Genomic DNA, 56,447 nt, shown 5'->3' on the forward strand with positions numbered 1-56,447 from the left:
CGGTCACCCCGGCCCGGCCCGGTCACCCGCCCCCGCGCCGCCGGTCGCGTCCCGCCCCCGACCCGCCCAGGTCCGACCGACCGACCGGCCCAGACCGACCCAGAGCGGCCCGTCCACCGACCCCACCCCGCCTCGGCGACCTACGAGCCACCCTTGCCGGTCTGGCGGCTGTCCAGCGCGTGCAGCGCCCGCCGTGCCAGCGGGTACTGGCGCACCAGTTCGGCGAGCGTCGTCGAGCCGCGCGTGATGCGGGCGAAGGCCAGCCACGCCGGTCGCAGACCCGTGATGACGGCGTGCAGCAGACCCGGCTTGGACTCGAACAGGGTCAACATCCGCCGGCCCACGCCCATCTCCACGCCCAGCCCGGCCTTGATGGCGAAGGCGTAGTTCAGGGCCTGGCGGCGTGCGTCGACCGCGTCCTGCGCCTCGGAGATCTTGACGGCCCACTCCCCTGCCAGCCGACCGGAGCGCAGGGCGAACGAGATGCCCTCGCGGGTCCACGGCTCCAACAGTCCGGCCGCGTCGCCCGCGACCAGTACCCGGCCGCGCGACAGCGGCGAATCGGGCTTGCGGCAGCGGGTCAGGTGCCCGGAGGAGACGGACGGCTCGAAGCCCGCCAGGCCCAGCCGGGCGATGAAGTCGTCCAGGTACCGCTTGGTGGCGGCGCCTTCGCCCTTCGCCGAGATGACCCCGACGGTGAGGACGTCGCCCTTGGGGAACACCCAGCCGTAACTGCCGGGCAGCGGGCCCCAGTCGATGAGCACCCGTCCCTTCCAGTCGGCGGCCACCGTCTCCGGTACGGGGATCTCCGCCTCCAGGCCGAGGTCGACCTGCTCCATCTCGACCCCGACGTGCGCGCCGATGCGGCTGGCGCTGCCGTCCGCCCCGACCACGGCGCGGGCCAGTACCGTCTCGCCGTCCGCGAGCACCACGGCCACGGTGCGCCGGTCGGGCACCGCCGCGCCGTGCTGCTCGACGCGGGTCACGGCCGTTCCCGTACGGATGGTCGCGCCGGCCTTCTCCGCCTCCGCGACCAGGGCCGCGTCGAACTCCGGGCGGTTGACGAGCCCGAACAGCATCCCCCGGGAACGCCGGGTCCGGGTCAGTCGCCCGTTCATGGAGAACGTGACCGCGTGGACGCGATCCTGGAAGGGCAGGACGAACCCCGGCGGCAGGGCGTCGCGCGAGGGCCCGATGATGCCGCCGCCGCAGGTCTTGTACCGGGGCAGGTCGGCCTTCTCCAACAGCAGGACGCGGCGCCCCGCGGTCGCCGCCGCGTGTGCGGCCGAAGCCCCGGCCGGTCCGGCGCCGACCACGACCACGTCCCACACCTCGCCGGTCCCCCCGGCGTTCCCCTCCTCCGTCACCTCGGCGGCGGACCGCTCTGCGCTTGCGTCGTGTACGTCGTCGTCGCTGCTCACGATGTGTTGCTGCTCCTGATCACGCTGTTGCTCGGATGACGGGGAAATCCTACGGTGAGAGATCGCCTCGGCCCGCTGTGCGAGGATCGGGAATGTCTTTCGCCGTACCCGGCATACGCACACCCCTGCGAATGCGGGTGGCGTACAAACAGAACAACGTCGCACCCAAGAGGAGCGTGCCCATGTCCCAGAATCCGATCGCCGAGACCATCGCCTCGTTGATGCCCCGCGCCAAGACGGAGCTGACCGAGCTGGTGGCCTTCCAGTCGGTGGCGGACTGGGCCCAGTTCCCCCAGAGCGAGAGCCACGGCGCCGCGAACTGGGTGGCCGACGCGCTGCGCGCCGAGGGCTTCCAGGACGTGGCATTGCTCGACACCCCCGACGGCACGCAGTCGGTGTACGGATTCCTGCCCGGTCCCGAGGGCGCCCCGACCGTGCTGCTCTACGCGCACTACGACGTGCAGCCGCCCCTGGACGACGCCGCCTGGATCTCGCCGGCCTTCGAACTCACCGAGCGCGACGGCCGCTGGTACGGGCGCGGCGCGGCGGACTGCAAGGGCGGGTTCATCATGCACCTGCTGGCGCTGCGCGCGCTGAAGGCCAACGGCGGTGTGCCGGTGAGTGTGAAGGTGATCGTCGAGGGGTCGGAGGAGCAGGGCACCGGCGGGCTCCAGCAGTACGCCGAGGCGCACCCCGAGCTGCTGACCGCCGACGCGATCGTCATCGGCGACGCAGGCAACTTCCGTCTGGGTCTGCCCACGGTGGTCGCGACCCTGCGCGGGATGACCCTGCTGAAGGTGAAGATCGACACGCTGGGCGGGAACCTGCACTCCGGCATGTTCGGTGGGGTCGCGCCCGACGCGCTGGCCGCACTCATCAGGCTGCTGGACTCGCTGCGCGCCGCCGACGGGACGACGACGGTCGACGGTCTCGCCTCGGACGCGGTGTGGGAGGGGCTCCAGTACCCGGAGGAGGACTTCCGCACCGACGCGAAGGTCCTCGACGGTGTCGAGCTGATCGGCCGCGGCACGATCGCGGACCGGCTGTGGGCCCGTCCGGCCGTCACGGTCCTGGGCATCGACTGCCCGCCGGTCGTCGGCGCCACCCCTTCGGTGCATGCCAGTGCCGGTGCCCTGATCAGCCTGCGGATCCCGCCGGGCGTGGACACCGCGGAGGCCATCAAGCTGCTGGAGGCGCACCTGGTGGCGCACACGCCGTGGAAGGCGCGCCTCGAACTGGAGGTCGTCGGCCAGGGCCAGCCCTTCCAGGCGGACACGAACAGCCCTGCCTACGCCTCCATGGCGGCGGCCCTCGCAGTGGCCTACCCGGGGCAGAAGATGCAGATCAGCGGCATGGGCGGATCCATCCCGCTGTGCAACGCGCTGACCTCCCTGTACCCCGAGGCGGAGATGCTGCTGATCGGGCTCAGCGAGCCCGAGGCGCAGATCCACGCGGTGAACGAGAGCGTCTCCCCGGAGGAGTTGGAGCGCCTGTCGGTCGCGGAGGCTCACTTCCTCGTCAACTATGCGGAATCCAAGCGCGTCTGAGCGCACGTCCGGAACACGAGCCCGTACACGAGCCCGGGACACACGTCCGAGCTCGTGTCCGGGGCGCATATTCCGGAGCGCGCGTTCCGGGCATCCGCCCGGGCACGTGTCCAGGGGCACGTGTCCCGGGGCGCGCGATCGGGCACGCCTCCGGGGAGCATGTCGCAGCGCGGGCCAGGGGCTTGCGCCACGGGCGAACTCCGCTCCGGGTGAACCGGACGCCGGGAGCGGGATCCTCGCCGTAGGTTTGCGACATGACTCTCATGGAGCGCGTCGAGGTGATACCCGGGCGGCTGCACATGCTGCGCTTCCCCATCGGCCAGGCCTACTTGTGGTGCGACGATGAGGCCCTCACCCTGATCGACGCCGGATACGCCGGTTCGGCTCCGGAGATCGAGGAGGCGATCCGCTCGCTCGGCCTGCGGCCCGAGCTCCTGGAGCGGATCGTCCTGACCCACTGCCACCGCGACCACGTGGGCGCCTCGGGGGAACTCGCCGCCCGCCTCGGCGCCGAGATCGTGGCCCACCGGCTGGACGCCCCGGCGATCCGGGGCGAACAGCCGATTCCCGAACCGGTGTTGGCGGACTGGGAACTCCCCCTGTACGCGCACGGCCTGACGGCCCCACAGGCCCCGCCGACCCGCGTGGACCGGGAGGTCGAGGACGGCGACGTCCTGCCGTTCGGCGGCGGCGCGGTGATCGTCCACTCCCCCGGCCACACGCCGGGCAGCATCGGCGTCCATCTGCCCGGGCAGGGCGTGCTGTTCACGGGCGACTGCGTCGCGGGGATCGGGCAGGTGATGCCGGGGGTGTTCAACGTGGACGGCGAGCAGGCCGCGTCCTCGTTCCGTCGCCTGGCGGACCTGTCCCCGTCGATCGCCTGCTTCGGCCACGGCGACCCGCTGACCCGGGACACCGCGCGGATCCTCGACGCCGCCACCGCCGCACCCCAGCCGCGCTGAACGTCCCGGCGGCCGGCCCGGCCCCTTCCGGGGCGGCCGCCGCCGGGAACACGGCCGGTCGGCCCTCCCGCCCGGTCCACCGTGACGTGGTGGGGCCGCGCCGCTCGCCTCCTCGGAGGTACGCGACCCCCATCCGCGATCCCCGGTCGACGCGCTCGAACGCGCCCTACGGAACCGGTCGTCCCGCCTCCAGGTACAGTGCGCGACCCCGCTCCCGGGCGCGCAACGCCCACCGCAGGCGTTCGAGGCGGTGCGCGGGCAGCAACGTCGCCGCCTCCTCCTCCGTCACGAACCGCCACGCCCTCAACTCCGGTCCGGGCAATCGCAGTTCCTCCGTCTGGGCCTGCGTCAGCCGTCCCCCGTCGAAGAGCAGCCGCAGGCCCCCGTACGCCGGGTGGGCGGGCGGCTCCCAGTCCGTCACCAGCAGCTCCGGCAGCCGCCCCAGGACCAGCCCCAGTTCCTCCTCGACCTCCCGCACCCCGGCGCGGGCCGGCGCCTCCCCCGCTTCGACGACACCTCCGGGGAACTCCCACCCCGGTTTGTACGTCGGGTCGACGAGCAGCACCCGGTCCCGGTCGTCGAAGAGGAGGACGCCGGAGGCCACCGTCTCCCGGGTCGGTTCGGGTGTCTGCACTATGTCGCAGATCCCCGCGACGTCCGTGCGCACGGCTTCCGCGATCCGTTCGGCCGTCTCGCGGACGGTCAGCCGCCCGTTGTCGATGACGTGCGCGTCGGCCGAGAGCCAGCCCAACGCCTGCTGATATGCCGGAATGTGGTCGTACGCCCACTGTCTGACCCGCAGGTCCACCTGCTCGGGCGCCCCCGGTTCCTCCCTGGTCGCGATCCGCTCCCGAAGAATCGTTTCCTCAGGGGCGAGCAGCACATGGCGCACCGGGATCCGTCGTGCCGCGAGGCCACCGAAGATCTCGTCCCGGTACTCCTGGCGCAGCAGCGTCATCGGCACGACCAGTACCCCGCCCAGTTCCCCCAGCATCGCCGCGGCCGTGTCCACGACGAGCCGCCGCCAACTCGGCAGGTCCTGGTAGTCGGAGACCTCCGCGAGCCGTTTGCGCGGCAGCAGCACCCGCAACGCGTCCCCGATGAACTCCGGGTCGAACAACGCGCTATCCGGCAGGAGTCCGGCCAGTTCGCGGGCCGTGCTGGTCTTCCCGGCACTGAAAGTGCCGTTGATCCAGACAATCACGTCTACCCCTCTCCCGATGGCTCGCCTCGAAGCCCCCAGAGGCTTGCCCGCACCACCCTGCCACGGAAACCCATTCGGCGACCGAGTGCTTATCCTCAAGGTCAGAGCCTTGCCCGAGGCTCGTCCGACCACTCCGCCGGAGATCCCGTGCCCCAATCCCGCCGCCCGTCCGAGCCCCGTTACGGCAACCGGCCGACCATGAAGGACGTGGCGGCCCACGCCGGCGTGGGCCTGAAGACGGTCTCACGGGTGGTCAACGGCGAGCCGGGGGTCACGCCCGACACCGAGCGGCGCGTCCAAGAGGCCATCGACGCGCTCGGATTCCGCCGCAACGACAGCGCCCGCGTGCTGCGCAAGGGCCGCACGGCCACCGTGGGCCTGGTCCTGGAGGATCTCGCCGACCCCTTCTACGGTCCGCTGAACCGCGCCGTGGAGGAGGTGGCGCGCGCCCACGGAGCGCTCCTCATCAACGGCTCCAGCGCCGAGGACCCGGACCGGGAGCGGGAGTTGGCCCTCGCATTGTGCGCCCGGCGGGTGGACGGGCTGATCGTGATTCCGGCCGGGGACGACCACCGGTACCTGGAACCGGAGATCCGGGCGGGCGTGGCCACGGTGTTCGTGGACCGCCCGGCGGGCCGGATCGACGCGGACGTGGTCCTGTCGGACAGTTTCGGCGGCGCCCGGGACGGGGTGGCCCACCTGATCGCCGGCGGCCACCGCCGGATCGGTTTCATCGGCGATCATCCGCGCATCCACACCGCGACGGAACGCCTGCGGGGCTACGAGGCGGCCATGGCGGACGCGGGCCTGCCGGTGTCCGAGTCCTGGGTCTCGCTGGGCTCCACGACGCCGGACCGGGTCACGGCGGCGGCGCACCGGATGCTGGCCGGCCGTGAGCCGGTCACCGCGCTCTTCGCGGGCAACAACCGGGTGACGGTCACCCTGGTCCGGATCCTGGCCGGCGGCGCCGATCCGGTGGCGCTGGTCGGCTTCGACGACTTCGAGCTGGCCGACCTGCTGCGTCCCGGCGTGACGGTGGTCGCCCAGGACGCGGCCGCCCTGGGCCGGGTCGCCACGGACCGCCTCTTCCAGCGCCTGTCGGGGGCCGCGCTGCCCCCGGCCCGGATGGAACTCCCCACGCGCCTGATCCCGCGCGGCTCGGGCGAGATCCCCCCGCGAGCCTGACCGACACCGGACACCGAAACGCCGGACAGCAGACAGCAGAGGCGGGATGCGACGAGGCCCGACCGGGAACACCCCGGCCGGGCCTCGTCGCAGCGCGTGCGCCCGGCGCGCCGAGCGCGCCCCGGTCGACCGGATCAGGCGGTCGCCGTCAGGGTCGCCGAGCGGCGCGGGATCGCGAAGGCGTCCAGTTCCGCGCGGGTCAGGCCGGTCAGGGCGGTGACCTCGTCGGCGCCGACGGCGCCGCAGTCCAGGCCGCGGACCAGGTAGCCGGCCAGGGCCTTGGCGGTGGCGGGTTCGTCCATCACGTCGCCCTCGATCTTGGCCACGTACGCCTTGAGTCGCGCGGCGGCGGTCTCCAGGCCCTCGCGGTAGAAGGTGAACACGGCCGCGTAGCGGGTCGGCAGGTGCGCGGGGTGCATGTCCCAGCCCTGGTAGTACGCGCGGGCCAGGGCGCGGCGCGTGAGACCGTAGTGCAGCTTCCAGGCCTCGTGGACGTGCTCGGTGGTGCCGATCGGCAGGACGTTGGTCGAGCCGTCGGAGACGCGTACGCCGGTACCCGCGGCCGCGACCTGCATGATGGCCTTCGCGTGGTCGGCGGCGGGGTGGTCGCTCGACTGGTACGCGGCGGAGACCCCGACGCAGGCGCTGTAGTCGAAGGTGCCGTAGTGCAGGCCGGTGGCACGGCCCTTGGCGGCCTCGATCATCCGGGCCACGGTGGCGGTGCCGTCGGAGGCGACGATGGACTGGCTGGTCTCGATCTGGATCTCGAAGCCGATCCGGCCCGGGCGCAGGCCGCGGGTGATCTCGAAGGCTTCCAGCAGCTTGACGAAGGCGCTGACCTGCTCGGCGTAGGTGACCTTCGGCAGGGTGAGGACGAGACCCTCGGGGAGGCCGCCGTGCGCGAGGAGCCCGGACAGGAAGATGTCCGTGGTGCGGATGCCGCGGTCGCGGACGTTGGATTCCATGCACTTCATGCGGATGCCCATGTACGGGGCGTTGGTGCCGTTGGCGAAGGCTTCCGAGACGAGGCGGGCGGCGCGGGCGGCGGCCTGGTCCTCCTCCTCGTCGGAGCGGACGCCGAAGCCGTCCTCGAAGTCGACGCGCAGGTCCTCGATGGGCTCGGACGCGAGCTTGGCGCGCACCCGGTCGTAGACGGGCACGGCCAGTTCGCCGGAGATGCCGAGCACCTTGGCGAAGGTCGCGGCGTCGGGGGCGTGCTCGTCGAGGGCCGCGAGGGCCTGATCGCCCCAGGAGCGGATGGTGTCGGCGGCGAAGACGTCACCGGGGACGTAGACCGTGTGGATGGGCTGGCGGGTGCCGGGGTCGCCCGGGTAGTGGCGCGCGAGTTCCGCGTCCACCGGCGCGAGGGAGGCGCTGATGCCCTCGCTGACCGCGCCTGCGAGGCTCGTCGCCACCTTCTCCTGCTGACCCATCGTGCACTCTCCTCTTTTCCGCTTCACGGAATCTTAGATCCGTATTGCAGAATTTAGTCACGGGGTTCCGCTCAGTCAATGGTCCCCCGGCCCTCCCGGGGAAACGACTCGGGGCCGTGTGGTGACAAACACCACACGGCCCCGGAGGCGGAGAGTACGCAGGTCAGCGAGTGACCCGGGGGTTTCAGCCCTTGCGCGCCTTGATCTCGCCGGTCAGCTGGGGGACGACCTCGAAGAGGTCGCCGACCACGCCGTAGTCGACCAGGTCGAAGATCGGGGCCTCGGCGTCCTTGTTGACGGCCACGATGGTCTTCGAGGTCTGCATGCCGGCCCGGTGCTGGATCGCGCCGGAGATGCCGGAGGCGATGTACAGCTGCGGGGAGACCGACTTGCCGGTCTGGCCGACCTGGTTGGAGTGCGGGTACCAACCGGCGTCGACGGCGGCGCGCGAGGCGCCGACGGCCGCACCGAGGGAGTCCGCGAGGTCCTCGATGATGTGGAAGTTCTCGGCACCGTTGACGCCACGACCGCCGGAGACCACGATCGCGGCCTCGGTCAGCTCGGGGCGGCCGGTCGACTCGCGCGGAGTGCGGGAGGTGACCTTGGTGCCGGTGGCCAGGGCGCCGAAGGTGACGGCGAGCGCCTCGACGGCGCCGGCGGCCGGGGCGGCCTCGACCGGGGCCGAGTTCGGCTTCACGGTGATGACCGGGGTGCCCTTGGAGACGCGGGACTTGGTGGTGAACGACGCGGCGAACACGGCCTGGGTCGCGACCGGACCCTCGTCGCCGGCCTCCAGGTCGGTGGCGTCGGTGATGATGCCGGAACCGATGCGGACGGCCAGGCGGGCCGCGATCTCCTTGCCCTCGGCGGAGGACGGGACCAGCACGGCGACCGGGGAGACGGCGTCGTACGCGGCCTGGAGCGCGTCCACCTTCGGCACCACGAGGTACTCGGTGAACTCGGGGGCGTCGGCGGTGAGGACCTTGACGGCGCCGTGCTCGGCGAGCACGGCGGCGGTGGCCTCGGCGCCGGCGCCGAGGGCGACGGCGACGGGCTCGCCGACGCGGCGGGCGAGCGTCAGCAGCTCAAGGGTGGGCTTGCGGACGGCGCCGTCCACGTGGTCGACGTAGACGAGAACTTCAGCCATGGGAATGCTCCTGCGAATGCGAAGAGGTCAGGGGGGCGTCGAGGTGACCGAAGCTCTTAGATGAACTTCTGGCCGGCCAGGAACTCGGCCAGCTGCTTGCCGCCCTCGCCCTCGTCCTTGACGATCGTGCCGGCGGTGCGCTCCGGGCGCTTGGTCGCGGAGTCCACGGCGGTCCAGGCGCCCTCGAGGCCGACCTCTTCGGCCTCCAGGTCCAGGTCCGACAGGTCCCAGGCCTCGACCGGCTTCTTCTTGGCGGCCATGATGCCCTTGAAGGACGGGTAGCGGGCCTCGCCCGACTGGTCCGTCACCGAGACGAGCGCGGGGAGGGAGGCCTCCAGCTGCTCGCTCGCGGAGTCGCCGTCGCGGCGGCCCGTCACGGTGCCGTCCTCGACCTTGACCTCGGAGAGCAGGGTGACCTGCGGGACGCCCAGGCGCTCGGCCAGGATCGCGGGGAGGACGCCCATGGCCGCGTCGGTGGACGCCATGCCGGTGATGACCAGGTCGTAGCCGGCCTTCTCGATCGCCTTGGCGAGCACCAGCGAGGTGCCCATGACGTCGGTGCCGTGCAGGTCGTCGTCCTCGACGTGGATGGCCTTGTCGGCACCCATCGAGAGCGCCTTGCGCAGCGCGTCCTTGGCGTCCTCGGGACCCACGGTCAGGACGGTGATCTCCGCGTCGTCCGCCTCGTCGGCGATCTGCAGCGCCTGCTCGACGGCGTACTCGTCGAGCTCCGACAGCAGACCGTCGACGTCGTCGCGGTCGACGGTCAGGTCATCGGCGAAGTGCCGGTCGCCGGTGGCGTCGGGTACGTACTTCACACAGACAACGATCCTCAGGCTCACGCCGGCTCTCCTACCGCATCGTCTATTTCTGATACCGCCTTGTGCAGGCAGCATAGGCGCCTTGTCGGGCGGATCCCGATCGGGGCGGCCCGCGCCCCGACAGGAATGTTACTCGTCAGTACACAGTTGGTCTTCCCTGGTGGCAAGGCCACCGAACTGTGATCTGCCCAACGCCGCCCGAACGGGCGCCGGCAGGGACGATTCAGTCGCGCAAAGCGTTGAAGCGACCCTGGTGGTACAGGAGCGGACGCGCCTCGCCGGCCGGCCCCGAGGCGGGATCCCCGGCCACCGCCTCCGCGATGATCACCCGGTGCTCCCCGGCGGGCACCCGGGCCACCACGCGGCACACCAGCCACGCCAGCACCCCCGAGAGCACCGGGACCCCGTGCGGACCCTCGACCCGTTCCGTGCCCGGCCCGAAGCGGTCGGCGCCGCTGCGCGCGAACAGTCCCGCCAACTCCCGCTGGTGCTCGCCGAGTATGTGCACGCCGAGATGCGTGGAGTCCCGTATCACGGGCCAGCTGGAGGACCCCGTTCCGAGGGTGAAGGACAGCAGCGGCGGCTCGGCGGAGACCGAGTTGAGCGAGGTCGCGGTGAACCCGACCGGCCGGCCGGTCGGGCCGGCGGCGGTGATCACGGCGACTCCCGCGGCGTGTTGCCGGAAGACGGAGCGCAGCAGGTCGGGTGAGCCGGGCAGGCCGGTGGTCGAAGAGGGGAACTCAGCCGTCGGGGCCGTCATGGAAGGACTCCTTCTGCCGCGCGGTCGCGGGGCACGGTGGGGATCGGGCAGCCGGGGGCGTTCAGTGATCCCAACAGCGCGCGCTCGCGTACCGGACGAGGTCCACATGTGTCCGTCCGTAAAGCAGGAGTTCGTACCGCATGTCGCCAGCCTGACGATCATCCGTGTACACAGTCAAGCCGCAGCGGCCAGATGTCAGGCGCGTCACGCTGCGTACGGGCGCGCGCACCGGCGCGATCACGCCGGCCCCGCCGCGCGCCCGACCGTACGGGTGACCCCGGGTCCCCTTGTACGGGGCGTCACACGGCGGCGCCCAGGGCCGCGATCACGTCCGCCTTGCGGGGCATTCCGGCCGCCCGCCGGACGATCCGCCCGGCCGAGTCCAGCACCAGCACCGTCGGCGTCCGGTCGATGCCGAGCGCGCGCACCAGTTCCAGGTTCCGCTCGGCGTCGACCTCGATGTGCGCGACCCCGTCCACCATGGCCGCCACCTCGGCGAGGATCCGGCGCGTGGCCCGGCAGGGCTGACAGAACGCGCTGGAGAACTGGACCAGGCTGGCCCGCTCCCCCGGCTCCGCGCCGAGCTCGGCGACGCCCAGCGCCGTCGCGTTCCCCTGTCCGCGCACCTCGGCTCCCATCGATCCCCGCCTGCTTCCGTTCGTACGCTGATCCGAGCGCCCCGCGGGTGCGCCGCATTCCCCGCGGCTTCCCGGCGTGACGAGAATCTCCCCGGGCACAAGCGTCTGGGCTGGCCAGCAGCCCTCGTATGGGGCACGATCCCCATGGTCAGCGTACCTACGCTTCCGTAACTTCCGGCCGGGGGCACCTCCCCAGGCAGAAAGGCGGGGTCTCCCCACCATGGCTGAGCTCGTCTACCCTCCCGTGATCGGCGCGGCGCACACGCTGTTCCGCGCGCTGGACATCCGTATCGACATGAAGGGCACCGAGAACATCCCGCGCAAGGGCGGGGCGGTCCTGGTGTCCAACCACATCGGTTACCTGGACTTCATCTTCGCCGGCCTGACGGCGCGGCCGCAGAAGCGCCTGGTGCGCTTCATGGCCAAGGAGTCGGTGTTCCGGCACAAGGTGTCCGGTCCGCTGATGCGGGCGATGAAGCACATCCCGGTGGACCGGGCGCAGGGCGAGGCGGCGTACCAGCACGCGCTCGACTCGCTGCGCGCGGGCGAGATCATCGGGGTCTTCCCCGAGGCGACGATCTCCCAGTCCTTCACCCTCAAGACGTTCAAGTCGGGTGCGGCGCGCATGGCGCAGGAGGCCGGGGTCCCGCTGATCCCGGTGGCGCTGTGGGGCACCCAGCGACTGTGGACCAAGGGCCGCCCGAAGGACTTCAAGCGCAGCCACATCCCGGTGACGATGCGGATCGGCGAGCCGATCGAGGCGCCGTCGGACCAGTACGCCGGGGCGATCACGCGCCGGCTGCGCGAGCGCGTGCAGGAGCTGCTGGACGCGGCGCAGCGCGCCTACCCGGCCAAGCCGAAGGGGTCGGACGACTCCTGGTGGCTGCCGGCCCACCTGGGCGGCACGGCGCCCACGCCGGCGCAGGTCAAGGAAGCCGGCTGAGCGGAGCGGTAACGGCGGGCCACGACCCTGGGGGGCCGAGTGAGCGGGTTCGGGCGATATCTGGCCGCCGCGCTCGCCGCGCGGTTCGCCTCCGAGGGCATGGGCATGGCCGTGGTGCTGTTGGCCCTGGAACGCACCGGGGACGCGGCGTACGGCGCCTTCGTCCTGACCGCCTGGCTGGCCCCGCACGTACTGGCGGCTCCGCTCGCCGGGGCCGCCGCCGCGCGGGCGCGCAGCCCCCGGCTGTTCCACGTGGGCTGCCTGGCGGGGTTCACGGCCGCAGTGGCGGCCCTGGCCCTGCTGTTGGGCCGCGCCCCGGCGCCGGCGGTGTTCGCGGTGGCGGCGCTCGGCGGCGCCTGCGGGCCGATGGTGACGGGTGGACTGTCGAGCCTGGTCGCGGGGTTGTGGCCGCCCGGGCCGGGTCGCGACCGGGCGTACGGCTGGGACGCCTCCACGTACAACGCGGCCGGGGTGACCGCTCCGGCGGCGATCAGCCTGGTCGCGGCGACGGGTTCGGCGGCCTCCGCGATGGCGCTGCCGGCGGCGGCCGGCGCGCTGGCGACGGTGCTGGCCGCGACGCTTCCGTACGGGACCCCTGGCGCGGGTCGACCGGCGGGCGGACCCCGGGTCGGGGTGGGCGGCGGTCTGGCGGCGCTCTGGCGGGTCCGGGAACTGCGCGCCATCACGTCGGCGACGACCCTGGCGTTCGTCGGCATCGGCTCGCTGACGACCACCTCGGTGCTGTTCGCGACCGGCCTCGGCAGCCCGGGCGCGGGCGGGGTGCTGATGACCGCCTTCGCGGTGGGGGCGTTGGGCGGTTCCCTGACGTTGGGTCGGATCACGGCCGTGGCTCCGGGCCGGCTGGCCTGCGGGGCGTTGGCGGGCACGGGACTGGCGTTGGCGGGGGCCGCGTTCGCCCCTTCCGTCACGTGGGCGGCGGCCGCGTTCGCGGTGGCCGGGGTGTGCGACGGTCCTCTGCTGACGGCCACGCTGCGGATCCGCTCGGACCACGCGCCCGACGGGGTCCGCACCCAGGTGTTCACGCTCGGGGCGGGCCTCAAGCTGACGGCCGCGTCGGCGGGCGCCGCCCTGGTGGGGTTCGCCGCCGCCGCGCCGCCCTGGACGCTGCTGCTCGGGATCGCCGGGCTCCAGTCGGCCGCCGCGCTGCTGTACGCGGCGCTGACGCGTGGCCCCGTGGCGCCGAAGGCCGTCACAGCGCCGTCGGCAGCCTCCGCCACAGCTCCGACCGGTCCGCCGACTCCCGGAGGGCCGTGAGCGGGGCGGGGTGGGGGGCCGCGTACAGCTCGGGGTAGTCCACTTCGCCGAGTTCGGGGCGGACGGTGAAGGCGAGCCGCTCGTGGTCGAGGGTGAACCGGGCGTCCACGCCGGGCTTGTTGCCGCGCGGGTCCACCCGGGCCCAGTGCGCGCTGCCGGGCAGGCGCAGGGCGACCAGGCCGTGGATCAGCGGTCGGGAGCCGTCGTCCTCGGTCAGGCGCTGGTAGCAGAGGGCGGCCGGGATGCCCCGGGCGCGCAACAGGGCGACGAGGGCGTGGGACTTGGCGTGGCAGATGCCGGTCCGCGCGTCGAGCACGTCGGAGGCGCGCCAGGTCACGCGGTCGTCGCCGGTGTCGGCGGAGTGCGCGACGGTGTCGCGGACGAACTCGTAGGCCACGGCGGCGTAGGCGTACGGGTCGCCGCCCGTGGCGGTCCAGAGCGCGTCGGCGGTCTCGGCGACGAGGGGATGGCCGTGGTCCACCGTGTCGTCGGCCGCGAGATAGGCGGCGAGGTCGGGTTGCTCCTGGATCATTTCCATGATCCAGGAGCATACCTATGCATGTTTCGGCATGCCTATCGAATTATGGGCGTCGGGCGGGCCCTACCGGGCCAGCTCCTCCTTGAGCGCCTGGAGGAACGCGTCGACGTCCTCCTCCTGGGTGTCGTAGCTGCACATCCAGCGCACGTCACCGGCGATCTCGTCCCAGAAGTAGAAGCGGAACCGCTCCTGGAGCCGGCGCGTCACCGCGTGCGGCAGTCGTGCGAACACCGCGTTGGCCTGCACCGGGTAGAGGATCTCGACCCCGTCGGTCTCCCGGACGCCGGCGGCCAGCCGCTGCGCCATCGCGTTGGCGTGCCGTGCGTTGCGCAGCCACAGGTCCTTGGCGAGCAGGGCCTCCAACTGCACCGACACGAAGCGCATCTTGGACGCGAGTTGCATCGACATCTTGCGGATGTGCTTCATCTGCCGGACCGCGTCGGGGTTCAGCACGACGACGGCCTCGCCGAACATCATGCCGTTCTTGGTCCCGCCGTACGACAGGACGTCCACGCCGACCGCGTTGGTGAAGGCTCGCATGGGCACGTCGAGCGCCGCGGCGGCGTTCGCCATCCGCGCGCCGTCGAGGTGCACCTTCATGCCCATGCCGTGCGCGTGCTCGCAGATGGCCCGGATCTCGTCGACGGTGTAGACGGTGCCGAGTTCCGTGTTCTGGGTGATCGAGACGACCTGCGGCATCGCGCGGTGCTCGTCCTCCCAGCCCCAGGCCTGCCGGTCGATCAGCTCGGGGGTGAGCTTGCCGTCCGGGGTGGGGACGGTGAGCAGCTTGAGCCCGGCCATCCGCTCGGGCGCGCCGCCCTCGTCCACGTTGATGTGCGCCGACTCGGCGCAGACCACGGCGCCCCAGCGGTCGGTCAGGGCCTGGAGGGCCGTGACGTTCGCACCGGTGCCGTTGAAGACCGGGTAGGCCTGCGCGTACGGGCCGAAGTGGCTGCGGAAGATCTTCTGCAGGTGTTCGGTGTACTCGTCGTCGCCGTAGGAGACCTGGTGGCCCCCGTTGGCCAACGCGATGGCCTCCAGGATCTCCGGATGCACCCCCGCGTAGTTGTCGCTGGCGAATCCGCGCACCGCCGGATCGTGGTGGCGGTGCGCATCGGTCTTCCCGCTCGCGGTTCTCACGGTTGCGGAGTGAGCCACAGACGCTGTCCGTTCACATCGGGTGCGGGCCGCTCCCAGACGCCGGCGATGGCCTCGGCCAGCTCCTTGACGTCGGTGAAGCCCGCGAACTTCGCAGTGGGACGCTCGGCGCGCATCGCGTCGTGCACCAGTGCCTTGATGACCAGGATCGCAGCCGCGGCGTTCGGCCCGTCCTCGCCCCCCGCCTTGCGGAAGGAGTCCGCCATGGCGAGCGTCCAGGCCTCGGCCGCCGCCTTGCCGGCGTTGTACGCGGCGTTGTTGGCGACGGGCTTGTGCGCGCCGGACTGGCTGATCAGGACGTAGCGCCCGCGGTCGCTGCGGAGCAGTCCGTCGTGGAAGGCGAGCGAGGTGTGCTGGACGGTGCGGACCAGGAGCTTCTCCAGGAAGGTCCAGTCCGCCAGGTCGGCGTCGGTGAAGGTCTTGCTGCCGCGCCAGCCGCCGACGAGGTGGACGAGTCCGTCCACTCGACCGAACTCCTTCTCGGTCCGCTCGGCCCAGGCCTTGGTGGCCTCCAGGTCGAGCAGGTCCACGGTGTCGCCGACGACGGTGGCGCCGCCGTGGGCGTAGCGGGCCGCGTCCACGGCCTCCGCGAGGCGCGTCGGGTCGGCGTCGGCCGCGACGACCACCGCGCCCGCCTCGGCGAGGCGGAGCAGGGCTGCCTGGCCGGCGGGCCCACCGGCCCCGGCCACCGCGATCACCGCTCCGTGCAGCTTCCCGTCACCGTTCCCGGTGGTACCGGAGCCGTTCATCTGTGCAGCCTCCTGTGGGCGAGAGCTCACGCGGCGGCCTGCTCGGCCGTCTCGGCGTTCAGGGCGGTGATGCCCTTCGTGGAGGCGATCACACCCTTGAGCTTCTTGGCGAGGGCCTCATAGAACATGCTCAGGGGAAACTCGTCCGGAAGCACGTCGTCGACGAGCTTGCGCGGCGGCAGGGTGAGGTCGAGGGCGTCGGGGCCCTTCGCCCACTTGGATCCCGGGTGCGGGGCGAGGTAGGTGGAGACCAGTTCGTAGGCCTTGAACCAGTGGACGAGCTTCGGGCGGTCGATGCCGGCCCGGTAGAGGTCCTCGATCTCGGCGCAGAGCTGGTTGGTGACCTGCGGGGCGCGCATCCAGTCGATCTTCAGCTTGTTGTCCGTCCAGCGCACGACGTCGTGCTTGTGGAGGTACGCGAAGAGCAGCTGGCCGCCGAGGCCGTCGTAGTTGCGATTGCGGTCGCCGGAGACCGGGAAGCGGAACATCCGGTCGAAGAGGACGGCGTACTGCACGTCACGGCCGTGCTCGTTGCCCTCGGACTCCAGCTTCACGGCCTCCTTGAAGGCGGTGAGGTCGCAGCGCAGCTCCTCCAGGCCGTACATCCAGAACGGCTGGCGCTGCTTGATCATGAAGGGGTCGAACGGCAGGTCGCCGTGGCTGTGGGTGCGGTCGTGGACCATGTCCCACAGCACGAAGGCCTTCTCACAGCGGTGCTGGTCCTCGACCATCGCGGCGATGTCCTCGGGCAGCTCGATGCCCAGGATGTCCACGGCGGCCTCGGTGACCCGGCGGTAGCGCGCGGCCTCGCGGTCGCAGAAGATGCCGCCCCAGGTGAAGCGCTCGGGGGCCTCGCGCACGGCGATGGTCTCCGGGAAGAGCACGGCGGAGTGGGTGTCGTAGCCCGGGGTGAAGTCCTCGAAGGTGATGCCGAGGAAGAGCGGGTTGTCGTACCGGGTGCGCTCCAGCTCGGCGAGCCACTCGGGCCACACCATCTTCAGCACGACGGCCTCGAAGTTGCGGTCCGGGTTGCCGTTCTGCGTGTACATGGGGAAGACGACGAGGTGCTGGAGGCCGTCGGCGCGCCCGGAGGCCGGGTGGAAGGCCAGCAGGGAGTCGAGGAAGTCCGGCACGCGGAAGTCGTCCGCGACCCACTTCCGCAGGTCCGCGACGAGCGCGGCGTGGTACGCGGTGGCGTGCGGCAGCAGCGGGGTCAGCGCGACCACGGAGTCCACGACGCGCTCCACGACGGCCTCGACCTCGACGCGGGCGGGGGCCCCTTCGGCCTCGAAGTCGATCGAGCCGTCGGCCGACTGCCAGGGGCGGATCTCCTCCACGGCGGCCTTGAGCGCGAGCCACGCGGGCTGGTCCACTACCCGCGTTTCCGCGGTCGTCACGGCACCGCCGACGCCCGGCACAAGAGTTTCCGTCATGTCACTTCCTCCACAGGAGAACCTCACGTCAAGACAGCGTATGCATGTGAGGCTCTCCCACTCAAGAGAGAAGTCGGGAAATTATCCTGCCGCACCCCCTGCTTCGCCGAAATTCTTCCCGTCCTTCACGGTGGAAGCCAAGCCTCCGGTCTTCCGCCCTCATACCCCGCGGACCTGCGAGAACGCACCCGGGACCCCTCCGGGCCTCCAAGGCGCGCCGGCTCGGGCGGGCGCGGACCGGGGGGACCGGGCCCGCTTCCCGCCCGCCCGTGATCCTGCTCACTCGGCGCCGCGAAAGTGCGGGATGACGTGCTCTCCCCACTGGCGCAGCGTCTCCAGGCAGGCCTTCTGGGGCACCGTGCCCATCTGGACCAGGCACATCACCTCGTCCGCGCCGGCCGCCCGGAGCCGCTCCACGTGGGCGATGGCGTCGTCGGCGCTCCCGTAGGCGTGATCGGCGTTGAAGGTGGCCGTGGCGGTGGGCCGCACCGGGATGTCCTGCTCGTGCAGCCGGGCCACGACCTGCTCGGCGGCCCTGCGCATCTCGGCCGGCTCATCGGCGCCCGCCACCACCGCCTCGTCCGGGACGCCCGCCCCTCCGTACCAGTGGCCGATCGACTGGGCGAAGAACCGCTGCCCCCGGACGCCGATCCGGCGGGCCTCGGCCGGATCGGCGAGCACGATCGTCGGGCAGAGCACCGAGAAGTGGTCGTTGACCGCGGTCGACACGAAGCGCGCCCCGTCCCGCCCGGCGATCGCCCCGTCGTACACGGCCCGCATGCGCGCGATCGACTCCGGCCCGGCGAAGCCCATCACCAGCGCCCCTATCCCCAGCTCGGCGGCCTGTACGAGGGTCTCGGCGCGGCTGCACGCCAGGAAGAGCGGCGGGTGCGGGGTCTGGGCCGGGCGGGGCAGGATCGGGTGCGGGCCGATGTCCAGCAGTTCGCCGTGGTACTCCAGCTCCTCCTCCCGCCAGGCCCTGCCGATGATCCGCAGCGCCTCCTCCACCTCGGCGGTGGTCCGGTCCTTGTCCACCCCGCACAGGGAGGTCTCCTGCGTGGTGCCGCCCCGCCCGGCGCCCAGGTCGAGCCGCCCGCCGGACAGCAGGTCGAGCATGGCGGCGCGCTCCGCGACCCGGACCGGGTGGTTGAAGTTGAAGGGCATGCACACGACGCCGTGCCCGATGCGTATGGTGTCCGTCCGGGCCGCGACCCAGGTGAGGAAGATCTCCGGGGCCGACATGTGCGCGTACCACTTCAACGAGTGGTGCTCGACGGCCCAGATCCGGTCGAATCCCATGCGTTCGGCGAGTACGGCCTGCTCGACGCAGTCGCGGATGACCTGGTGTTCCCGTTCCGCGGTCGGGTCGGCCAGCTGAGCTTCGAAGATCACGGAGAATTTCACGATGCCTCCAGAGTTGCGTCCCGTGCCCGGCCTTGCTTCGATTCGGAATATGACTAGTAGTCAGAAGTCGAGGAAGCAAGACCTCGCGCAGGTCCTTCCGCCGACCGCGTGGGCGGTTCTCGGCCTGCTGTCCTTCCCCGGGGAGCGCACGGGCTACGAGCTGAAGAAGTGGGCGGACTCCTCGCTGCGGTTCTTCTACTGGTCGCCGGCCATCAGCCAGATCTACGCCGAACTGCGCCGCCTGGAGGAACTGGGCTACGCGGCCTCCGTGCGCTCGGGCCCCGAGGAGGTGCGGACCAAGCGGCGCTACGCCATCACCGACGCCGGACGCACGGCCCTGGCCGGCTGGGCCTCGGACACCGCCGAGGCCGGGCCCCCGGTCCTCAAGCACGGGCTGCTGCTGCGGATCTGGCTCGGGCACCTGGCCGAGCCGGCGCTGCTGCGCACCATGGTGGAGGACCACCTGGAACGCACCCGGGGCGAACTGGCCGCCGTTCGGGAGGCCATGGAACACGCCGGCGGGGTGAGCGAGTGGGCCTTCCCCACCCTCGCGCTGCGCTGGAGCGAGCGGCAGCACCTGGCCGAGCTGGAGCTGGCCGAGGCCCTGCTCGCCGACCTGGCCGAGGTCGAGGCGGTCACCGCCCCGGAGGCCGGGGCCGCCGCCAGCGTCAAAGCGGGCACCGCCGGGACCGAGGGCGGACCCGGCGCCGGGGCCTGAGTCACGGGCGCCGGCGTACGTCCGTCAAGCCGATGGGGACGCGCCCACGCCCGGGTGACACGACGACGGCCCGGCGGGCCGCACGAGCCCGACGGGAAAAGGCCGGCGCGCTCCTCAGCGCCCCCGCACGGGCGGTCTCATCGCACGCCCGGCGCACTAGCATGCGCCTTCACCGCGCGCGGCCGGCCGGGACACCGCGACCGTGCGGGGAGCCGCCGTCGACGGAAGCGAGAGAACCTTGACTTTCCTCACCATCGGTCATCGCGGGGTCATGGGTGTCGAACCGGAGAACACGCTGCGGTCGTTCGCCCGCGCGCAGCGATCCGGCATGGACGCCATCGCCCTGGACGTGCGCCTGAGCAAGGACGGCGTCCTCGTCGTGCTGCACGACGAGGAGGTGGACCGCACCACCGACGGGGCGGGCCCCGTCGCCGAACTCACCCTCGCCGAACTGCGCGCGCTGGACGCCGGGCAGGGCGAGCGGGTGCCGGTCCTGGACGAGGTGGCGGACGCGGTCGAGGTACCGCTCCAGGTCTGCGTCCAGGACCCGGCCACCGCCGAGGCGCTCGCCCGGTGGATCCTGCGCCGCGACCTGACCTCGCGGGTCGAGGTCGCCTCGTACCACGACGCGGTGCTCGCGGAGGTCGCCCGGCTGGTGCCGGGCGTGCGCGGCTGCCTCTACGCCGAAGCCCACGAGGCGCACCGCGGGGTCGTCGAGGGCCGGGCCCCGGCCGCGGGCGCCGAGACCGTCGCCCTGGACATCCACCGGCTCAACCTGGAGATCGTGGAGGCGCTCCACGCGGCGGGGCTGCGGGTCACCGGGCGGACCGTCAACACCCTGGAGCACCTGCGGCTGGCGCGCGCCCTCCAACTGGACGGTGTGATCACGGACTTCCCGGAGATCCGCAGCACAGGCCGCTTCACTGCCTGACCGCACGGGTCGGGCGTGGGGGCCCGGCCACCCGCAGGGCGCGCTACAGCGACTTGACCAGCAGCTCGAAGGCCAGGTCCTCGCGGCGCGGCTTGCCGAAACGCTCGTCGCCGTACGGGAAGGGGCTCAGCTCGCCGGTGCGCGCGTAGCCGCGGCGCACGTAGTAGGCGATGAGCTCCTCCCGTACGTTGATCACCGTCATCCGCATCTCCTTGACGCCCCACTGCTCGTAGGCACGCCGCTCCGCCTCGGCCAGGATCTCCTTGCCGAGGCCGCCGCCCTGAAGGCCGGGGCGGACGGCGAACATCCCGAAGTAGGCGTGGTCGCCCCGGTGCGCGAGGTGACAGCAGGCGACGATCTCGCCCGCGCGTTCGACGACGAGGAGCACGCTGTCCGCGCCGCCGATGACCTGGCGGACACCGTTCTCGTCCGTGCGCTGTCCGTCCAGGTAGTCCGCCTCCGTGGTCCAGCCGCCGCGGCTGGCGTCCCCGCGGTAGGCCGACTCGACGAGCGTCACCAATTCCGGCACATCGGCCTCGACGGCGCTGCGATAACTCAGTTCGGTGGGGTGGGCGGTCGACATCGACGGCTCCGTTCTTCCTCTGGGCACATGCCGCGCCTGGCACGGTATGGAGAGCCTAACCCGGGCCGGCGTGCGGACCTTCGGACAGGGGCATCTCTTCCGGTGACGCCGACGAACCGGGGGGTTCCGCCGTGCACGGATCCGCGATGTCCTCCACCTCCGCCATGTTCTCCGCCTGGCTGCTGGTGCTGCTCTGCGGCGTGAGCGGGGCCTACTGTCTGCTGCGCGCGAGCAGAGCCGGCCGGGAGGGCCGCGGCCCGGCGGCGGGCGAGGCCGTGATGGGGCTCGGGATGGCGGTGATGGCCGTGCCGCCGGGGACCGGGGCGTGGGGCGCGCGAATCCTCCTGGTCGCGTTCTGCGCGGCCGCCGCGCACGCGCTGTGGCTGCTGCGCGCCGGCGCCCACCACGCGCACCACCTGGTGGGTTCCCTGGCGATGGCCTACATGGCCTACCAGGGCCTGGCGATGACCGCCGGACACGGGCACGACACGGGGGCCGGGGCGGCGCGGGGGGTGCCGCTGGTGACCGGGGTGCTGCTCGTCTACTTCGCGGGGTACGTCCTGCTCGCCGGGGCCCGGCTGATGGCCGGCGGGGGCGGCCGGCCCGTGGTGTCCGCGGCGGGCGGGCAGTCCCTCGCGGCGGCCGTCGGCGGGGCCGGCGAACTGACCCGGGCCTGCCGACTCGCCATGGGCATCGGCATGTTGGCGATGCTGCCGGTCATGTGAGGTGCCGGTCGGGCCGCGCCGGCACGTGTCCTGCGTCACCAATGCGCCGAGGCGATACCCGGGGGTGGTCCCGCGCTCATAGGCTGGCGACCATGATGGTCCCCGCCGCCCTTCTGCTGCTCGGCGCACTGACCGCTGTGCTCGCTCCCCGTCTGCTGGCCCGGGCCCGGTGGCCCGACCGGGAGCCGGTCGTCGCGCTGTGGGTGTGGCAGTGCGTGGTGGGTGCGGTGCTCCTGTGTCTGGCGTTGTCGATGGTGTTGAGCGCTGCGGCCGCCTGGTCGGCGGTCCGGGGCCGGCTCTTCGCGTCCGCCCCGCACGGTGTGGCCGACGCGTACGCGTTGGGTACGGCGGGCGGCCCCTGGGCCATCGGCACCGCGCTGGTCCTCGCGGGCGGCGGGCTGTGGACGGGCGCGATGCTGACGCGCGAGGTGCTGCGGGCGCGAGCCCGGCGGCGCGTGGGGGCGGCCGAACTCCGGGACCGGGCCCCGCTGCTGCCCGGCGAGGACCCCGCGGCGGCCCGGCTCGTCGTCCTGGAGGGTCCCCGGCCCGAGGCGTGGTGGCAGCCGGGGGCGGTGCCCCGCCTGGTGGTCAGCACCGCGGCGTTGGGTCGGCTCAAGGGGAGCCAGCTGGACGCGGTGCTGGCGCACGAACAGGGTCACGTGGCGGCCCGGCACGACTGGTTGTTGCACTGCTCGCGGGCGCTCGCCCAGGGATTCCCGCAGATCCCGGTGTTCGCGGCGTTCGAGGCCGAGATGCACCGGCTGGTGGAACTGGCCGCCGACGACGTGGCCTCGCGACGCTTCGGGCGGCTGACGATCGCGCTCGCCCTGGTGGGGCTCAACGAGGACCGCGGTGTCTTCGGCCCCTGTCCGACGCCCCAGGCCCACGTACCGCAGCGGGTGCGGCGCCTGCTGTCGGCGGCGCCCCGCCTGTCGCCGGTCCGCCGGCTGCGTCTGACGGCCCTGGCGACCCTGGTCCCGGCGGTGCCGCTGCTGGTCGCGTTCGTGCCGGGGCTCAGCGCGCTGACGTAGGGCCCCAGATCGCGCGCGGTGCGAGGATCACCGTATGCGGAATGACCTCGTACGGATTGCCGGGATCTCCTGCGCGCTGCTCGCCGCCGTCCTGACGGCGCTCGTGGTGAGACGGTGGGAGCCGCTGATCTCCTACGACGACGGGGTCGCCCGGGACCTGCACGCGCACGCCGTGACCCACCCCGGGGTCACGCACCTGGCGCGGGTGCTCTCCGACTGGGTCTGGGACCCGTGGACCATGCGCGCCCTGGCCGTGGCCGCCTGCCTCCTGTTGTGGTGGCGGGGCGATCGCCACCGCGCGATGCGGGTCGCGGTCGCCGCCCTCGTGGCCTCGGTGGTGCAGCAGGGGTTGAAGGCGCTGGTGGGTCGGGAGCGGCCGGAGTGGCCGGACCCGGTGGACTCGGCGCACTTCGCCGCGTATCCGTCCGGGCACGCGATGACGGCGACGGTGGTGTGCGGAACGCTGCTGTGGCTGCTGCCCGGGAAGACCCCGCGCACGGGGGTGGCCGCGGCGTGGGCCCTCGCCGTCGTCTCGGTGCTCGGGGTCGGCCTGACCCGGCTCTACCTCGGCGTCCACTGGTTCTCGGACGTGCTCGCCGGCTGGCTGCTGGGCGTGGCCCTGGTCGTGCTGGTGACGCGGTGGCGGCCCCGCTCCGGGCGGCCCCCCGCGTCGCCCGGAGCACCCGGCCCCGCCTGAGGTGTCGCGACCCCGTGGAGGTGCGGTCCCGTTCGCGGGGGCAGACCTGTTGGGTGGGTCGGACCAGCATCTCGGCCACGACGTGCGGCGGCCGGCCCACGATGTAGCCGATCGCGTCCGCGATGTCCTGCGACTGGAGCCGGTCGATCCCGCCGAACCGTCACCGGTCCCCGGCGCGCGGTGACGGCCGCACCCTCCCGGGCGAGGGTCGTCGCCGTGGCCTCCCCGAGGCCGCTCGACGCGCCCGTGACCAGGGCCACCGTTCCGTTCAGTCTTCCGTCCACGATCGTCTCCTCGTCCGGATCGGGCGACGGCTCCTGTGCCCAGGATGCGCGCGTGCGGCGTACCACGCCGGTCGGGGCCCCGGTGGGCCCTGTGGCAGGCTCTGATCATGGACGCACCCTCGCGCGGCGCCTGGTCGCGCGCCGGAATCAGCCGTGACGGCGGACCGCTGCGGGAGACCGACACCGTCGTGTGGCTCCAGAGCGGCCGGTTCTACGCGGACAGTCGCGGTTTCGCCGGCGCCACCTCGTACGCCGGCGGGCAGGTCACCTTCCACCACGAGGTGGGCGTCCCCGGGCACGACGTGGGAACCCTGCGCCGGGAGGGGGCCGGCCTGGTGGAGACCGGCACGAACCTCGACGGCAGCACCTTCCTGGAGGTCTGGATCCCCCTGGGCGACGCGGCCGAGGAGGGTGGCGACGCCGGGACGGCCGGGGAGACGCGTGGCGACGCCGGGTCGTGGCGTGTCGGCGACACCCAGACGGTCCGGGTGGGTGCGCACGTCGTGCACGTGGACGGGGCCGGGGTCGGTACGCACTTCCTGCCGCCGCCCCACTGATCCGTTCGACCCGCGACCCGAGCGGCCCGGGTGCCGTCCACGGCGGTCCCGCTCCCCCGCGTCGAATGTGACGGTCCGGCGTACGTTGGAACGTGAGGCAGGGTGCGGGCGGCAGGAAGGCCGGAGCCCATGGCAAGAGCAACCCATTCCCCCGTCGCCGGCAAGGTCACCGGCATCCTGAACAGTCCCTTCGTCGGCATCTCGCCCTGGATCGCGTTCTCGCTGCTGGTGGGGCCGGGGCGGTTCGAGTGGGCGGTGGCGCTGGCCCTGGTCATCTCGCTGACCCTCGTGGTGGGGGGCCGGCTGGTCGCCCGCGGCTCGTCGTGGAAGCTCCTGGAACTGTCCGACCTGGTGTTCTTCGGGGTCCTGAGCATCGTGGGCCTCACGGCGAGTCCGGGGACCCTACGGTGGCTGGAAACGTACGCCGGCGAGGTCTCCAACATCGCCCTGGTGGTCATCGCCTTCGGCTCCATGGCCGTGCGGATGCCCTTCACCCTCCAGTACGCCCGTGAGCGCGTGGACCCCTCGCTCTGGAAGACGCCCGCCTTCCTGCGGACGAACTACGCGATCACCGGGGTCTGGGGGCTCGCCTTCCTGGTGGCCGCCGTCGCGGGCGCCTTCGGCGACCTGGTGCTGCGCAACCCGAACAACATCTGGACGGGCTGGATCATCCAGATCCTGGCCATCGTGGCGGCCCTGCGCTTCACCGACTGGTATCCCGACGTCGCGCGCGCCAAGGCCCGCGGCCTGCCCGCACCGCCGGTCTCCAGGCTGCTGCTCCCGCTGGCCGGACTGCTGATTCCGGTGGGGATCGCCGTGCTGATCTTCGACGACATGTGGTGGCTCGGCGTCGGCCTGATCGTCGTCGGTGGTCTGACCACCCGACTGCTGCGCCGGCAGGAGGAGCCCGCCGGTGCGACGGATCGCCAGGTACCCGGCTGAATCGTTTCACCACATCGCCGGAACCTGCCTGCTCTGGGCGATCCCCCGCGTCGCCCAGAGCAGACGATCTCGTGCGCTGAGTATATTGGCTCGCAGCCAGTCAACGCAGGAGTAAGCATGTCCCCGCGCAGCGCATCGGTCAATGAAGAATTGCGCAGACGTTCCCGGGAGCGGCTGCTGCAAGCCACGGTCGAACTCGTCGGCGAGCGCGGCTACGAGGCCACGACCCTCGGCGACATCGCGGACCGCGCGGGCGCGGCCCGCGGCCTGGTCTCGTACTACTTTCCCGGCAAACGGCAGTTGCTCCAGTCCGCCGTGCACCGCCTGATGCACCTGACCTTGGAAGCGGCCCTCGAACGGGATCCCGCGACGGACGACGGCCGCGAGCGGCTGGCCCGGGCGATCGACGCGATCCTGGGCCTGGCCCGGGACCGGCCGCGGCTGATGCGGACCCACATGGCGGGCATCCTCCAGGCGGAGGGGTTCGTCCAGTGCGTCGAACAACAACGGCTCGCGGAGCTGCTGCGGGACACGGTCACCCGCTACGGGTCGGCGGACGTGGACACCGACTACCCGCTGTTGCGGGCCCTGCTGATGGGCGCGGTGGTGGCGGTGCTGTTGCCGGGAGCGCCGATGCCGGGGACCCGGCTGCGGGCCGAGCTGTTCCAGCGGTACGCGTTGGACTGGGAGATGGGCGACCCGCCGGACGGTGGACCGCCCGGCGGTTCGTTCCCCTCGGCACGGTGAGTGCCCTGTCGTCGGGCGGGGTCAGTGGTACTCGGGTTGGGTCTGGACGTTGAGGCCGTCCATCCGCACCCACTTGGCGCTGTCGGTGCGCCGGTCGTCGAGCCGCAGCACGTCGAGGCCCTTGACGATGTCGTTCGAGTAGATGTGTCCGTTGTAGTAGTACGCCGACCAGGAACCGCCGAGGCCGAGCGTGTCGGTGGTCAGGGGGCCGCGCTCGAAATAGGCGATCTCCCGGGGCCGGGTGGAGTCGGTGAAGTCCCACACCGAGATCCCGCCCTGGTACCAGGCCTGCACCATGACGTCGCGACCGCCGCCGACCGGGATCAGCGAGCCGTTGTGGGCCACGCAGTTCTCGGTGTCGGCCTGGAGCCGCGGGATCTTGAAGTAGCTCTTGAAGACGAGCTTGCGCTGGTCACCGCGCCCGGTGATGTCGTAGATCCCGTCCGCGCCCCGGTCGGGGCCGGTGGCCTCGTTGCAGGTGGCGCCGCTTCCGCCGCCCAACTCGTCGGTGAACACGATCTTGTTCGCGCGCTCGTTGAAGGTCGCGGAGTGCCAGAACGCGAAGTTCACGTTGTCCTGGACCCGGTCGATGACCCGCGGCTGCTCGGGCTTGCTGATGTCGAAGAGGATGCCGTCGCCCATGCAGGCGCCGGCGGCGAGGTTCTTCGAGGGGAGCACGGTGATGTCGTGGCAGCCGGTGGTCTTGGAGACGCCGGGGTTGGCGGGCGCTCCCGGGTTCCCGCCGTCCGGGAAGAGGACGGGGAAGGCGACGACCGAGGCCGTCGTCGGGGCCTTCTTCGGGACCTTGACGACGGAGATGCCGTCGTGCGGCGGCTTGCAGTCGGGGAAGGCCTCGTTCGGCGAGTACGAGGAGACGTAGAGGTAGATGTCGCGGCCGCCCGGCACCAGGGTGTGGGTGTGTGAACCGCAGGCGGTCTCCACCGACTTGATGTACCTGGGGTTCTTCTTGTCCTTGATGTCGAAGATCTTGATGCCCTCCCACGAGGACTTCTCCGTGGCCGGCTGCGAGACGCTGTTGCAGGAGTCGTCGCTGCGCGAGGAGTCGGTGGAGAGGAACAGCAGGTCGCCGGAGACGGAGACGTCGTTCTGCCCGCCGGGGCACAGGACCGTGGTGACGGACTTGGGTGCCTTCGGGTTGCCGATGTCGTAGATGGTGAAGCCGTCGTAACTGCCCGCGTAGGCGTACCTGCCCTGGAAGGCCAGGTCCGAGTTGATGCCCTCGGGGTTGGCGCTGGGGATGTTGGCGAGGGGTTTGATGTTCCGGCTGTGCACGATCTCGTCCTGACCGGGGATCTCCCCGGGGGCGAGTTCGCGGCCTTGGGCGGGTGCGGCGTTCCGCGCGGATCCGACGCCGGGTAACGCGTCGCCCGGGTCGGGGCTGGCGACCGCCGGTCCGGCGGTGGCCAGGAGCGTGGAGAGCAGCCCGGCGGCCACGAGGACCACCCCCGGACTCCTGCGTGGCGCTCTGACGGTGTGCGAGGTCACTGTGCCTCCCGTGGGGGTCCGTGCGTTCCGCCCTTCCTGGGAACGGAACCTGGACCCCGGCAGTATCGTCCTTTCCATGGACATGGCAAACGCCTTACTCGGCCGAATCCTGGGAGCGGCGCTGACCGCCGGTCTCCTGTTCACCCTCGCCGGCTGCCGTCAGGACGGGGCGGCGGACGGCGCCCGTGACGGCGCGCCGGTGGTCGTGGCCCCCGGCAGACCGGGCGAGCAGGCCCGGACCCTCTCGCCCGAACAGGCCGCGAGGGAGCGGCCGGACGACAGCCCCAACGCAGCCGACCGGACGTACGTGCGCCACATGATCGAGCACCACGGGCAGGCGCTGACGATGAGCGCGCTCGCCCCGACCCGGGCCTCGGCCGACGGGGTCAAGCGGGTGGCGGAACGCATCGCCGCCGCGCAGCGACCGGAGATCGGAGCCATGGAGAAGTGGCGGGCCCGGTACCCGGAGCCGTCCACCGCAGCCGGGTCCCACGACCACGGGGCGATGCCGGGCATGGCCACGGAGCGGCAACTCGCGGATCTCGCCGCGGCGAAGGGCCCCGACTTCGACCGGCTCTTCCTCACGCTGATGATCGCCCACCACGAGGGCGCCGTGAAGATGGCGGGCGAGGCGCTGGCCGGCGGCAACAACGTGGCGGTCGAGGAGATGGCGACCGAGGTGGTGGCCACCCAGAGCGCCGAGATCCACCGTATGCGCGCGATGGGCTGACGGCCGCGGGGCCCGGTGTCATGCTGGGAACACCTGCGGGAGGAGCTCCGCCGTGCTTCGTGTCGCCGTCGTCGGTTCGGGCCCGAGCGGGGTCTACGCCGCCCAGACCCTGGTCCAGCAGCGTGAGGTGCCGGGCGTGCGGGTCGACGTGCTGGACCGGCTGCCGGCGCCGTACGGGCTCGTGCGGTACGGAGTGGCCCCCGACCACGAGAAGATCAAGTCGCTGACCGGAAGTCTGTGCGCGGTGCTGGAGGACGAGCGGATCCGTTTCCTCGGGAACGTGGAGGTGGGCGGCCCGACCCTGACCACCGGCCGGCTGCTGGAGCTGTACCACGCGGTCGTGTACTGCGTCGGCGCCGCCCGGGACCGGCTGCTGGGGATCCCCGGCGAGGAGCTGGCCGGGGTGCACTCCGCGACGGCCTTCGTGGCCTGGTACAGCGGGCATCCGGACGCGGCGCCCTTCGACCTGGGCGGGGTGCGCTCGGCCGTGGTGGTCGGGGCGGGCAACGTCGCGGTGGACGTGACCCGCATCCTGGCCCGGGGCGCGCCCGAGCTGACGGCGACCGACATGCCGCACCCGGCCCTGGGGGTGCTCGCGGGCAGCGGTCTGCGGACGGTGTCGATGGTCGCCCGGCGCGGCCCCTCCCAAGGCCGGTTCACCACGAAGGAGCTGCGCGAACTGGGCACCCTGCCGGGGGTCGCCGTGCGGGTGGATCCCGCCGAACTGGCCATGGACCCGGCCTACCGCGACCCGGACGCGGCCGCCGCCCTGCCCGCGCCGGCCCGGCGGAACCTGGAGGTGCTGCGCGGCTGGGCCGAGGCGGACGGCGAGGCGTCCGAGGCGCCGCGGCGGAGCATCGCCCTGCGGTTCCACCTGCGGCCGGCGAGCGTGCTGGGCGGGGCGGACGGGCGGGTCACCGGCATGCGGTTCGAGCGGACCGCGCAGGACGGCGCGGGCGGGGTGACCGGCACGGGCGTGTACGAGGACATCCCGGCGGAACTGGTCCTGCGCTCGGTGGGGTACCAGGGCGTGCCGCTGCCCGGCCTGCCGTTCGACGCGGCGCGCGGCACGATCCCGCACGCGGCGGGCCGGGTGGTGCGCGCGGGCCGGGCCTCGGTCGGGGAGTACGTGGCGGGCTGGATCAAGCGCGGCCCGACCGGGGTGATCGGCACCAACCGGCCGTGCGCCAAGGAGACCGCGTCCTCGCTGCTCCAGGACGCGGCGGCGCTGGCCCGGCGTGAGCTTCCGGGCGACCCGCTGGACGCCCTGCGGGCGGCGGGTCTGCGGCCGGTGGAGTGGCCGGGCTGGCTGGCCATCGAGGTCGCGGAGGCCGATCTGGGGCGTTCGCTGGGACGCCGCTCCGTCAAGATCCCCGACTGGTCGGGCCTGCTGGGCGCGGCGGGCTCTTCGCCCCCTACGCCGTGACCGGAGTCTGAACCCGTGCCGTCGCCGGATCCGCGGTCGCGGCGGCCGGAGTCGTGAGGCGGGCCTCCTGGGCGGTCGCCGCGTGGAGGACGGTGTCCAGCAGGCCGGGGAAGAGGGCCTCCAGGTCGGCGTCGCGCAGGCCGTTCAGCTTGGTGGTGCCCGCGTAGGTCTGCCGTACGACGCCGCTCTCGCGCAGTACCCGGAAGTGGTGCGTGGTCGTCGACTTGGTGACCGGCAACGCGAAGTGCGAACAGGCGAGTTCGGTGTCCGAGGAGGCCAGGTCCCGGACGATGGACAGCCGCAGCGGGTCGGAGAGCGCGTGCAGCACGCCCTCCAGGCGGATCTCGGCGCGGTCCGGGTGGGCGAGTGCGCGGGTGGTCTCACGTTCCGCCATGTCCTGCTCCACTCGCTCGGTGTGACGCGTGCCGTCATTGCTCGTGCCGTCATTGTACGAGGGATGCCGTACGAGACGGCCCGCACGGAGGGTCGTCTCGCGGCGGGTCGTTCCCGGGGGTCGTTCCCCGGGGGTGTTTCCCGACGGGGTCGTTGCCGCCCGACGGGGTCGCTTCCCGATGGGGTCGGCCCGGGCGTGGGGGCCCGGGCCGACCCGGTTCACCAGGCCCGGTGGTACGGGGAGGGCGTACGCGGCTCCGTGCCCAGCTCGGACGCCGCGCGGCGGGCCCAGTACGGGTCGCGGAGCAGTTCCCGGCCGAGGAGGATCGCGTCGGCCTCCCCGTTGGCCAGGATCTTCTCGGCCTGGGCCGGCTCGGTGATCAGGCCGACGGCGGCCACGGGCAGCGAGGTCTCGGCCTTGACCCGGGCCGCGAAGGGCACCTGGAAGCCGGGAGCCACCGGGATCTTGGCGTCCGGGGCGAGTCCGCCGGTGGAGACGTCGAGGAAGTCCACGCCGTGCTCGTGCAGCAGTGCGGCCAGCCGGACGGTCTCGTCGCCGGTCCAGCCGTCCTCTTCCAGCCAGTCGGTGGCGGAGATCCGGAAGAACAGCGGGAGTTCCTCGGGCCACACCGCCCGTACGGCGTCCACGACTTCGAGGGCGAAGCGGGTGCGGTTCTCGAAGGAGCCGCCGTACTTGTCGGTGCGCCGGTTGCTGCGCGGGGACAGGAACTGCCCGATGAGGTAGCCGTGCGCGCCGTGGATCTCGACGATCTCGAAGCCGGCGTCGAGGGAGCGGCGGGCGGCGTCCGCGAACTGCACGGTGACTTCTCGGATGTGATCGATCGTCAGCTCGTGCGGGATCGGGTCGCCCTCGTGGAAGGGCAGCGCGCTCGGGGCGTCGGGCAGCCAGCCGTGCTCCTCGGGGCCGACCGACCGGCCGCCCTTCCAGGGGCGCTCGGTGGACGCCTTTCGGCCGGCGTGGGCGATCTGGATTGCGGGAACGGTGCCCTGCGACTTGAGGAAGGCGGTGATCGGGCGCAGCGCCTCGACCTGGGCGTCGTTCCAGATGCCGAGGTCGTACGGGGAGATGCGGCCCTCCGGCGAGATCGCGGTGGCCTCCTGGATGATCAGGCCGGTGCCGCCGACGGCGCGGGCGGCGTAGTGCGCGAAGTGCCACGGACCGGCCGCCCCGGCCGCGGGGCCGACGGCCTCGGCGCTGTACTGGCACATCGGCGCCATCCACACGCGGTTCGGGATGGTCACCGAGCGGATCGTGCGGGGCTGGAAAAAGGCGGCAAACGCAGCGGGGGCAGCACTCATCGGACTCTCCGGGTGTCGGCGGACGCGCGCCGGGCTCGGCGGCTAAGTACGAGGTTTACCGTACTACGAATTTCCCCGTACTACGAGACTTCTCGTACAACCGGGGTCCACGGGGCCGCGGGGGCCCGGACCGGAGCCCCGGAACGTCGTTCCGAGCCGCTGACGGCGGTCGGGTGCAGACTGGCTCAAAAGCTGTCGTGAAGGACAAGGAAGTCCGGAGGTGTCGGCGATGTCCGACGTTCTGCTGCTCGCGGGTACCCGCAAAGGGCTCTTCATCGGCCGACGGACGGACGCCGGGCCCTGGCGGTTCGACGGGCCGCACTTCAACGCGCAGGCCGTGTCCGCCGTCGCGATCGACACCCGGGGCCCGGCGCCCCGCCTGCTGGTCGGCGGGGACAGCTCACACTGGGGCCCGTCCGTCTTCAGCTCCGACGACCTGGGCGCGACCTGGCGGGAGCCCGCCGCGGCCGCCGTGCGCTTCCCCCGGGACACGGGCGCCTCGCTGGAACGCGTCTGGCAGCTGCACCCCGCCGGACCGGAGGCCCCGGACGTGGTCTACGCGGGCACCGAACCGGCCGCCCTGTTCCGCTCGACCGACCGGGGCGAGTCCTTCGCGCTGGTCCGGCCGTTGTGGGAGCACCCGAGCCGCGGGAGTTGGGTGCCGGGCGGCGGCGGCGAGGGCCTGCACACCGTGATCACGCACCCCGGCGACCCGGACGCCGTGACCGTCGCGGTCTCCACCGCCGGGGTGTTCCGGACCAGGGACGGCGGGGCGAGCTGGACCCCGTCGAACCACGGGGTCTCGGCCGTGTTCCTGCCGGACCCGAACCCGGAGTTCGGCCAGTGCGTCCACAAGATCGCCCAGGACGCCGGGAACGCCGACCGGCTGTACCTGCAGAACCACTGGGGCGTCTACCGCAGCGACGACGCGGGCACGGACTGGACCGACATCGGCGCCGGCCTGCCCTCCGACTTCGGCTTCGCGGTGGCCGCCCACCCGCACCGGCCGGACACCGCGTACGTCTTCCCGCTCAACGCCGACTCCGATCGCGTCCCGGCCGAACACCGCTGCCGGGTGTACCGCACCCAGGACGCCGGGGCCCGCTGGGAGCCCCTGGAACGGGGGTTGCCGGACGGGGACCACTACGGGACCGTCCTGCGGGACGCGCTCTGCACCGACGACGGGAACCCGGCGGGGATCTACTTCGGCAACCGCAACGGGGAGTTGTACGGCAGCCACGACGACGGGGACAGCTGGCAACTCCTGGCCGAGCACCTGCCGGACGTGCTCTGCGTACGGGCCGCCGTGCTCCCGTGACGGGCGCCGTGCTCCCGTGACGGATTGAGCCAGTAGAGTGATCGACCGTGGCAGCACGACCGTTGAACGAGATCGTCGAGCCGGGCTGGGCCCGGGCTCTTGAGCCGGTGGCCGCGCAGATCGCCGCGATGGGCGACTTCCTGCGCGGCGAGATCGCGGCCGGAAGGACGTACGTCCCCTCGGGGGCGAACGTCCTGCGCGCGTTCCAGCAACCCTTCGACGAGGTGAAGGTCCTCATCGTCGGACAGGACCCCTACCCCACCCCGGGGCACGCGATGGGCCTGTCCTTCTCCGTGGCGCCCGAGGTGAGTCCGTGGCCGCCGAGCCTGGACAACATCTTCCGCGAGATGCACGCGGACATCGGGACGGGCCGGCCGCTCAACGGCGACCTGACCCCGTGGACCCGGCAGGGCGTGCTGTTGCTGAACCGCTCGCTCACCACCGCCCCGCGCAAGACCGGCGGCCACCGCGGCAAGGGCTGGGAAGCCGTCACCGAGCAGGCCATCCGGGCGCTCGCCGCGCGCGGCAAGCCGCTGGTGTCGGTGCTGTGGGGGCGTGACGCACGCAACCTGCGGCCCCTGCTGGGCGACTTGCCGGCCGTGGAGTCCGTGCACCCCTCCCCCATGTCCGCGACCAACGGGTTCTTCGGCTCCAAGCCGTTCAGCAGGACGAACGAGTTGCTGGTGGGACAGGGAGCGCAGCCGGTTGACTGGCGCCTGCCGAACGCCAGTTGATCCGTACAGTTGAAACTTATACGACATTCAACGGATAAATACGGACAGAAGCCGCCGGAAGAGGCCCTGCCCGAACACTCTCTTCCGATAAGCCAGTAGCATGCGGCGCCATGAGCTCCCCCACTGGGCCCGACAATGGCCTGCCCGTACGAATGCCGCGACCCCGCCCTGCCGGACGGCACCGCCGACCCGAGCCCGCGGTGGCGCCCGAGGGCGCGCCCGCGCTGGTGCTCGCCGTGCCCGGTGCCCCCTCCGCCGCCTCGCGCGGGCTCGCGGAAGAGATCATCAGCATCGGCCGTTCCGAGCTGCCGGGCCTCGACGGCCGGATCGGATACCTCGACGGCGATGACGCCGAGGGTTCCGAGTTCCCGTCGCTCTCCGGCGTGCTGACCGCCGTCGCGCACGAACGCGCCGCGCGCGCGGAGTTCTCCCGCGCCGCCGGGCACGAGGTGCCCCCGGTCACCGGCCCGGACGCCGTGGTCGTCCCCCTGCTGGCCGGCCCCGACGGCGACCTGCTGCGCCGCGTCCGCCAGGCACTGATGGACTCCTCGGCCGCCGCCGAGCTGGCCGACGTGCTCGGCCCGCACCCGCTGCTCGCCGAAGGTCTGCACGTGCGGCTGTCCGAGGCCGGTCTGGCCCGTGCCGACCGGGCCCGCCTGTTCACCGTGACCACCGCCGCCGACGGCATCATCCTGGCGACCACCGGCGGCGAGGAGGCCGTCCGGGCCGCCGGGATCACCGGCATGCTGCTGGCCGCCCGCCTCGCGGTGCCGGTCAAGGCCGCCGCCCTGGACCAGGAGGGCTCGGTGGCGTCGATCGCCGAGCAGCTGCGCGCCGAGGGCTCGACGCAGTTGGCGCTGGCCCCCTACCTGATCGGCCCGGAGGCCGCCGAGGGGCTGCTGGACACGGCCTGCAAGGAGGCCGACTGCGCGACCGCCGACGTGCTCGGGGCCTACCCGGCGCTCGGCAAGCTGGCCGTCGCGCAGTACAGCGCGGCCCTGGGGATCACCCTGGGCGCCGCGGCCCACTGAACCACCCGCTGGACACCCGTGCGCGAGGGCCCGCGCTCCACGACCTGGAGCGCGGGCCCTCGCGCGTACGGGAGCGGGCCCGCCGGCCGGGCGGTCAGCCGAAGACCACGCACGTGGCCGCGGGCACGGGGACCGAGCCGGCCCGGCGCGGTCGGCCGGTCAGCGGGTCCACGTCGAACCAGGTGACGTCCCCGGACCGCTCGTTCGCCGCGTACAGCCGGCGGCCCGAGGGGTCGAGGACGAGATCGCGCGGCCAGTGCCCGCCACAGGAGACGATGGCGGTGAGCTGCGGTTTCTCGGCCCCGCCGGCGAGCGAGAAGGTGACGAGGGTGTCGGCGCCACGCACGGCGGCCCAGACGAAACGCCCGTCGGGCGAGACGACCACGGCCGAGGGGTGGTCCCGTACGGGCCCTGAGGGACCACCAGGGGCGATCGGAACCTCGGCGACCGGTTCCAGTCGCCCGGAGGTCGCCTCCCACCGGCAGACGGTCAGCTGGGCCTCCAGTTCGTGCAGGACGTAGACCACCTCGCCGTCGGGGTGGAAGACGAGGTGGCGCGGTCCCGTCCCGGCCCGCAGCGCGCTCTCGCCGTGCGGTCGCGGCTCGCCGCCGGCCGGGTCGAGGGCGTAGACCCGTACCGAGTCGGTGCCGAGGTCCACGGCGAGCACGTGGCGGCCGGTGGGGTCGGGTACCACCTGGTGGGCGTGCGGGGACGCCTGTCGGTCGGAGTCGAGACCGGAGCCGCGGTGGGCGAGGACGGTCGCGGGCCCGACGATCTTGCCGTCGGCGGCGAGCGGGAGGCTGCTGACGCTGCCGGAGGTGTAGTTGGCGGCGAACAGGCGCCGGCCCACGACGCACAGGTGGGTGGGACCGGACCCGCCGACCCGGACGGGCCCGCCGTGCGGAGCGAGCCCCTCGGCCGTGGCACGGAAGGCGCCGACCCCGCCCTGCTCGGTCTCGCTGACCGCGTAGAGCACCCCGGTGTCCCGCGCGAGGGCGAGGTACGAGGGGTCCGCGAGGGCGGCGGTGGCGGAGAGCGGGGTCAGTGCCCCGGTGGCCGGATCCACGGCCGCGGTGGTGACACCGCGGCCGCCCCCCGAGGTGAACGAGCCGATGTAGGCCCGGTGTCCGTCCGCTTGGTCCGTGCTGTGCGCGTCGTCCACAGGTACCTCAATTCCGCCGTTCCGGATCCGTTCGGAGCCGACGGTAACAGAAGGTCTAGACCAAATCCCGTCCTTGGGCCCTTTCTTGCGCGCCGGAGTGGTGCACGTAGGCCGTCGCGCTCGCCCGGTCCTCGTACGTGCGGTGGAACACCGGGGTCGCGGAACCGGAGATCGGCGGCACGATCCAGGACCAGTCCGCCCCGACCGCGCGCCCTTTGCGTTCCTCCCGTTCCAGGTGGGACAGGAAGCGCCGGGACTCGGTGTGGTGGTCGGCGATGGTCGCCCCGGCCCGGTCGAAGGAGTCCAGTACGGCCCGGTTCAGCTCGACCAGGGCGCGGTCCTTCCAGAGGGAACGGTCGGTGGAGAGGTCGAGGCCCAGCCGGCGGGCGACCGCGGGGAGGAGGTTGTACCGGTCGGTGTCGGCCAGGTTGCGGGCCCCTATCTCGGTGCCCATGTACCAGCCGTTGAACGGCGCCGCCGGGTAGTGGATGCCGCCGACCTCCAGGCACATGTTGGAGATGGCCGGGACCGCGTGCCAGCGAAGTCCCCAGTCCGCCCAGTCGTCGGCGGTGTCGGGGTGGCGGATCGGGACCTCCAGCACCGCGTCGGCGGGCGTCTCGAACCAGCGCGGTTTGTCGTCGACGCCCTGGACCACGAGCGGGAGGAGGTCGAAGGGGGTGCCGGGTCCGCCGGGCCAACCGAGGCCCAGCAGGGCGCCGGTGAGCGGGGCGTTGCGGGCGTCGCCGACGGTGAGGGAGGGGTGGTCGCCGTACCCGGCGTACCGGATCAGTTGCTCGCTCCAGATCAGCGGGCCCGGGCGGCCCGGCGCGTCCGGGGCGAAGACGGTGATGGTGGGACGGACCCGGCCGCCGTTGGTGGCCTCGCGCAGGTGGGCGAAGCACTCCTCGGCCACGTCGTCGGCGTCGGTGAGTTCGCGGCGGTCGCGGACCCGCAGCGAGTTCCAGTAGAGCCTGCCTATGCAGCGGTTGCTGTTGCGCCAGGCGACGCGGGCGCCGTGCACCAGTTCCTCCGGGGTGTGTCGGTAGGTTCCGGTCCCCGCGAGTTCGGCCCGTACGGCGGCGAGTCGAGCACGCGGATCACCGGCTTCCGGATTCTCCCGGTGGAAGAGTCGGATGAACTCCTCGGCTGCTTCCCACACCTGAGCGGTGTCGGAGCGCTGGTGAAGAATTTCCATTCCGGGCCGTTACCCCCCGTTCGACCAGATCCACCCGGTACGTGCCGGATGAACGTGCATTCTCCGATCACCCGTTGTACATGCCGCAGGTCAGCGGCAGGCGGCCCTTGCCAGGGGAACACTCGTCCGAGTGGTCTTCGGTAGAGGAGCCACGAGGAACTCCGGTTGCGGAGTAACATCCGCCACGATTCGTCGAGTTGTTCGGCCCGACGGCAGGGCTCACGGCTCGATGAGGCCGACCAGGGCGCGTTCGCGCATGCCCTGGATGCCGGCGCCCTCCGGCGCGGACCCGACGCCCCGGCCGTCGTCGTGGACCAGCAACACCACGCCGCCGCCGGGTCGCGGGCGCAGGTGGAGGGCGACGCGGGTCGCGCCGGCGTGCCGGGCGGCGTTCGTCAGACCCTCCTGGGCGACCCGGTACAGGACGAGTTCGGTGGCGGGCGCCAGGGCCGGCAGTCCCGGGGTGATGTGCGCGCTCACGCCGAGGCGCGGGGTGGTGAACTCGGCGACCAGCGACCGGAGCGCGCTGTGCAGGCCCAGTTCCTCCAGGACGCCCGGGCGCAGGCGTCGGGCGATGCGCCTGATCTCGTCGAGGCCGGCGCGGGTGGTCTCCTGGGCCTGGCGCAGGTCGGCGCGCACGGGTTCGGGGACCCGGTCGGCGGCGTGCTTGAGCTGAAGGAGCACGGCGGTGAGGGTCTGGCCGACCTCGTCGTGGAGTTCGCGCGCGATGCGGTGCCGCTCGGCCTCCAGGGCCGACAGGACGCGGCCGCTGCTGGTGGCCCGCTCGGTCTCCAGCCGGTCCAGCATGCTGTTGAAGGTCTCGGTCAGCTCGGCGATCTCGCCCCGGCCGGTGACCCGGGGACGCCGACCGGGGCGCAGCAGGTCCGCCGTGGCCATGGCCCGGGTGAGGCGTTGCAGCGGGGCGAGACCGATCCGCAGGAGGACGGCGTTGGCGACGAGCATGGCCCCCAGTCCGGCGAGCAGGACGAGTGCTTCCCCGAAGAGGACCGGGGTCGAGACGGTGACCGGACCGAAGAGCAGCAGCACGGCCACGATCAGCACGGCGGCGTTCAACAGGAAGATCCGCCAGTACAGCGACATGGGCGCACGCCTCTCTCGTCGAACGTCCGTCCCACTATCGCCGCCCCCGCCTCCACCACCCGCATCGGCCCGCCGGCCGGGTCCGGCCCGGGCCTCGTCCCGGGGCCCCACCTGCGGCGGGATCCACTTCCCCGCCCCAGCCTCACTGCCGCGGACCCGTCCTGTCCATCCGTGCCGACACCCATTTCACGCGCCTTCGGAAAGTGGCAGCATGGGCCCGCGCCGAGGCCCGTGACCTGCCCGAACACAGCGTCGGCGCCGTACGGAAACCACGGATGGATCAAGGGGGGACGGGCTGTGCCTGCTCCACGGATGAGTACGACACCGCTGCCCGGCATCGGTGTCCAGTACGACCTCACCACGCGCGAACACCGCCATCTGTCGGTGATCGCGCACCGGGACGGCACCCGCACGGTGAACGTCTACCGGGCCGACGACCCCGACGCCTGCGCCCAGTCGCTGCACCTGACCGGGCCGGAGACGGCGTCGCTGATCGACGCGCTCATGCCGGCCCACCACAGTCCGAACGTCCTGCACACCACCGATCTGGGGCTGGTGGCCGAACGGATCGAGCTGTCGGCGCACTCCCACTGGAACGGCCGGGTGCTGGGCGAGACCCGGATGCGGACCGAGACCGGCGTCTCGGTGGTCGCCGTACTGCGCCGCGCCGAAGCCCGCCCCTCCCCCGCGCCGGACTTCCGCCTGGCCGGCGGGGACACGCTCATCGTCATCGGCACCCGCGAGGGCGTCGAGGCGGCCGCCGCGATACTCGGACGGGAGTGAGGCCGTGCACTCCGCTGTCTTCCTCATCGAATTCGGCGCGATCATCCTCGGCCTGGGCCTGCTCGGCCGGGTCGCGGGGCGCCTCAAGTTCTCCCCCATCCCCCTGTACCTGCTGGCCGGGCTCGCGTTCGGCAACGGCGGACTGCTGCCGCTCGGCGCGAGCGAGGAGTTCGTGGCGATCGGCGCCGAGATCGGCGTCATCCTGCTCCTGCTGATGCTGGGCCTGGAGTACACCGCCAGCGATCTCGTCTCCAACCTCAAGACCCAGTACCCGGCGGGACTGGTCGACTTCGGTCTCAACGCGGTGCCCGGCGCGGTCGCGGCGCTGCTGATGGGGTGGGGGCCGGTCGCGGCCGTCGTCCTGGCCGGGGTCACCTGGATCTCCTCGTCCGGGGTCATCGCCAAGGTGATGGGCGACCTCGGGCGCCTCGGCAACCGGGAGACGCCGGTCATCCTCAGCATCCTGGTGCTGGAGGACCTGGCCATGGCCGTGTACCTGCCGATCGTCACGGCGCTGTTGGCCGGGGTGAGCCTCGCGGCGGGCAGTCTGACCCTGGCCATCGCGCTCGGTGTCGCCGGGGCGGTGCTCTTCGTCGCCGTCCGGTACGGGCGGGTGATCTCCCGCTTCGTCTCCAGCGACGACCCGGAGAAGCTGCTCCTGGTGGTCCTCGGCCTGACCCTGCTCGTCGCGGGTGTCGCCCAGCAGCTCCAGGTCTCGGCGGCCGTCGGCGCGTTCCTCGTCGGCATCGCGCTGTCCGGGGAGGTCGCCGAGGGCACGCACACGCTGTTGAGTCCGCTGCGGGACCTGTTCGCCGCGGTGTTCTTCGTCTTCTTCGGCCTGCACACGGATCCGGCGAGCATTCCGCCGGTGATCCTGCCCGCGCTCGCGCTCGCGCTCGTCACCGCCTGCACGAAGGTCGCCACCGGCTACTGGGCCGCGCGGCGGGCCGGGGTCGGCGTCAAGGGGCGTTGGCGGGCGGGCGGCACGCTGGTGGCGCGCGGGGAGTTCTCCATCGTGATCGCCGGGCTGGCGGTCACCGCGGGCATCGAGCCGGCCCTCGGCCCGCTGGCGACCGCGTACGTGCTGATCCTGGTGATCGTCGGACCGCTGACCGCCCGCTACACGGAGCCGTTGGCGGTGTACCTGACCGGGCGGCGGGGCCGGCCGCGGCCGCTGTTGGCCGCGGTGCCCTCCCCGGCGAAGTCGCCGGAGGGCGTGTCGGAGAGCGTGCCGGAGCAGAACCAGGATCCGGCCGGGCGCGCCTGAGCGGCGGCCCGACCGGTCTCGCTCAGGCGCTGACCAGGGGGCCGCGCGACGGCGTGCGCAACGGGGCGTCGAGCTGGGTCAGGAGCCGCTCCAGGCCGTGCAGGTGGGCCAGCGCGTGCTCGCCGGCGCGCTGCTCGGGGATCAGTCCCGCGGCCGGTCGGCCGTCGGCGCCGGCAGGCGTCCCGGGAGAGATCAGCGCCTCGACCGCAGTCTCCACGCGCCGGCAGGCCGCCGCGAGCCGGGCGTCGTGGCCGGCGTCCGGGTCGGCGGCCACGGTGACCAGGCCCCGTACCTCCGCGGCGCACTCGTCGAGGAGGGACAGCACGTGGCGGGCCCGTGCCTTGCGGGCCGCGTATGGGCTGAGCGGGTGGACGAGGGGGGCCAGCGAGAGCCGTACCCGGCCCAGCAGCAGTTCCAGCTCGGCGGCGTGCGGGGCCGGGTCGGCGACCGGTGAACCGGCCAGTCGGGCGGCGGCCTCGGCCGTGCACGTGCGGACGCAGCGCAGGGCGCGCTGGATCCAGGCGTCGTTCGTCGCGTGCGTGGTGACGGGCAGGACGAGGATCACGGCGAGCGCCGCGCAGACCGCGCCGACGGCCGTCTCCTGGAAGCGGAGCACCAGCAGGCCCGGGTCCAGGACCCCGAGGAGGCCGTAGAGCAGGCCGGCCATGACCGTCACGGCGAACATCATCCAGCTGTACGAGACGGGGGCCGTGTAGAAGATCCCGAAGACGCAGACGGCGACCAGCGCGGCGGTCGGCGCGGGCGCCCCGTCCAGCGGGATGGCGACGAGCAGGCCGACGCCGATCCCGATGACCGTGCCGAGGACCCGGCGGAAGCCGCGGACCAGGGTCTCGCCGCGCGAGGCCGTGTTCACGAAGATCCACCAGACGGTGCCGACGGCCCAGTACCAGCGGTCCTCGGAGAGCACCTGGCCCACGCTGAGCGCGACGGCGCAGGCGGCGGTGGCCTGGAGGGCCTGTCGGGTGGTGGTCCGGGCGAAGCCGGTGCCGGGCAGGCCGGGCGGGGTCGGGGGCGGCGGCGTGCGGCGCTCGATCGGCCACAGGACGAAGCGCACGGCGCCGGCGGAGAGCAGCGCCAGGCCGACGGCGGCGAACAGTTCGGGCAGTTGGGCGGGGACCGCGTGCAGGAACTGGGTGGTGAAGAAGCTCATGAAGGCGAAGACCCCGAGGGCGTGGCCGCGCGGACCCCAGCGGCGGGCGTAGACCCCGGCGAGGACGACGACGAGGAACGCCGCGTCACGCGCGAGCGTGATGCCGTGCAGGGTCGTGGCGAGGGCCAGTACGGGGAAGCCCGCCAGGGGCAACAGGGCCGTGGTCACCCGCTGGGCGCGCACGGTGGCGTCGAGGACGGTGAACAGGGCCAGCAGGGCCGCCAGTCCGCCCGTGATGGAAGCGGTCAGGGAGAGTCCGGCCAGTTCGGCCGAGGCGACGGCCAGGCCGATGCCGATCACGGCGCGGAGCGCGTTCCTGAGTCTCATTCGCCCCGGGTCCGGAGCCACGAACATCCTCTTCACGGCGGTGTGCCGCCCCCCTCGATACGCGCACGCCGGGCCTGCGGCCGCCCGGGGGTGGTGGGCGGTGTGCGGGCACGGCGAAGGCGCCACGGTCCGGAGCGGCCTCGTCGCCGTCCGGCGCTGCGTGGCGCCGTAAGTACATGGATACGACACAGATAACCATCCCCGGGCCCACTGGCTCAACTCGGGCTCGGATCACTGGGCCATTGGCCCTGTCCGGGGCGCGCGAGATGGGCCGGCGCGGACCAAAGGCCCGGCGTCGGAGCCGTGACCCGACGCGACCGGGGCGGGGCTCAGGCGGGGCGGGGGTAGGTGCGGGACTGTTTCACGCTGCCGTACGCGAAGCTCGACTCGATGGAGGCGATGCCGGGGATGGCGTGGATTCGGTCGCGGACCAGGGCCTCGTACGCCTGGAGGCTTTCGATCACGACCCTGAGCAGGTAGTCGCTGCTGCCCGCCATCAGGTAGCAGTCCTGGATGTGCTCGATGCCGCCGACGTGCCCCTCGAAGATCCGGACGGCCTCGCTCGTGTGGCGTTCCAGCCGGATCCGGACGAAGACGGTGATGGGGAGTCCGAAGCCGACCTGGTCGACCATCGCCGTGTAGCCGCGGATGAGACCGGCCTCCTCCAGCCGGCGGACCCGGCGCAGGCACGGCGAGGGGGAGAGTCGGACGCGGTCGGCCAGGTCCTGGTTGGACAGCCGGCCGTCGGCCTGCAATTCGCGGATGATCTGCAGATCGACTGCGTCCATCGGCCCTCCTTGGCAGATTCTGCCCCAAAGCTATGTTCGGGAGGCAGAACTGGCAATCGGCTGCCCCGGCCGAAGCCCTAGCGTTGCCTGGTGGCCGATTCCGGCCCCCTCATGCTGGAGGAACCTCCTTGGTCACGCAGAGCATCCTGCCCGCGACGGCTCCCCCGCGCGGGTCCGTCGTGCGTCGGCTCTCGCCACAGGCGCGGGGCACGGCGGCACTGGTGGTGACCGTGCTGATCTGGGCCGCCTTCGCGCTCAGCGCCCGGGCCCTGAGCACCTCGTCCCTGCTGCCCGCCGACGCGGCCCTGCTGCGGTTCGGCGTCCCGGTCCTCGTCCTGGCGCCCGCGCTGTGGCGGCGGCGCGCCCGGATCGCGGCCGTGCGCCCGGCGGCCGCCGCGAAGATCGTCTGCGGAGCGGGCGTCCCGTTCTTCCTCGCCGCCATGCAGGGCGGCTCGCTGACCTCGGCGGCGTTCGTCGGGTCGATCGTCCCCGGCATGGTCCCGCTGTTCGTGTCCGGGCTGATGGTCGCCGGCGGGCGCGGGATGCCCCGGGGGACGCAGGCGGCCGGACTGGCGCTGATAGCCGCCGGTGTCGGGGCCCTCGTCTGGCGCCACGTCGTCCCGGTCAACACGGACGTGCTGACCGGCTCGGGGTTGCTGTTGGTGGCGAGCGGGCTGTGGGCCCTCTATACGGTGGGCCTGAAAGAGGTCGATCTCGATCCGGTCGGATCGATCGGGCTGCTGTGCCTGCCCTCGTTCACGGTGATGGGTCTGCTGGTCCTCACGGGCGTGCTCCCCACCGCGATGGCCTCGGCGGCGGGCGGCGACATCCTGCTGTTCCTCGTGGTCCAGGGGCTCGGGGTCGGGTTGTGCGCCGGCCTGCTGTACGCCTACGCCATCCGGGCGCTGGGCGCGGAGCGCAGCTCCGTCGTCGGGAGCCTGAGCCCGGTCGCCGTGGTCCTGCTCGCCATACCCCTGCTCGACGAGTCGCCGACGCTCGCCGTGCTCGTCGGCGTTCCCCTGATCACCGCCGGCGTCGTCCTCGCCAATCGGCGCTCGCGCCCCCGATCCCAGTCCGAGGTCCCCGCAGATGCTTGAGCTCCTCCTCCCGCCGCCCGTCGATCCGCTCTGGGACCTGACCGAGGCGTTCTGGGCCGACGCGCGTCCCGAGCGGCTGAACCTCGTCCTCGGCGTGTACCGGGACGAGACGGGCGGCACGCCCGTGATGACGGCCGTACGCGAGGCCGAGATACGCCTGGCGGAACGTTCCGCCTCGAAGGAGTACCGCGGTCTGTCCGGCAACACCGCCTTCAACCGCGCGATGTTGTCGCTGGTGCTGGGGCCCGGTTCGGGCGCGGCCGACGCCCCGGTCGAGCGGGCCGTCGCGGTGCAGACCGTCGCGGGCAGCGGGGCCCTGCGCCTGCTGGCGGACCTGATCTGCCGGACCCGTCCGGGCACCACCGTGTGGATCAGCGATCCCGCCTACGTCAACCACCGGCCCATCCTGGAGGCGGCCGGGCTGAACGTGCGGACGTACGCCTGGGTGGACGCCCAGGGACGCCCCGACACGGCCGGCATGCTGGCGGACCTGGCACAGGCGCGCCGCGACGACGTCGTGCTGATCCAGGGCTGCTGCCACAACCCCAGCGGGGTCGATCCCTCCCTCCGGGACTGGGAGGAACTGGCCGCGCTCGCGGAGCGTGCCGGCTGGGTCCCGTTCGTCGATCTGGCCTACCACGGGCTCGGTGACGGCCTGGAGGCCGACCTGGCGCCGACGCGCATGCTCGCCGAGCGGGTGCCGGAGATGCTCGTCGCGATCAGCTGCTCGAAGAACTTCGGCCTCTACAGCGACCGCACCGGTTGCGCCGTCGTCATCGGTTCCTCCCGTTCCTCGCTGCGACACGTCGAGACGGCGCTCCAGAACGCGGCGCGCACCCTCTACTCGATGCCGCCGGAGCACGGGGCCGCCATCGTGACGGCGATCCTGGAGGACGAGGAACTGCGGGCGACCTGGCGGGCGGAGCTGACCGCCATGCGCGGCCGGATCACGGACAACCGGCGGGATCTGGTCGCGGGCCTGGAGGCCCTCGGCCGGGGCGCGCAGGCGGACGTGCTCGCACGGCAGAAGGGCATGTTCTCGATGCTGCCGCTCGACCCGCGGCAGATGTTGCGGCTGCGCAGCGGATTCGCCATCTACGGGACCACCTCGGGCCGGATCAACATCGCGGGCATCCCCTCGCACCGCGTCCCCTGCCTCGCGCAGGGCATAGCGGCCGTGCTGGCCGAGTCGAACTAGGTCGTCTCGTTCGGATCCTGTCGGGCGCCGCGGCCCGGGCGAGATCCGCAAGAGCCGGCCCGGGTCGTCTCCTCCGGGTCGGGGCCGGCCCGGGGGGCCAGGCGTTCGACGGCGACCATCGCCGCGTCGTCGCCCAGCCGGCCGCCGGGCGAGTGCCGGAGCAGGTCCGCGCAGAGCCGGCGCAGCAGGGCGGCCGGGCCTGCTGCGCCGGGGCGGGCGGCGGCGGCCCGGTCCTGGAGCGGGTAGAAGGCGCCGGACGCGTCGCGGGCCTCGATGACGCCGTCCGTGTAGAGCAGCAGGACGTCCCCCGGTTCGAAGGCGAAGGACTGCGCGGTGTATCCGGAGTCCACGAGTTCCGCGAGGCCCAGCGGCGGCGCCGGGTGCGCCACCTCCAGCGCGACGACCCGGTCTCCGCGCAGCAGCAGCGGTGGCGGGTGCCCGCAGCTGACGACCTCCACGGTCGTCCCCCGGTCCGGGACGTCGACCACGGCGGCGGTGGTGAAGCCCTCGCCCTCCGGCCTGCCGGGCGTGCCGTCCTCCTCGTCCCTGTCGGCGGCGACGGCGGCGTCCAGTCGGGCGACCAGCTCGGGCAGCCCGGCGTCCAGGTGGGCGGCGGCCCGGAAGGCGCCGAGCACGACGGCCGCCTCCCCGACGGCGTCCAGGCCCTTGCCCCGGACGTCCCCGATGAGCAGGCGGGTGCCGTGGGCGGTGCGGGCGGCCGCGTACAGGTCGCCGCCGATCAGGGCCTCGGCCTCGGCGGCCAGGTAGACGGACGCCACCCGCAGGGGCCCCATCCGTTCGCGCAGGGGTCGCAGGACGACCTGTTGGGCGGCCTCGGCGACCGAACGCAACTGCGTGAGCTGGGCCTCGTGGACCTCCCGCAAGTGGGCGAAGAAGGTCACGAAGGCCGAGATCAGGATCAGGGCGATGATCTGGAAGGTGTGGTTGAGGTCCGTGAGGGTGGTCCGGCTGACCGCGACCACCACCTGGGCGAGCACGGCCACCGCGCCCACGATGCCGGTCGTCCGGGGCCCGGCGAAGGAGGCCGTGAGCGCCGGGGCGGCGACGAGGAAGGGGCCGAGATGGACCTCGGGGGGTGCCAGTACGTCCACCAGGGTGACGACCGCGATCAGGGCGAACGGGACCGCCAGGAGCACGAGGCGCGGTTCCCCGTGCCGGCGGGTGCGCGGGGGCGGCGGCCGAGGGTCCATGTCTCCTGCTTACACCGCGCGCGTTCCTCCCGCGCTGCGGCGCGAACGCCGCGGAGCGGCACGCGCCCCCGGCCGGTCGGCCGGGGGCGTGCCGCTCCGGGGCGGGTGCCCGGGCGGGCGTCAGCTCACCTGGAGGGTGACGTCGTCCACCACGAAGGAGGTCTGGAGGGACTGGTCCTCGGCCCCCTGGAACTGCAGGGTGACGGTCTGGCCGGCGAACCGGGAGACGTCGTAGGTCTTCAGTGCGTAGCCGGAGTTCGCGTTCACGTTGGACAGCGTCTCCAGTGTCTGGCCGCCCACCGAGACCTTGAAGGTGTCGTAGGCGACGTTCTCGTTCTCGTCGGTGTCGATGTGGAGGTAGAAGGACAGTTGGTGGACGGAGCAGCCCGCCGGGATGGTCAGCGACTGCGAGGCGCTGTCCGTGCGGCTGGTGCCCCAGCCGTTCAGCCATGCCTTGTACGAGCCGCCGTGCGGGGTCTGGCCGGCCTGGTTGGTGATGACGCCCGAGGAGGCGGTCCAGGGGCTGGAGCCGTTCTCGAAGCCGCCGTTGACCACGACCTGGCGCGGGGTGCAGGTGCCGCCGCCGCCCCCGACGGTCAGGGTGTAGGTGGTGCTGTGGCTGGTGGTGCCGGTACCGGTGACGGTCAGCGTGTACGTGCCCTGCGCGGTGCCCGCGCCGACCTGTACGGAGAGCGTCGAGGACTGGCCGGACTGGACGGAGGTCGGGCTGAGGGTGGCGCTGACGCCGGAGGGCGCGCCGGAGACGGACAGGGCGACGGTCTGGGCCGCGCCGCTGACGGTGGTGGTGTTGACGGTGGAGGTGACGCTGCCGCCCGGGTTGGCGGAGCCGGCCGCCGGGGAGGTGGCGAGGGAGAAGTCCTGCGCGGGGGTCTCGCCGCCCACGGCCTGCTTCCAGATCGCGTAGGCGACGCCGTCGGCGCTGCGGTCGAGGACCGTGGCGCTGATGTTGTTGGTGGTGTCACAGGCGCTGTGGTAGCAGGAGTCGTACGCGGAGTTCGCGGTGCCGCCCCACTTGGTGGCCTGGGCGGAGGTCTTGCGGGCGCTGGCACCGGCCGCGTAGCCGGAGGTGGGGATCCCGCCCTGCTGGAAGGAGTAGTCGTCGCTGCGGCCCTGGCCCTCGACGTTCTCCTCGGGGGCGAGGTTCAGCGAGGTCCAGTAGGCCTTGAGGGGGGCGGCCGCGGCGGAGTTGACGTTGTTGATGAAGTAGCCGCCGTTGGTGGAGCCCACCATGTCGAAGTTGTAGTAGGCCTTGATGGCGGTGCGCTCGGCGCTGCTGAGCCGGCCCACGTAGAACTCCGAGCCGTTCAGGCCCTGTTCCTCGTCGGTCCACCAGGCGAAGCGGACGTGCTTGGTCATGGTGGGGTTCTTCTGGGCGAGGACCAGCGCGTTCTCCAGCAGGGTGGCGGAGCCGGAGCCGTTGTCGTTGATGCCGGGGCCTGCGGAGACGCCGTCGAGGTGGGCGCCGAACATGACGGTCTGGTCGGCGGGGCCGCCGGGCCAGTCGGCGATCAGGTTGTTCGACGGGTAGGTGCAGGAGGTGCAGTTCTGCTCGGTGACGGTGAAGCCGGCGGCCTGGAGCCTGCCCTTCACGTAGGCCAGGGACTGGGTGTAACCAGCGCTGCCGGCGCGGCGGTTGCCGCCGTTCTGCGAGGCGATGGTGTTGAACTGGGTCAGGTGCGCCTGGACGTTGGCGACGCTGATGTTCGGCGGGTCGTTGCCGGGCTGGGTGCCGCCGACGTTGAGCGTGTAGTCGACGGTGTGCGCGAGGCTCGGGCCCTGGCCCTTGACCACGACGGTGGAGGCGCCGGGGGCCGCGCTGGAGTTGGCGGAGAGGGTCAGTGTCGAGGACTGGCCGGACTGCACGGTGGCCGGGTTGAAGGTGGCCGTGACGCCGGCGGGCAGGCCGGTGGCGCTGAGGGTGACCTGCTGGGCCGATCCGGTGGTGGTGTTGGTGGCCACCGAGGTGGTCACGGAGCCGCCCTGCTGGACGGTGCCCGCGGCCGGGTTGAGGGCGAGCGAGAAGTCGTCGTTCTGTCCGCTCGGGGTGCAGGTCGGGTCGGCGCTCTGGGCGGGCACGCTGATGGCGTCCCAGGCGGCCTTGGTCTTGTTGAACAGGTTGCAGGTGGTCGGGTCGAGCGACTTGGCGGCGCCGAGGGTCGCCGTCCGGTACTTCTTGTAGGACATGCTGCTGGTCTTGAGCAGCATGCCGCCGTAGAAGATCTTGCCGGCGTTCTGGACGCCGACGCCGGTCAGGGTGCTGGAGTTGCAGGTGCTGCTGGTGGGCTTGCCGCCGCCCGGGCTGGTGCCCTCGGCGAGCAGGTAGAACCAGTGGTTGAGCGGGCCGGCCGCCGCGTGCACCTCGGTGCCGGGGATCGCGGAGCTGTAGCAGGCCGGGTCGTTGTTGACGGCCGGCGGGTTGTACATGTTCCGGATCGGTCCGCGTCCCTGGAGGTTGATCATCTCGCCGACGGTGTAGTCCGGGGTGTCGTACGGGGACGGCTCGTTGATGTACGCCTCGGTGAGCGCGCCGAAGATGTCACCGGTGCCCTCGCCGAGTCCGGCCTCCTGGCCGCTGGTGCCGCCCGGGGTGTTGGAGTCGATGGCGTGCCCGTACTCGTGGGCGACGACGTCCACGCCGGCGATCCACTCGTTGGCGGTGTTGCGGCCGATGGTGACGGAGCTGCCGTCCCAGTAGGCGTTGAGGTCGCTCAGGCCGACCTTGCCGGGGAAGCTGCGGCCGTTCCCGCTGACACCGTTGCGGCCGAGCCACTGGCCGAGCATGTCCCACTGCTTCTGGGCGGCGAACATGAGGTCGGTACAGCCGGTCTCCTTGGAGGTGGCGCTGGTGCTGCCCCAGGAGTCGGAGGACTTCGAGAAGACGGTGCCGGTGCTGTAGTCGGCGCAGCTCAGCCCGGTGCGGTTCGGGTCGCGCAGGGAGTAGGTGCCGCCGGAGGCGGTGGTGTCGATGGTGAGCGGGCTCGGGCCGTTCCACTTGCTGGTGCCCGTGCCGGCGACGACCTCGTCGTGGCGGTCGACGACCTTGCCGGTGCGTGCGTCCACGAACACGTGCAGCTTGCTCGGGGCGGTCTTCGTGCGGCCGGAGAGGACGGTCTCCCAGGCCAGGACCGGCTTGTCGTCCTTGAGCCGGACGACCAGCCGACGGTCGAGGACCTTGTCCACCGAGGCGAGTTCGGCGCGGGAGGTGGCCTCGGCCGTGCGGGCGGCGACGGTCGGGGTGGTCGCCACGTCGATCACGGTCGTGGAGGCCGACTGGAGGGCGCGGACGCGGCCCTCGCCGTCGGCGAGGACGACCGCGTCGCCGCCGACGACCGGCAGGCCGCGGTAGCTGCGCTCGTAGGCGACGGAGTAGAGGTCCTGCACCCAGGGGGTGACCAGGCGCCGGTCGTACTGCTGTTGGGGAGAGTTGACGAGGGTGTCGAGTCCGCTGCGGACCGCCGCGTCGGCGGCGGCGACGGCCCGGGCGGCGGATCCGGTGGGTTGTCCCTGCTGTTGCGGCGTGGCCGAGGCGGTGCCGGCCAGCGCGCCGGCGAGGCTCGCGGTCAGTGCCATGGCGGCCACGGACGCCATCCATCTGGTGGGCTGCAAGAGTCCACTCCGATCGTGTGTGGGGGGTCTGGCTGCGCCGAGTATGGGCGTGGACATGGCGAGATTGGGACATCCCTGCCGGCATAAGACCCGCGTTATGGTGCGGTGGGGTCACCCTGCGTAAGCTGCCCTGATGCAGCTGGAGTTGAGGCATCTGCAAGCCGTCTGCGAGATCGCGGAGGCCGGCAGCCTGGGGGGCGCGGCGCGGCGGCTGGGGATCTCACAGCCGGCGCTCTCGGCCCAGTTGCGCAGGATCGAACGGGTCACCGGCGGCGAACTCTTCGTCCGGGGCCGGCACGGCGTGGAACCGACTCCGCTGGGCCAGTTCGTGCTGGCCAAGGCACGCCGGGTCCTCCACGAGATGGACGCGCTCGGCGCCGACACCCGGGCCATGTCGACCGACGACCCGCTGCGGCTCGGCTGCATCATGCTCGTCCTGCTCGACGGCCTGCTCGCGCGCACCGATCTGGCCCTGTCCGGGCGGGAGATCACCGTGGACCTGGAGGACTCGGTGACGGCCCTGGTGCGGATGCTGGGCGCGGGCCGCTACGACGTCATCGTGTACGGCGAGGTCAACGACCACGTGGTGCCGCTGCCCGGCGGTGTCCTGGCCCGGACCTTGGTCCCCAGGGAGCCCTTCTGCATCCGGATGTCCGCCCGGCACCCGCTGGCCCGGCGCGACGACCTCGAACTGGCCGACCTGGCCGACGAACAGTGGATGACCCTGGTGGAGGACGACGACGGCGGCCCCGAGGCGCTGATCGAGGCCTGCGCGAAGGCGGGTTTCGTCCCGTCACTGCGCTATCGGATCATCGACCGCAAGATGCGGCACGACCTGATCGCCGCGGGCCGCGCCATCGCGCTCAGTCAGCCCACGGCGCCCGTCGTGGACGGCACGGTGATGCGCCCCCTGGTCGGCACCCCGATCACCGGACGCATCCGGCTGGCCTGGAATCGCTCGTCGGTCTCCGCGCTCCAGGCGGACGTCCTGTACCGCGCGGCGGCGGGCTCGTACCTGGCCAACATCGACAACCACCCCTTCCACCGGGCCTGGTGGGACGCCCACCCGGAGGTCCACCCGGCCCTCGACTGAACCGGCCCCGCGTGAACCGGCCCCGCGGCGGGCCGGACCCGCGGAAGGCCGGACCCGCGGAAGGCCGGCGGGACCGGGGTCGAGCGGGAGGGGGCGGCGGGGACCGCCGTACCGGGGCCGTCAGCGGACGGCGTCGACCCTTGAGGGGTTCGCGTCCATGAGCGCGAGGTCGGCGGTGAGGTTGTCCAGCCAGGCCATCGCCGCGAAGAACACGGGCGCCGCCGTGTCCGGTTCGGGGCGGTGCAGGGCCCGCTCCGGCGGCGCCGACGGGGGCCTCGGGGCGCCGGCGCGGTCGGCCACCTCCCGCAGCCCGGCCGCGACCCAGGTTCCGTACTCCCGGACACCGGCCGCCTCGACGGGCCCGAGCGGCAGGCCGTCGGGGCTGTTCAGGACCCGCCGGGAGCCCCAGAGCACGTGGTGGCCGACCATCAACGCGGCCTGCCAGTCCTGGTGGGGCGCGGCGGGCCGTTGGCGTTCGGCCTGGTACTGGGCGAACGCCGTCTCGGCCATGGTCAGGGCGTGCCGCACCCGCATGTCCTCGGGGCCGGGCGGCGCCGCCGTGTCGCGGGTGGTCACCTCGACGTCGTCCGCCGCGGTGCGCAACAGCACGGCGACCGCGCGCTGGAGTTCGTCATGGGCGCCGCGCGGCCAGGCCAACACGCCGCAGACGATGCCGATCACGCTGCCGATGAGCACGTCCAGGAAGCGGACCTCGGCCAGTTGCCAGGTCACCGGCGCCAGTTGGGCGAAGACCATGGCGACGACCAGGGTGAACATCGCCTGCGCCCATCCGACCCCCTTGACCGGACCGACGATGAACGTGACCAGCATCAGGGGCGGCAGCATGACCTCGTAGACGGTGGTCGCCTCGCCCGCGAGCCCCAGCACGGTTCCGGCGGCGAGCGCGCCCAGGCTGGTGCCGATCAGGGCGGTGCGTACGGTGCCTCGGGTGGCCACGGCGGTGGTGCGGGTCAGGCTGACCACGGCGAGCATGGCCCAGAAGCCGTGCGGGAGCGAGTCGACCCCGGCCACGGTGCGGGCGACGGCGAGGGCCACGGCGAGCCGGACGGCGTTCTGGAAGTGCACGGACCTCGGGCCGCTGTGCCCGGCGATCCGGTGCCACCACAGCCGGGCCGTGCTCTGGCGGGCGTACCAGAAGCGGTCCGCCGGGTCGCCTTCCCGTCCGGCCGCCCGGCCGTGCACGGCGAGTTCCGCCGCCGCGCGCAGGACGAGCGCGGCGTCGGCGACCTCCAGCAGCGCGGCGTGCCGGGGGCCGGAGCCCGGCTCCGAGATCGGGGTGTCGGCGAGTTCGGCCCGCAGCCTCCACAGGGGCGCGGAGTCCGTCGGGGGCGGGTTGCCCTCCCGCAGCAGGACGGCGGTGCCGTCGGCCGATTCCCGTACGGCCCGTACGACGCGCAGGCCGGGCTTTCGGGCGGGCAGCCCGGCCGCCGGTGCGGGGAGGTTGCGGAGCCGGGCCAGCAGGGTGCGGGCCGCGAGCCCGGTGTGGGCGAGCGCGCGCTCGCGCACCCCGGGGCCGGCGGGTCGTTCCGCCTCCGGGACCAGGGAGGGGCGCAGTGTCTCGGCGACGGCCTTGGACCGTTCGGCCTCGGCGGCGGGCAGGGTGTGGGGCGGGCGTTCCAGGTCGCTCGCGCAGCGGGCCGCCTCGACGGCGGCGTCGGCGGCCCGGTCCCGGTAGCCGGGGACGCGCGGGTCGGGCAGGACGTACCGCTCGGCCAGGATCAGCAGGACCAGTCCCACGAGGGTGCCGCCCAGCCGCTCCGGGAGGTCGTCGGGGGCGTACGGCGGGAAGCTCGGCAGGATGTACATCAGCTGGAGGCCGGGGGCGGCGCCGGCCGGCCGGGGCCCGCCCGCCGCGGCGAACGCCAGGCAGAAGCCGATGACGAGCATGCCGGCGACCGCGGTCCAGGTCCGCACGGCGAGGAAGGTGCCGATCACCACCAGCACGCAGGTCACGGGCAGGACCCGCACGATGACGACGGCCCGCTGCCTGCCGCTGCCGGGGATCCGGGACAGGCCCGCCAGGGCGACGGCGGCGAACAGGGCGTAGGTGGCGCCGACGGACCGGTCCAGTCCGTACAGCAGCACGTAGAAGGCGAGGCAGGCGGCGAGGGTGACCCGGACGGACCGGCGCGCGGCCGCCGGCACGGCGCCGGTGCCCGTCCGGAGTTCCTCCAGGGCTCGCACGGTTTCAGCGTCGCACGGCCGGCGCCGGCGGGACATTCGGGGACGTCAGTCCTCCGTCGGGACGCAGAGCACGGGGACCGGCGACAGGTGCAGCAGTTTGTGCGGGGTGGAGCCGAGCAGGGCGCCGCGGATCGGGCTGTCCCCCCACGTGCCGACGATGACGACCCGGGCCCGGTGTCGTGCGGCGGCGTCGAGCAGGGCCTGGGCCGGTTTTTCGTCGACCACCTCCACCGTCGAGGGGACTCCGGCCTCGTCGGCGGCCTCCACGGCGTGCGCGAGGGCGCTGCGGCCCGCCTGGCGGACTGCTTCGCGGTGGGCCCGGTACTCCTCCCCGGTGGCGCCGGGCGCGTTCGCGCCGTAGACCAGCACCAGGGGTTCGCCGAAGGCGGTGGCCACCTCCAGGGCCACCCGCAGGGCACGTTCGGCGCCGGGTGATTCGTCGTACCCGAGGACCACGGACATGGGAGGCCTCCCGCTTCAGTGCTGTGTGGCGTGGACGAGCGCGGGGTCGGCGACGCCGCGTCGCTCCTGCCAGAACCGGCCGTCCCGGAGCCGCCAGAAGCACATGACGAGGACGCCGACGACGGCGATCCCGATCCCGATGACCAGCGGCGGTCCCAGTCCGAACCAGGAGACGCCGCCCGCCGAGTTGGCCGGGTTCGCCATGTCGCCGATCGACTCCACGAGCAACCAGGCCAGCAGTGCGGCGCCCACCAGCGGGCCCAGACCGATGAGCAGGAAGTTGTGCAGGCTCTCCGTCAGGTGGCGCCGGTAGTAGATCACGCAGGCCAGGCCGGTGAGCGCGTAGTAGAAGGCGATGAGCAGGGACAGCGCCGTCAGGGAGTCGAGCAGGGCGTTCTCGCTGATCTGGTTGACGACGAGGTACCAGGCGATGGCGATGCCGGCGACCCACCAGGTGCTGACGTCCGGGGTGCGGAACCGCGGGTGGATGTGGGCGAGCCCCGGGGGCAGCGCGTGGCGGCGGGCCATGGACAGGGCGGTGCGGGAGGCGGGGATGATCGTGGTCTGGGTGGAGGCGAGGGCCGAGGTGCAGACGGCGAGGAGGACCACCCAGTCCCAGCCGCCCATCACCTCGTGGGCGAGGACGGCGAAGACGGCTTCCTCCTCCCCCGCGTTGTCGGCGAGGAAGGCGGTTCCGGCGTAGGCGACGACGGCGAAGCCCACGGACAGGTAGGTCACCAGCAGCACCACGGTCGACCAGATGCCCGCCTTGCCGGGTGCGGTGGCGGAGTTCTCGACCTCCTCGGTGAGGTTCACCGCGGATTCCCAACCCCAGTAGATGAAGACGCCGAGCAGCAGTCCGCCGGTGAGGGCGGCGCCGCCGGCGCCGAACGGGTTGAGCCAGTCGATGCTCGGTTTGATCGAGTCGAGGGTGCTGGTGCCGGCGTAGACGCGGTAGAGGGCGACCACCGCGAAGGTCAGCAGGAAGAAGACCTGGGCGATGATCAGCACGTCCTGGAGGCGCGCCGACATCTCCGTTCCGATGACGCAGACGGCCGTCATGGCGAGGATCACCACGACGGTGAGGGTCTGTCGGATCACGGGGTCGGTCGCCCAGTCGTCGAGGCCGGCGGCGAGCAGGCCGAAGTGGACGGCCACGTCGGCGAGGGAGCCGATGACCAGCACGCCGGTCATGGCGATCGCCCAGCCGCCCAGCCAGCCGGCCCACGGGCCCATGGCCCGGGTCACCCAGGAAAAGGTGGTCCCGCAGTCCTGGTCGACCTTGTTGAGGTAGTAGAAGGCGGCGGCGATGAGCAGCATCGGGACGAAGGACGCCAGCATCACGCCGGGGGCGTAGATCCCCGCCAGTGCCACGATCGGCCCGATGACGGCGGCCAGCGAGTAGGCGGGCGAGGTGGAGTTGAGGCCGATGACGAGCGCGTCGAGGAAGCCGATCGCGTTGGCTTTGAGCCCCGCCTCCGGGATGTCGCTCGCCGGTCCGCCGGCCTTGCCGTCCTGGGCCATGTACGCATCCTCACGCACCCGGCACCGCCGCGCGAGGCGGGCGGCGGTGCCGGTGGGCCGGTCGGGCCGGGTGGGGCTCCGTCAGTCGACGGCCTGGGCGAAGCGGAAGAAGCGGTGCGGGTCGTAGGCGCGCTTGACGCTCCGCAGGCGGGTGTAGTTGCGGCCGTAGTAGGCCTCCCGCCAGTTCGTGAGCGCCGGGTCCATGTAGTTCTGGTACGAACGGCGGCTGGAGCGCGGGTACAGGGTGGCGTAGCCGCCGTCGACCCAGTCCTGGGCGCGTTCGCGGTCCTCCGCGGCGGGGTCGCCGACGGGGAGGCCGACCTGGAAGCCCGCCTCGAACAGCACGTCGCGGTGGACGAAGGCGGTGGCGTCGGGGGCGACCTCGTTGATGCGGCCGCCGTACGAGAACAGGCCCAGGAAGCGGAACTGGCCGGGCCGCGGGTCGCTCCGCAGGACGGTGAGGGCGGCCTCGGCGGTCGCCGGGGTCCAGCGCCGGTCGAAGTACACGTTGCGGTAGGTGGCGTAGCTCTCCCGGGGCAGCGTGGCCCTCGGCGAGTAGCCGATCCGGTGGCACTCCTCGACGGAGGCGTCGGCGCAGCCGTACACCTTCATCATGGCCTGCTGGTACGGGAGCTGCGCGGCCTCGCGGCTCGTGGTCGGCCGGCCCGCCGAGGCGACCAGCCGGTCGAGGTGTCGGTCCGCGGCGGCCAGGGAGCCGACGTGGGCGCCGGAGACGACGACGGTGGGGGCGGTGCCCTCGGGTGAGTCCGCGGGGAGGATGACGAACAGCTCGGAGGCGAGTTCGCGCGGTGCGTCGGCGATCCAGTCCTGCCAGGCGAGCAGGACGTCGGCGGCGTGGGCTCCGTCGTAGGTGAGGGTGTAGACGGTCATCGAGGGCGCGTCGACGGGGCGCAGTTCCAGGTCGGTGACCACCCCGAAGTTGCCTCCGCCGCCGCCGCGCAGGGCCCAGTACAGGTCCGGGTGCTCGGCGGCGGAGGCGTCGACCACCGAACCGTCGGCGAGGACGACGCGGGCGGAGACCAGCCGGTCGCTGCCCATGCCGAAGGCGCGCGCCGTCAGTCCGAGGCCGCCGCCCTGCACCCAGCCGCCGATGGCCACGGTGGGGCAGGTGCCGGAGCCGAGCTGGATGCCGCGGGGGGCCAGGGTGTTGAGGATGTCGACGCCCTGGCTGCCGGGGCCGAGCCGGACGGTGTCGCGGCCCGGTCGGATGCTGTTGAGCCGGGAGACGTCGATGACGAGTCCGGTGGTGGTCGAGTAGCCGGCCTGGCTGTGGCCGCCGCTGCGGACGGCGGCGTGGAGCCCGTGGTCCTGGGCGAAGCGGACGCAGTGGGCCACGTCGGCGCTGTTGGCGCAGTAGGCGACGGCCTGGGGCCGGATCGCGTCGTAGCGGGCCATCTGGAGCTGTTTGGCCAGGTCGTACGTGGGGTCTTGGGGCAGGACCAGTCGGCCGGTCAGCCGTTCGCGCAGGCGGGCGAACGGGGCGCCGCGGTCGCTGGCGAGGGCCGCGGTCCCGAAGGCGGTGCCGGAGGCGAGGAGGCCGGCGGCCCCGGTCGCGGCGCCGGCTCTCATGAGTGTGCGTCTGCTGATCATGCGGATGGCTCCCCCGGTGGGCACGGTGTGGTGGATGTGGTGGATCGCGTGGGTGCGGTGGATCGCGTGGGTGCGGTGGGTGTGGGTCAGGCGGGTGTGGTGCGGCGGGTGCGGAAGGCGGGGTCCGCCTGGCGCAGCAGTTCGTCGGCGTCGTCCAGCGGTGGGCGGATCCACTGCGCGGTGAGGGTCCGCTTGAGGGTCTTGGCCTCCGCGCCGGTGAGCCGTACGGTCCGCTCCCAGCCGGTGGTGGACACCGCGCCCGCCTCTCCCAGGTCGAGGGTGGTGACGTGGGGGGCGGGGCGGAACGGTGCGGGCGCCCGGCCGGTCAGGCTCG

Annotated in this window: 51 protein-coding genes (1 of these 51 running past the window's edge); 23 read left to right on the plus strand and 28 right to left on the minus strand. The window is 72.7% G+C overall.

Annotated features, from left to right (window positions below; translation table 11 throughout):
- Nucleotides 1-140: 140 nt before the first annotated feature.
- Complete coding sequence (locus OTB19_RS06160) at nt 141-1,367, minus strand: geranylgeranyl reductase family protein (protein WP_324290504.1); 1,227 nt, start codon at nt 1,365-1,367, stop codon at nt 141-143.
- 236 nt (nt 1,368-1,603) lie between these two features.
- Between OTB19_RS06160 and OTB19_RS06165 the strand changes: the two genes are divergently transcribed.
- A complete protein-coding gene (locus OTB19_RS06165; RefSeq protein ID WP_267796997.1) occupies nt 1,604-2,968 on the plus strand; it encodes a dipeptidase in 1,365 nt (454 codons plus the stop codon).
- Between the two features lie 263 nt (nt 2,969-3,231).
- Entirely contained in the window at nt 3,232-3,930 is a 699-nt protein-coding gene (locus tag OTB19_RS06170) for an MBL fold metallo-hydrolase (RefSeq protein ID WP_267797055.1), read from the plus strand.
- A 166-nt stretch (nt 3,931-4,096) separates the two neighbouring features.
- On the opposite strand, the gene OTB19_RS06175 is transcribed toward OTB19_RS06170, so the two are convergent.
- On the minus strand, nt 4,097-5,134 hold the full coding sequence (locus OTB19_RS06175; RefSeq protein WP_267796998.1) for an NUDIX hydrolase: 1,038 nt from the start codon (nt 5,132-5,134) through the stop codon (nt 4,097-4,099).
- 198 nt (nt 5,135-5,332) lie between these two features.
- Between OTB19_RS06175 and OTB19_RS06180 the strand changes: the two genes are divergently transcribed.
- The gene (locus OTB19_RS06180; RefSeq protein ID WP_267797056.1) at nt 5,333-6,319 is read left to right on the plus strand and encodes a LacI family DNA-binding transcriptional regulator; all 987 of its coding nucleotides are present in this window, start codon (nt 5,333-5,335) and stop codon (nt 6,317-6,319) included.
- A 134-nt stretch (nt 6,320-6,453) separates the two neighbouring features.
- On the opposite strand, the gene OTB19_RS06185 is transcribed toward OTB19_RS06180, so the two are convergent.
- The 5 genes from OTB19_RS06185 to OTB19_RS06205 all read right to left on the minus strand — a co-directional run bounded on the left by OTB19_RS06185 (nt 6,454) and on the right by OTB19_RS06205 (nt 11,118).
- Nucleotides 6,454-7,752 (minus strand): DUF6986 family protein, encoded by a 1,299-nt coding sequence (locus OTB19_RS06185; protein WP_267796999.1) that lies wholly within the window; start codon nt 7,750-7,752, stop codon nt 6,454-6,456.
- A 184-nt stretch (nt 7,753-7,936) separates the two neighbouring features.
- Nucleotides 7,937-8,899 (minus strand): electron transfer flavoprotein subunit alpha/FixB family protein, encoded by a 963-nt coding sequence (locus OTB19_RS06190; protein WP_053678303.1) that lies wholly within the window; start codon nt 8,897-8,899, stop codon nt 7,937-7,939.
- 56 nt (nt 8,900-8,955) lie between these two features.
- On the minus strand, nt 8,956-9,741 hold the full coding sequence (locus OTB19_RS06195; protein WP_053678301.1) for an electron transfer flavoprotein subunit beta/FixA family protein: 786 nt from the start codon (nt 9,739-9,741) through the stop codon (nt 8,956-8,958).
- A gap of 202 nt (nt 9,742-9,943) precedes the next feature.
- Nucleotides 9,944-10,480: a flavin reductase family protein gene (locus OTB19_RS06200; RefSeq protein ID WP_267797000.1), complete on the minus strand. Its 537-nt coding sequence runs from the start codon at nt 10,478-10,480 to the stop codon at nt 9,944-9,946.
- Nucleotides 10,481-10,779: 299 nt separating this feature from the next.
- Nucleotides 10,780-11,118, minus strand: coding sequence for a TlpA family protein disulfide reductase (locus OTB19_RS06205; protein WP_267797001.1), 339 nt, complete (start codon nt 11,116-11,118; stop codon nt 10,780-10,782).
- A 220-nt stretch (nt 11,119-11,338) separates the two neighbouring features.
- Between OTB19_RS06205 and OTB19_RS06210 the strand changes: the two genes are divergently transcribed.
- Entirely contained in the window at nt 11,339-12,061 is a 723-nt protein-coding gene (locus OTB19_RS06210) for a lysophospholipid acyltransferase family protein (protein ID WP_267797002.1), read from the plus strand.
- Between the two features lie 39 nt (nt 12,062-12,100).
- Nucleotides 12,101-13,336, plus strand: a complete 1,236-nt coding sequence (locus tag OTB19_RS06215; RefSeq protein WP_267797003.1) for an MFS transporter — start codon at nt 12,101-12,103, stop codon at nt 13,334-13,336.
- On the opposite strand, the gene OTB19_RS06220 is transcribed toward OTB19_RS06215, so the two are convergent.
- The 5 genes from OTB19_RS06220 to OTB19_RS06240 all read right to left on the minus strand — a co-directional run bounded on the left by OTB19_RS06220 (nt 13,272) and on the right by OTB19_RS06240 (nt 18,618).
- Nucleotides 13,272-13,874 carry a transglutaminase-like domain-containing protein gene (locus OTB19_RS06220; RefSeq protein WP_267797004.1) on the minus strand — a complete coding sequence of 201 codons (603 nt, stop codon included), beginning with the start codon at nt 13,872-13,874 and terminating at the stop codon, nt 13,272-13,274. The genes OTB19_RS06215 and OTB19_RS06220 overlap by 65 nt on opposite strands.
- A gap of 63 nt (nt 13,875-13,937) precedes the next feature.
- A complete protein-coding gene (locus tag OTB19_RS06225; RefSeq protein ID WP_420716803.1) occupies nt 13,938-15,032 on the minus strand; it encodes a threonine aldolase family protein in 1,095 nt (364 codons plus the stop codon).
- The gene (locus OTB19_RS06230; RefSeq protein ID WP_267797006.1) at nt 15,011-15,781 is read right to left on the minus strand and encodes an SDR family NAD(P)-dependent oxidoreductase; all 771 of its coding nucleotides are present in this window, start codon (nt 15,779-15,781) and stop codon (nt 15,011-15,013) included. Before OTB19_RS06230 ends, OTB19_RS06225 begins: the two co-directional genes overlap by 22 nt.
- A 26-nt stretch (nt 15,782-15,807) precedes the next feature.
- Complete coding sequence (locus OTB19_RS06235) at nt 15,808-17,214, minus strand: DUF6421 family protein (protein ID WP_267797007.1); 1,407 nt, start codon at nt 17,212-17,214, stop codon at nt 15,808-15,810.
- Between the two features lie 279 nt (nt 17,215-17,493).
- Entirely contained in the window at nt 17,494-18,618 is a 1,125-nt protein-coding gene (locus OTB19_RS06240; protein WP_267797008.1) for an LLM class flavin-dependent oxidoreductase, read from the minus strand.
- 49 nt (nt 18,619-18,667) lie between these two features.
- Between OTB19_RS06240 and OTB19_RS06245 the strand changes: the two genes are divergently transcribed.
- Nucleotides 18,668-19,336 (plus strand): PadR family transcriptional regulator, encoded by a 669-nt coding sequence (locus tag OTB19_RS06245; RefSeq protein ID WP_267797009.1) that lies wholly within the window; start codon nt 18,668-18,670, stop codon nt 19,334-19,336.
- A gap of 238 nt (nt 19,337-19,574) precedes the next feature.
- The gene (locus tag OTB19_RS06250; protein ID WP_267797010.1) at nt 19,575-20,267 is read left to right on the plus strand and encodes a glycerophosphodiester phosphodiesterase; all 693 of its coding nucleotides are present in this window, start codon (nt 19,575-19,577) and stop codon (nt 20,265-20,267) included.
- A gap of 43 nt (nt 20,268-20,310) precedes the next feature.
- On the opposite strand, the gene OTB19_RS06255 is transcribed toward OTB19_RS06250, so the two are convergent.
- Nucleotides 20,311-20,850 carry a GNAT family N-acetyltransferase gene (locus OTB19_RS06255; RefSeq protein WP_267797011.1) on the minus strand — a complete coding sequence of 180 codons (540 nt, stop codon included), beginning with the start codon at nt 20,848-20,850 and terminating at the stop codon, nt 20,311-20,313.
- Between the two features lie 146 nt (nt 20,851-20,996).
- On the opposite strand from OTB19_RS06255, the gene OTB19_RS06260 reads away from it, so the two are divergent.
- From OTB19_RS06260 to OTB19_RS06290, 6 genes are all read left to right on the plus strand, one after another.
- Nucleotides 20,997-21,575 carry a DUF5134 domain-containing protein gene (locus OTB19_RS06260; RefSeq protein ID WP_267797012.1) on the plus strand — a complete coding sequence of 193 codons (579 nt, stop codon included), beginning with the start codon at nt 20,997-20,999 and terminating at the stop codon, nt 21,573-21,575.
- A 92-nt stretch (nt 21,576-21,667) separates the two neighbouring features.
- Complete coding sequence (locus tag OTB19_RS06265) at nt 21,668-22,606, plus strand: M56 family metallopeptidase (protein WP_267797013.1); 939 nt, start codon at nt 21,668-21,670, stop codon at nt 22,604-22,606.
- Between the two features lie 34 nt (nt 22,607-22,640).
- On the plus strand, nt 22,641-23,303 hold the full coding sequence (locus tag OTB19_RS06270; protein WP_267797014.1) for a phosphatase PAP2 family protein: 663 nt from the start codon (nt 22,641-22,643) through the stop codon (nt 23,301-23,303).
- 391 nt (nt 23,304-23,694) lie between these two features.
- The gene (locus OTB19_RS06280) at nt 23,695-24,144 is read left to right on the plus strand and encodes a hypothetical protein (protein ID WP_267797015.1); all 450 of its coding nucleotides are present in this window, start codon (nt 23,695-23,697) and stop codon (nt 24,142-24,144) included.
- A 129-nt stretch (nt 24,145-24,273) separates the two neighbouring features.
- Nucleotides 24,274-25,086: a hypothetical protein gene (locus tag OTB19_RS06285; protein ID WP_267797016.1), complete on the plus strand. Its 813-nt coding sequence runs from the start codon at nt 24,274-24,276 to the stop codon at nt 25,084-25,086.
- 117 nt (nt 25,087-25,203) lie between these two features.
- A complete protein-coding gene (locus OTB19_RS06290) occupies nt 25,204-25,833 on the plus strand; it encodes a TetR/AcrR family transcriptional regulator (protein WP_267797017.1) in 630 nt (209 codons plus the stop codon).
- Nucleotides 25,834-25,854: 21 nt separating this feature from the next.
- Here the strand turns inward: OTB19_RS06290 and OTB19_RS06295 are convergent, their stop codons facing one another.
- Nucleotides 25,855-27,339, minus strand: a complete 1,485-nt coding sequence (locus OTB19_RS06295; RefSeq protein WP_267797018.1) for an LVIVD repeat-containing protein — start codon at nt 27,337-27,339, stop codon at nt 25,855-25,857.
- 76 nt (nt 27,340-27,415) lie between these two features.
- Here OTB19_RS06295 and OTB19_RS06300 point away from each other — a divergent pair, with 76 nt between their 5' ends.
- Together OTB19_RS06300 and OTB19_RS06305 are read left to right on the plus strand one after the other, a co-directional pair.
- Nucleotides 27,416-28,069, plus strand: a complete 654-nt coding sequence (locus OTB19_RS06300) for a DUF305 domain-containing protein (RefSeq protein ID WP_267797019.1) — start codon at nt 27,416-27,418, stop codon at nt 28,067-28,069.
- A gap of 52 nt (nt 28,070-28,121) precedes the next feature.
- Nucleotides 28,122-29,495: an FAD-dependent oxidoreductase gene (locus OTB19_RS06305; RefSeq protein ID WP_267797020.1), complete on the plus strand. Its 1,374-nt coding sequence runs from the start codon at nt 28,122-28,124 to the stop codon at nt 29,493-29,495.
- Here OTB19_RS06305 and OTB19_RS06310 read toward each other — a convergent pair.
- The gene (locus OTB19_RS06310) at nt 29,485-29,889 is read right to left on the minus strand and encodes an ArsR/SmtB family transcription factor (protein ID WP_267797021.1); all 405 of its coding nucleotides are present in this window, start codon (nt 29,887-29,889) and stop codon (nt 29,485-29,487) included. The genes OTB19_RS06305 and OTB19_RS06310 overlap by 11 nt on opposite strands.
- A gap of 218 nt (nt 29,890-30,107) precedes the next feature.
- On the minus strand, nt 30,108-31,208 hold the full coding sequence (locus OTB19_RS06315) for an NADH:flavin oxidoreductase/NADH oxidase (protein WP_267797022.1): 1,101 nt from the start codon (nt 31,206-31,208) through the stop codon (nt 30,108-30,110).
- A gap of 229 nt (nt 31,209-31,437) precedes the next feature.
- Between OTB19_RS06315 and OTB19_RS06320 the strand changes: the two genes are divergently transcribed.
- The 3 genes from OTB19_RS06320 (at nt 31,438) to OTB19_RS06330 (ending at nt 34,291) form a co-directional block, all read left to right on the plus strand.
- Complete coding sequence (locus tag OTB19_RS06320) at nt 31,438-32,526, plus strand: WD40/YVTN/BNR-like repeat-containing protein (protein ID WP_267797023.1); 1,089 nt, start codon at nt 31,438-31,440, stop codon at nt 32,524-32,526.
- Between the two features lie 47 nt (nt 32,527-32,573).
- Nucleotides 32,574-33,260, plus strand: a complete 687-nt coding sequence (locus OTB19_RS06325) for a uracil-DNA glycosylase (protein ID WP_267797024.1) — start codon at nt 32,574-32,576, stop codon at nt 33,258-33,260.
- 110 nt (nt 33,261-33,370) lie between these two features.
- Nucleotides 33,371-34,291: a sirohydrochlorin chelatase gene (locus tag OTB19_RS06330; protein WP_267797025.1), complete on the plus strand. Its 921-nt coding sequence runs from the start codon at nt 33,371-33,373 to the stop codon at nt 34,289-34,291.
- Between the two features lie 94 nt (nt 34,292-34,385).
- Here the strand turns inward: OTB19_RS06330 and OTB19_RS06335 are convergent, their stop codons facing one another.
- The 3 genes from OTB19_RS06335 to OTB19_RS06345 form a co-directional block, all read right to left on the minus strand.
- The gene (locus tag OTB19_RS06335; protein ID WP_267797026.1) at nt 34,386-35,453 is read right to left on the minus strand and encodes a lactonase family protein; all 1,068 of its coding nucleotides are present in this window, start codon (nt 35,451-35,453) and stop codon (nt 34,386-34,388) included.
- Between the two features lie 55 nt (nt 35,454-35,508).
- Nucleotides 35,509-36,648 carry a nitric oxide synthase oxygenase gene (locus OTB19_RS06340; RefSeq protein WP_267797027.1) on the minus strand — a complete coding sequence of 380 codons (1,140 nt, stop codon included), beginning with the start codon at nt 36,646-36,648 and terminating at the stop codon, nt 35,509-35,511.
- 219 nt (nt 36,649-36,867) lie between these two features.
- Complete coding sequence (locus OTB19_RS06345) at nt 36,868-37,749, minus strand: HAMP domain-containing sensor histidine kinase (RefSeq protein WP_267797028.1); 882 nt, start codon at nt 37,747-37,749, stop codon at nt 36,868-36,870.
- A 312-nt stretch (nt 37,750-38,061) separates the two neighbouring features.
- Here OTB19_RS06345 and OTB19_RS06350 point away from each other — a divergent pair, with 312 nt between their 5' ends.
- Both OTB19_RS06350 and OTB19_RS06355 read left to right on the plus strand, forming a co-directional pair.
- Entirely contained in the window at nt 38,062-38,532 is a 471-nt protein-coding gene (locus OTB19_RS06350) for a cation:proton antiporter regulatory subunit (protein WP_053678243.1), read from the plus strand.
- Between the two features lie 4 nt (nt 38,533-38,536).
- Nucleotides 38,537-39,799 (plus strand): cation:proton antiporter, encoded by a 1,263-nt coding sequence (locus OTB19_RS06355; protein WP_267797029.1) that lies wholly within the window; start codon nt 38,537-38,539, stop codon nt 39,797-39,799.
- Between the two features lie 22 nt (nt 39,800-39,821).
- Here OTB19_RS06355 and OTB19_RS06360 read toward each other — a convergent pair whose 3' ends face one another.
- Together OTB19_RS06360 and OTB19_RS06365 are read right to left on the minus strand one after the other, a co-directional pair.
- Nucleotides 39,822-41,324, minus strand: a complete 1,503-nt coding sequence (locus OTB19_RS06360; RefSeq protein WP_267797057.1) for an FUSC family protein — start codon at nt 41,322-41,324, stop codon at nt 39,822-39,824.
- 302 nt (nt 41,325-41,626) lie between these two features.
- Nucleotides 41,627-42,085, minus strand: coding sequence for an Lrp/AsnC family transcriptional regulator (locus OTB19_RS06365; RefSeq protein WP_267797030.1), 459 nt, complete (start codon nt 42,083-42,085; stop codon nt 41,627-41,629).
- A 128-nt stretch (nt 42,086-42,213) separates the two neighbouring features.
- Between OTB19_RS06365 and OTB19_RS06370 the strand changes: the two genes are divergently transcribed.
- On the plus strand, nt 42,214-43,182 hold the full coding sequence (locus tag OTB19_RS06370) for a DMT family transporter (RefSeq protein ID WP_267797031.1): 969 nt from the start codon (nt 42,214-42,216) through the stop codon (nt 43,180-43,182).
- On the plus strand, nt 43,175-44,380 hold the full coding sequence (locus OTB19_RS06375; protein ID WP_267797032.1) for an aromatic amino acid transaminase: 1,206 nt from the start codon (nt 43,175-43,177) through the stop codon (nt 44,378-44,380). The genes OTB19_RS06370 and OTB19_RS06375 overlap by 8 nt, the downstream gene beginning before the upstream one ends.
- Here the strand turns inward: OTB19_RS06375 and OTB19_RS06380 are convergent.
- Together OTB19_RS06380 and OTB19_RS06385 are read right to left on the minus strand one after the other, a co-directional pair.
- Nucleotides 44,377-45,591, minus strand: coding sequence for a PP2C family protein-serine/threonine phosphatase (locus tag OTB19_RS06380; RefSeq protein WP_267797033.1), 1,215 nt, complete (start codon nt 45,589-45,591; stop codon nt 44,377-44,379). The two genes, OTB19_RS06375 and OTB19_RS06380, sit on opposite strands and share 4 nt — an antisense overlap.
- Nucleotides 45,592-45,711: 120 nt before the next feature.
- Nucleotides 45,712-49,200 (minus strand): M28 family peptidase, encoded by a 3,489-nt coding sequence (locus OTB19_RS06385; RefSeq protein WP_267797058.1) that lies wholly within the window; start codon nt 49,198-49,200, stop codon nt 45,712-45,714.
- A gap of 151 nt (nt 49,201-49,351) precedes the next feature.
- Here OTB19_RS06385 and OTB19_RS06390 point away from each other — a divergent pair, with 151 nt between their 5' ends.
- Nucleotides 49,352-50,311: a LysR family transcriptional regulator gene (locus OTB19_RS06390; protein ID WP_267797034.1), complete on the plus strand. Its 960-nt coding sequence runs from the start codon at nt 49,352-49,354 to the stop codon at nt 50,309-50,311.
- Nucleotides 50,312-50,431: 120 nt separating this feature from the next.
- On the opposite strand, the gene OTB19_RS06395 is transcribed toward OTB19_RS06390, so the two are convergent.
- From OTB19_RS06395 to OTB19_RS06415, 5 genes are all read right to left on the minus strand, one after another.
- Nucleotides 50,432-52,516, minus strand: a complete 2,085-nt coding sequence (locus tag OTB19_RS06395) for an FUSC family protein (RefSeq protein ID WP_267797035.1) — start codon at nt 52,514-52,516, stop codon at nt 50,432-50,434.
- 45 nt (nt 52,517-52,561) lie between these two features.
- The gene (locus OTB19_RS06400) at nt 52,562-52,978 is read right to left on the minus strand and encodes a universal stress protein (RefSeq protein ID WP_267797036.1); all 417 of its coding nucleotides are present in this window, start codon (nt 52,976-52,978) and stop codon (nt 52,562-52,564) included.
- A gap of 15 nt (nt 52,979-52,993) precedes the next feature.
- Nucleotides 52,994-54,502: an APC family permease gene (locus OTB19_RS06405; RefSeq protein ID WP_267797037.1), complete on the minus strand. Its 1,509-nt coding sequence runs from the start codon at nt 54,500-54,502 to the stop codon at nt 52,994-52,996.
- 81 nt (nt 54,503-54,583) lie between these two features.
- A complete protein-coding gene (locus OTB19_RS06410; protein WP_267797038.1) occupies nt 54,584-56,113 on the minus strand; it encodes an FAD-binding oxidoreductase in 1,530 nt (509 codons plus the stop codon).
- 86 nt (nt 56,114-56,199) lie between these two features.
- On the minus strand, nt 56,200-56,447 hold the final stretch of the coding sequence (locus OTB19_RS06415) for an NAD(P)/FAD-dependent oxidoreductase (RefSeq protein WP_267797039.1). Its footprint extends 970 nt past the window's final position; 248 of the gene's 1,218 nt are visible here — the last part of the coding sequence; the start codon falls outside the window, past its right edge; the stop codon is at nt 56,200-56,202.

The organism is Streptomyces sp. H27-H5 (genome assembly GCF_026627505.1).
In the GTDB taxonomy this organism is placed as follows: domain Bacteria; phylum Actinomycetota; class Actinomycetes; order Streptomycetales; family Streptomycetaceae; genus Streptomyces.

Bases quoted from the DNA above. Each gene is read 5' to 3' on its own strand.
- OTB19_RS06315 (WP_267797022.1), bottom strand. From the start codon at position 31,208: ATGAGTGCTGCCCCCGCTGCGTTTGCCGCCTTTTTCCAGCCCCGCACG.
- OTB19_RS06330 (WP_267797025.1), top strand. From the start codon at position 33,371: ATGAGCTCCCCCACTGGGCCCGACAATGGCCTGCCCGTACGAATGCCG.
- OTB19_RS06255 (WP_267797011.1), bottom strand. From the start codon at position 20,850: ATGTCGACCGCCCACCCCACCGAACTGAGTTATCGCAGCGCCGTCGAG.
- OTB19_RS06290 (WP_267797017.1), top strand. From the start codon at position 25,204: ATGTCCCCGCGCAGCGCATCGGTCAATGAAGAATTGCGCAGACGTTCC.
- OTB19_RS06280 (WP_267797015.1), top strand. From the start codon at position 23,695: ATGGACGCACCCTCGCGCGGCGCCTGGTCGCGCGCCGGAATCAGCCGT.
- OTB19_RS06300 (WP_267797019.1), top strand. From the start codon at position 27,416: ATGGACATGGCAAACGCCTTACTCGGCCGAATCCTGGGAGCGGCGCTG.
- OTB19_RS06360 (WP_267797057.1), bottom strand. From the start codon at position 41,324: ATGTTCGTGGCTCCGGACCCGGGGCGAATGAGACTCAGGAACGCGCTC.
- OTB19_RS06210 (WP_267797002.1), top strand. From the start codon at position 11,339: ATGGCTGAGCTCGTCTACCCTCCCGTGATCGGCGCGGCGCACACGCTG.
- OTB19_RS06185 (WP_267796999.1), bottom strand. From the start codon at position 7,752: ATGGGTCAGCAGGAGAAGGTGGCGACGAGCCTCGCAGGCGCGGTCAGC.
- OTB19_RS06205 (WP_267797001.1), bottom strand. From the start codon at position 11,118: ATGGGAGCCGAGGTGCGCGGACAGGGGAACGCGACGGCGCTGGGCGTC.
- OTB19_RS06180 (WP_267797056.1), top strand. From the start codon at position 5,333: ATGAAGGACGTGGCGGCCCACGCCGGCGTGGGCCTGAAGACGGTCTCA.
- OTB19_RS06345 (WP_267797028.1), bottom strand. From the start codon at position 37,749: ATGTCGCTGTACTGGCGGATCTTCCTGTTGAACGCCGCCGTGCTGATC.
- OTB19_RS06385 (WP_267797058.1), bottom strand. From the start codon at position 49,200: ATGGCGTCCGTGGCCGCCATGGCACTGACCGCGAGCCTCGCCGGCGCG.
- OTB19_RS06400 (WP_267797036.1), bottom strand. From the start codon at position 52,978: ATGTCCGTGGTCCTCGGGTACGACGAATCACCCGGCGCCGAACGTGCC.
- OTB19_RS06380 (WP_267797033.1), bottom strand. From the start codon at position 45,591: ATGGACCCTCGGCCGCCGCCCCCGCGCACCCGCCGGCACGGGGAACCG.
- OTB19_RS06260 (WP_267797012.1), top strand. From the start codon at position 20,997: ATGTCCTCCACCTCCGCCATGTTCTCCGCCTGGCTGCTGGTGCTGCTC.
- OTB19_RS06310 (WP_267797021.1), bottom strand. From the start codon at position 29,889: ATGGCGGAACGTGAGACCACCCGCGCACTCGCCCACCCGGACCGCGCC.
- OTB19_RS06375 (WP_267797032.1), top strand. From the start codon at position 43,175: ATGCTTGAGCTCCTCCTCCCGCCGCCCGTCGATCCGCTCTGGGACCTG.
- OTB19_RS06285 (WP_267797016.1), top strand. From the start codon at position 24,274: ATGGCAAGAGCAACCCATTCCCCCGTCGCCGGCAAGGTCACCGGCATC.
- OTB19_RS06200 (WP_267797000.1), bottom strand. From the start codon at position 10,480: ATGACGGCCCCGACGGCTGAGTTCCCCTCTTCGACCACCGGCCTGCCC.
- OTB19_RS06230 (WP_267797006.1), bottom strand. From the start codon at position 15,781: ATGAACGGCTCCGGTACCACCGGGAACGGTGACGGGAAGCTGCACGGA.
- OTB19_RS06410 (WP_267797038.1), bottom strand. From the start codon at position 56,113: ATGATCAGCAGACGCACACTCATGAGAGCCGGCGCCGCGACCGGGGCC.
- OTB19_RS06350 (WP_053678243.1), top strand. From the start codon at position 38,062: ATGAGTACGACACCGCTGCCCGGCATCGGTGTCCAGTACGACCTCACC.
- OTB19_RS06390 (WP_267797034.1), top strand. From the start codon at position 49,352: ATGCAGCTGGAGTTGAGGCATCTGCAAGCCGTCTGCGAGATCGCGGAG.
- OTB19_RS06190 (WP_053678303.1), bottom strand. From the start codon at position 8,899: ATGGCTGAAGTTCTCGTCTACGTCGACCACGTGGACGGCGCCGTCCGC.
- OTB19_RS06235 (WP_267797007.1), bottom strand. From the start codon at position 17,214: ATGACGGAAACTCTTGTGCCGGGCGTCGGCGGTGCCGTGACGACCGCG.
- OTB19_RS06170 (WP_267797055.1), top strand. From the start codon at position 3,232: ATGGAGCGCGTCGAGGTGATACCCGGGCGGCTGCACATGCTGCGCTTC.
- OTB19_RS06270 (WP_267797014.1), top strand. From the start codon at position 22,641: ATGCGGAATGACCTCGTACGGATTGCCGGGATCTCCTGCGCGCTGCTC.
- OTB19_RS06165 (WP_267796997.1), top strand. From the start codon at position 1,604: ATGTCCCAGAATCCGATCGCCGAGACCATCGCCTCGTTGATGCCCCGC.
- OTB19_RS06340 (WP_267797027.1), bottom strand. From the start codon at position 36,648: ATGGAAATTCTTCACCAGCGCTCCGACACCGCTCAGGTGTGGGAAGCA.
- OTB19_RS06265 (WP_267797013.1), top strand. From the start codon at position 21,668: ATGATGGTCCCCGCCGCCCTTCTGCTGCTCGGCGCACTGACCGCTGTG.
- OTB19_RS06320 (WP_267797023.1), top strand. From the start codon at position 31,438: ATGTCCGACGTTCTGCTGCTCGCGGGTACCCGCAAAGGGCTCTTCATC.
- OTB19_RS06220 (WP_267797004.1), bottom strand. From the start codon at position 13,874: ATGGAAATGATCCAGGAGCAACCCGACCTCGCCGCCTATCTCGCGGCC.
- OTB19_RS06245 (WP_267797009.1), top strand. From the start codon at position 18,668: ATGACTAGTAGTCAGAAGTCGAGGAAGCAAGACCTCGCGCAGGTCCTT.
- OTB19_RS06405 (WP_267797037.1), bottom strand. From the start codon at position 54,502: ATGGCCCAGGACGGCAAGGCCGGCGGACCGGCGAGCGACATCCCGGAG.
- OTB19_RS06365 (WP_267797030.1), bottom strand. From the start codon at position 42,085: ATGGACGCAGTCGATCTGCAGATCATCCGCGAATTGCAGGCCGACGGC.